General features: G+C 70.5%; 51 protein-coding genes and 1 pseudogene (2 of these 52 only partly in view). 21 read left to right on the top strand and 31 right to left on the bottom strand.

All coding sequences use genetic code 11. The features are described from left to right. From E1161_RS00525 to E1161_RS00505, 5 genes are all read left to right on the top strand, one after another. Positions 1-967, top strand: the 3' portion of a protein-coding gene (locus E1161_RS00525; protein ID WP_235874677.1) for an ABC transporter substrate-binding protein. Its footprint begins 23 nt before the window's first position; the window shows 967 of its 990 coding nt (coding positions 24-990); its start codon lies off the left edge, out of view; the stop codon is at positions 965-967. Then, positions 964-1,986, top strand: coding sequence for a FecCD family ABC transporter permease (locus E1161_RS00520; protein ID WP_235874676.1), 1,023 nt, complete (start codon positions 964-966; stop codon positions 1,984-1,986). Before E1161_RS00525 ends, E1161_RS00520 begins: the two co-directional genes overlap by 4 nt. 77 nt (positions 1,987-2,063) lie before the next feature. After that, on the top strand, positions 2,064-3,068 hold the full coding sequence (locus tag E1161_RS00515) for a Gfo/Idh/MocA family protein (RefSeq protein WP_132618355.1): 1,005 nt from the start codon (positions 2,064-2,066) through the stop codon (positions 3,066-3,068). A 53-nt stretch (positions 3,069-3,121) separates the two neighbouring features. Further along, positions 3,122-4,318: a cytochrome P450 gene (locus tag E1161_RS00510; RefSeq protein ID WP_207920024.1), complete on the top strand. Its 1,197-nt coding sequence runs from the start codon at positions 3,122-3,124 to the stop codon at positions 4,316-4,318. Then, positions 4,312-5,925 carry an outer membrane protein assembly factor BamB family protein gene (locus E1161_RS00505; RefSeq protein ID WP_132618353.1) on the top strand — a complete coding sequence of 538 codons (1,614 nt, stop codon included), beginning with the start codon at positions 4,312-4,314 and terminating at the stop codon, positions 5,923-5,925. The genes E1161_RS00510 and E1161_RS00505 overlap by 7 nt, the downstream gene beginning before the upstream one ends. Positions 5,926-5,968: 43 nt before the next feature. On the opposite strand, the gene E1161_RS00500 is transcribed toward E1161_RS00505, so the two are convergent. Further along, positions 5,969-6,172 (bottom strand): DUF397 domain-containing protein, encoded by a 204-nt coding sequence (locus E1161_RS00500; RefSeq protein ID WP_132618351.1) that lies wholly within the window; start codon positions 6,170-6,172, stop codon positions 5,969-5,971. Between the two features lie 13 nt (positions 6,173-6,185). Continuing rightward, positions 6,186-6,977 carry a DUF5753 domain-containing protein gene (locus tag E1161_RS00495; protein ID WP_268951355.1) on the bottom strand — a complete coding sequence of 264 codons (792 nt, stop codon included), beginning with the start codon at positions 6,975-6,977 and terminating at the stop codon, positions 6,186-6,188. Between the two features lie 169 nt (positions 6,978-7,146). Between E1161_RS00495 and E1161_RS00490 the strand changes: the two genes are divergently transcribed. Continuing rightward, complete coding sequence (locus E1161_RS00490) at positions 7,147-7,365, top strand: hypothetical protein (RefSeq protein WP_132618349.1); 219 nt, start codon at positions 7,147-7,149, stop codon at positions 7,363-7,365. Between the two features lie 7 nt (positions 7,366-7,372). Here the strand turns inward: E1161_RS00490 and E1161_RS00485 are convergent, their stop codons facing one another. The 7 genes from E1161_RS00485 to E1161_RS00455 form a co-directional block, all read right to left on the bottom strand. Next, complete coding sequence (locus E1161_RS00485) at positions 7,373-7,780, bottom strand: VOC family protein (protein WP_132618347.1); 408 nt, start codon at positions 7,778-7,780, stop codon at positions 7,373-7,375. Next, the gene (locus E1161_RS00480) at positions 7,777-8,640 is read right to left on the bottom strand and encodes a helix-turn-helix domain-containing protein (protein WP_207920023.1); all 864 of its coding nucleotides are present in this window, start codon (positions 8,638-8,640) and stop codon (positions 7,777-7,779) included. Before E1161_RS00480 ends, E1161_RS00485 begins: the two co-directional genes overlap by 4 nt. Positions 8,641-8,676: 36 nt before the next feature. After that, a complete protein-coding gene (locus E1161_RS00475; RefSeq protein ID WP_132618343.1) occupies positions 8,677-8,934 on the bottom strand; it encodes a hypothetical protein in 258 nt (85 codons plus the stop codon). A gap of 18 nt (positions 8,935-8,952) precedes the next feature. Further along, positions 8,953-10,047: a transaldolase gene (gene tal, locus E1161_RS00470; RefSeq protein WP_132618341.1), complete on the bottom strand. Its 1,095-nt coding sequence runs from the start codon at positions 10,045-10,047 to the stop codon at positions 8,953-8,955. Positions 10,048-10,113: 66 nt separating this feature from the next. Continuing rightward, the gene (locus E1161_RS00465) at positions 10,114-11,478 is read right to left on the bottom strand and encodes a hypothetical protein (protein WP_132618339.1); all 1,365 of its coding nucleotides are present in this window, start codon (positions 11,476-11,478) and stop codon (positions 10,114-10,116) included. Beyond that, the gene (locus E1161_RS00460; protein WP_132618337.1) at positions 11,478-12,524 is read right to left on the bottom strand and encodes a baeRF2 domain-containing protein; all 1,047 of its coding nucleotides are present in this window, start codon (positions 12,522-12,524) and stop codon (positions 11,478-11,480) included. Before E1161_RS00460 ends, E1161_RS00465 begins: the two co-directional genes overlap by 1 nt. A gap of 296 nt (positions 12,525-12,820) precedes the next feature. Next, a complete protein-coding gene (locus E1161_RS00455; RefSeq protein ID WP_132618335.1) occupies positions 12,821-15,901 on the bottom strand; it encodes an amidohydrolase family protein in 3,081 nt (1,026 codons plus the stop codon). A 269-nt stretch (positions 15,902-16,170) separates the two neighbouring features. Between E1161_RS00455 and E1161_RS00450 the strand changes: the two genes are divergently transcribed. Continuing rightward, positions 16,171-19,074, top strand: coding sequence for an arabinosyltransferase domain-containing protein (locus tag E1161_RS00450; protein WP_165939641.1), 2,904 nt, complete (start codon positions 16,171-16,173; stop codon positions 19,072-19,074). Between the two features lie 387 nt (positions 19,075-19,461). On the opposite strand, the gene E1161_RS00445 is transcribed toward E1161_RS00450, so the two are convergent. From E1161_RS00445 to E1161_RS00425, 6 genes are all read right to left on the bottom strand, one after another. Then, a complete protein-coding gene (locus E1161_RS00445) occupies positions 19,462-20,157 on the bottom strand; it encodes a DUF899 domain-containing protein (RefSeq protein ID WP_132618331.1) in 696 nt (231 codons plus the stop codon). Positions 20,158-20,268: 111 nt separating this feature from the next. Beyond that, on the bottom strand, positions 20,269-21,069 hold the full coding sequence (locus E1161_RS00440) for an Rv0361 family membrane protein (RefSeq protein WP_132618329.1): 801 nt from the start codon (positions 21,067-21,069) through the stop codon (positions 20,269-20,271). A 147-nt stretch (positions 21,070-21,216) separates the two neighbouring features. Further along, positions 21,217-23,226, bottom strand: coding sequence for a neutral/alkaline ceramidase (locus E1161_RS00435; protein WP_132618327.1), 2,010 nt, complete (start codon positions 23,224-23,226; stop codon positions 21,217-21,219). 217 nt (positions 23,227-23,443) lie between these two features. After that, complete coding sequence (locus E1161_RS28600; RefSeq protein ID WP_408011924.1) at positions 23,444-23,614, bottom strand: SDR family NAD(P)-dependent oxidoreductase; 171 nt, start codon at positions 23,612-23,614, stop codon at positions 23,444-23,446. Further along, positions 23,539-23,997 carry a Rossmann-fold NAD(P)-binding domain-containing protein gene (locus E1161_RS28595; protein WP_408011923.1) on the bottom strand — a complete coding sequence of 153 codons (459 nt, stop codon included), beginning with the start codon at positions 23,995-23,997 and terminating at the stop codon, positions 23,539-23,541. Before E1161_RS28595 ends, E1161_RS28600 begins: the two co-directional genes overlap by 76 nt. Before the next feature lie 571 nt (positions 23,998-24,568). Next, positions 24,569-25,843, bottom strand: a complete 1,275-nt coding sequence (locus E1161_RS00425) for a NupC/NupG family nucleoside CNT transporter (RefSeq protein WP_207920022.1) — start codon at positions 25,841-25,843, stop codon at positions 24,569-24,571. A 315-nt stretch (positions 25,844-26,158) separates the two neighbouring features. Here E1161_RS00425 and E1161_RS00420 point away from each other — a divergent pair, with 315 nt between their 5' ends. Beyond that, a complete protein-coding gene (locus E1161_RS00420) occupies positions 26,159-26,647 on the top strand; it encodes a MarR family winged helix-turn-helix transcriptional regulator (protein ID WP_132618323.1) in 489 nt (162 codons plus the stop codon). A 7-nt stretch (positions 26,648-26,654) separates the two neighbouring features. Here E1161_RS00420 and E1161_RS00415 read toward each other — a convergent pair whose 3' ends face one another. Continuing rightward, positions 26,655-27,458, bottom strand: a complete 804-nt coding sequence (locus tag E1161_RS00415; RefSeq protein ID WP_235874674.1) for a siderophore-interacting protein — start codon at positions 27,456-27,458, stop codon at positions 26,655-26,657. A gap of 412 nt (positions 27,459-27,870) precedes the next feature. On the opposite strand from E1161_RS00415, the gene E1161_RS00410 reads away from it, so the two are divergent. Further along, positions 27,871-28,092: a hypothetical protein gene (locus tag E1161_RS00410; RefSeq protein WP_132618321.1), complete on the top strand. Its 222-nt coding sequence runs from the start codon at positions 27,871-27,873 to the stop codon at positions 28,090-28,092. A 160-nt stretch (positions 28,093-28,252) separates the two neighbouring features. Here E1161_RS00410 and E1161_RS00405 read toward each other — a convergent pair whose 3' ends face one another. Both E1161_RS00405 and E1161_RS00400 read right to left on the bottom strand, forming a co-directional pair. Further along, positions 28,253-28,891, bottom strand: coding sequence for a TetR/AcrR family transcriptional regulator (locus tag E1161_RS00405; protein WP_132618319.1), 639 nt, complete (start codon positions 28,889-28,891; stop codon positions 28,253-28,255). A gap of 73 nt (positions 28,892-28,964) precedes the next feature. Then, positions 28,965-29,726 carry a 3-hydroxyacyl-CoA dehydrogenase gene (locus E1161_RS00400; RefSeq protein ID WP_132618317.1) on the bottom strand — a complete coding sequence of 254 codons (762 nt, stop codon included), beginning with the start codon at positions 29,724-29,726 and terminating at the stop codon, positions 28,965-28,967. Between the two features lie 135 nt (positions 29,727-29,861). Between E1161_RS00400 and E1161_RS00395 the strand changes: the two genes are divergently transcribed. After that, positions 29,862-31,052, top strand: coding sequence for a thiolase family protein (locus E1161_RS00395; RefSeq protein WP_132618315.1), 1,191 nt, complete (start codon positions 29,862-29,864; stop codon positions 31,050-31,052). A gap of 30 nt (positions 31,053-31,082) precedes the next feature. Here E1161_RS00395 and E1161_RS00390 read toward each other — a convergent pair whose 3' ends face one another. Then, a complete protein-coding gene (locus tag E1161_RS00390; protein WP_235874673.1) occupies positions 31,083-31,235 on the bottom strand; it encodes a hypothetical protein in 153 nt (50 codons plus the stop codon). A gap of 580 nt (positions 31,236-31,815) precedes the next feature. Between E1161_RS00390 and E1161_RS00385 the strand changes: the two genes are divergently transcribed. Both E1161_RS00385 and E1161_RS00380 read left to right on the top strand, forming a co-directional pair. Beyond that, the gene (locus tag E1161_RS00385) at positions 31,816-33,969 is read left to right on the top strand and encodes an acyl-CoA dehydrogenase (RefSeq protein ID WP_132618313.1); all 2,154 of its coding nucleotides are present in this window, start codon (positions 31,816-31,818) and stop codon (positions 33,967-33,969) included. A gap of 133 nt (positions 33,970-34,102) precedes the next feature. Next, the gene (locus E1161_RS00380) at positions 34,103-34,615 is read left to right on the top strand and encodes a pyridoxamine 5'-phosphate oxidase family protein (protein WP_165939640.1); all 513 of its coding nucleotides are present in this window, start codon (positions 34,103-34,105) and stop codon (positions 34,613-34,615) included. A gap of 23 nt (positions 34,616-34,638) precedes the next feature. Here E1161_RS00380 and E1161_RS00375 read toward each other — a convergent pair whose 3' ends face one another. After that, positions 34,639-35,505 carry a LysR family transcriptional regulator gene (locus E1161_RS00375; RefSeq protein ID WP_235874672.1) on the bottom strand — a complete coding sequence of 289 codons (867 nt, stop codon included), beginning with the start codon at positions 35,503-35,505 and terminating at the stop codon, positions 34,639-34,641. Between the two features lie 98 nt (positions 35,506-35,603). Between E1161_RS00375 and gabT the strand changes: the two genes are divergently transcribed. Together gabT and E1161_RS00365 are read left to right on the top strand one after the other, a co-directional pair. Next, a complete protein-coding gene (gabT, locus tag E1161_RS00370; protein ID WP_132618309.1) occupies positions 35,604-36,950 on the top strand; it encodes a 4-aminobutyrate--2-oxoglutarate transaminase in 1,347 nt (448 codons plus the stop codon). 12 nt (positions 36,951-36,962) lie between these two features. Then, on the top strand, positions 36,963-38,411 hold the full coding sequence (locus E1161_RS00365; RefSeq protein WP_132618307.1) for an NAD-dependent succinate-semialdehyde dehydrogenase: 1,449 nt from the start codon (positions 36,963-36,965) through the stop codon (positions 38,409-38,411). Between the two features lie 57 nt (positions 38,412-38,468). On the opposite strand, the gene E1161_RS00360 is transcribed toward E1161_RS00365, so the two are convergent. Further along, positions 38,469-38,786 (bottom strand): hypothetical protein, encoded by a 318-nt coding sequence (locus E1161_RS00360; protein ID WP_132618305.1) that lies wholly within the window; start codon positions 38,784-38,786, stop codon positions 38,469-38,471. Between the two features lie 21 nt (positions 38,787-38,807). On the opposite strand from E1161_RS00360, the gene speB reads away from it, so the two are divergent. Beyond that, positions 38,808-39,752: an agmatinase gene (speB, locus tag E1161_RS00355; protein ID WP_132618303.1), complete on the top strand. Its 945-nt coding sequence runs from the start codon at positions 38,808-38,810 to the stop codon at positions 39,750-39,752. Positions 39,753-39,762: 10 nt separating this feature from the next. On the opposite strand, the gene E1161_RS28590 is transcribed toward speB, so the two are convergent. Next, positions 39,763-39,948, bottom strand: a complete 186-nt coding sequence (locus E1161_RS28590) for a hypothetical protein (protein WP_408011918.1) — start codon at positions 39,946-39,948, stop codon at positions 39,763-39,765. On the opposite strand from E1161_RS28590, the pseudogene E1161_RS28585 reads away from it, so the two are divergent. Next, positions 39,859-40,176 (top strand): annotated as a pseudogene (locus E1161_RS28585) (aldehyde dehydrogenase family protein); the annotation flags it as partial. The gene E1161_RS28590 and the pseudogene E1161_RS28585 sit on opposite strands and share 90 nt — an antisense overlap. A gap of 99 nt (positions 40,177-40,275) precedes the next feature. On the opposite strand, the gene E1161_RS00340 reads toward E1161_RS28585, so the two are convergent. Next, positions 40,276-43,218 (bottom strand): FAD-binding and (Fe-S)-binding domain-containing protein, encoded by a 2,943-nt coding sequence (locus tag E1161_RS00340; protein WP_132618301.1) that lies wholly within the window; start codon positions 43,216-43,218, stop codon positions 40,276-40,278. A 751-nt stretch (positions 43,219-43,969) separates the two neighbouring features. Between E1161_RS00340 and E1161_RS00335 the strand changes: the two genes are divergently transcribed. Further along, complete coding sequence (locus tag E1161_RS00335; RefSeq protein ID WP_132618299.1) at positions 43,970-45,547, top strand: BCCT family transporter; 1,578 nt, start codon at positions 43,970-43,972, stop codon at positions 45,545-45,547. A 271-nt stretch (positions 45,548-45,818) separates the two neighbouring features. Continuing rightward, positions 45,819-46,583, top strand: a complete 765-nt coding sequence (locus E1161_RS00330) for a crotonase/enoyl-CoA hydratase family protein (protein ID WP_132618297.1) — start codon at positions 45,819-45,821, stop codon at positions 46,581-46,583. Positions 46,584-46,622: 39 nt separating this feature from the next. On the opposite strand, the gene E1161_RS00325 is transcribed toward E1161_RS00330, so the two are convergent. The 5 genes from E1161_RS00325 to E1161_RS00305 are packed head-to-tail and all read right to left on the bottom strand — an operon-like array spanning position 46,623 to position 51,199. Then, entirely contained in the window at positions 46,623-46,796 is a 174-nt protein-coding gene (locus tag E1161_RS00325; RefSeq protein WP_207920021.1) for a hypothetical protein, read from the bottom strand. Positions 46,797-46,837: 41 nt separating this feature from the next. Then, complete coding sequence (locus E1161_RS00320; RefSeq protein WP_132618295.1) at positions 46,838-47,980, bottom strand: CaiB/BaiF CoA transferase family protein; 1,143 nt, start codon at positions 47,978-47,980, stop codon at positions 46,838-46,840. Positions 47,981-48,012: 32 nt separating this feature from the next. Then, complete coding sequence (locus E1161_RS00315; protein ID WP_132618293.1) at positions 48,013-48,762, bottom strand: GntR family transcriptional regulator; 750 nt, start codon at positions 48,760-48,762, stop codon at positions 48,013-48,015. A gap of 53 nt (positions 48,763-48,815) precedes the next feature. Then, positions 48,816-49,973 (bottom strand): acyl-CoA dehydrogenase family protein, encoded by a 1,158-nt coding sequence (locus tag E1161_RS00310; RefSeq protein ID WP_132618291.1) that lies wholly within the window; start codon positions 49,971-49,973, stop codon positions 48,816-48,818. Beyond that, a complete protein-coding gene (locus E1161_RS00305; protein WP_132618289.1) occupies positions 49,970-51,199 on the bottom strand; it encodes an MmgE/PrpD family protein in 1,230 nt (409 codons plus the stop codon). The genes E1161_RS00310 and E1161_RS00305 overlap by 4 nt, the downstream gene beginning before the upstream one ends. Positions 51,200-51,769: 570 nt before the next feature. On the opposite strand from E1161_RS00305, the gene E1161_RS00300 reads away from it, so the two are divergent. Further along, complete coding sequence (locus E1161_RS00300) at positions 51,770-52,945, top strand: NAD(P)-binding domain-containing protein (protein ID WP_235874702.1); 1,176 nt, start codon at positions 51,770-51,772, stop codon at positions 52,943-52,945. Between the two features lie 47 nt (positions 52,946-52,992). Here the strand turns inward: E1161_RS00300 and E1161_RS00295 are convergent, their stop codons facing one another. Beyond that, entirely contained in the window at positions 52,993-54,324 is a 1,332-nt protein-coding gene (locus E1161_RS00295) for an oxygenase MpaB family protein (RefSeq protein WP_132618285.1), read from the bottom strand. Positions 54,325-54,389: 65 nt separating this feature from the next. Here E1161_RS00295 and E1161_RS00290 point away from each other — a divergent pair, with 65 nt between their 5' ends. Next, positions 54,390-55,004, top strand: a complete 615-nt coding sequence (locus E1161_RS00290) for a TetR/AcrR family transcriptional regulator (RefSeq protein WP_207920020.1) — start codon at positions 54,390-54,392, stop codon at positions 55,002-55,004. 43 nt (positions 55,005-55,047) lie between these two features. On the opposite strand, the gene E1161_RS00285 is transcribed toward E1161_RS00290, so the two are convergent. Together E1161_RS00285 and E1161_RS00280 are read right to left on the bottom strand one after the other, a co-directional pair. Further along, positions 55,048-56,298 (bottom strand): SLC13 family permease, encoded by a 1,251-nt coding sequence (locus E1161_RS00285; protein WP_207920019.1) that lies wholly within the window; start codon positions 56,296-56,298, stop codon positions 55,048-55,050. Between the two features lie 32 nt (positions 56,299-56,330). Beyond that, a complete protein-coding gene (locus E1161_RS00280) occupies positions 56,331-57,434 on the bottom strand; it encodes a PrpF domain-containing protein (RefSeq protein WP_132618283.1) in 1,104 nt (367 codons plus the stop codon). Positions 57,435-57,553: 119 nt separating this feature from the next. On the opposite strand from E1161_RS00280, the gene E1161_RS00275 reads away from it, so the two are divergent. After that, positions 57,554-57,671, top strand: the start of a protein-coding gene (locus tag E1161_RS00275; protein WP_132618281.1) for a LysR family transcriptional regulator. The gene runs 836 nt beyond the window's last position; 118 of the gene's 954 nt are visible here — the first part of the coding sequence; its start codon is at positions 57,554-57,556; the stop codon falls past the right edge of the window.

Genomic DNA, 57,671 nt, shown 5'->3' with positions numbered 1-57,671 from the left:
GGGCTTGATGCTGCTCTGCGCCACCGCACTCACCGCCTGCAACGCACCCGCGACGGAGTCGGCTCCACCTCGGGTGTCGCTGCCCAACTGCGACGGGCACGTCTCGGTGTCCGAACCGCCCCGCCGCGCGGTGAGCCTCAACCAGTCGACCACCGAGATCATGCTGGCCCTGGGGCTGGCGGACCGGATGGTGGGCACGGCGACCTGGACCGATCCGGTCGATCCGGCGCTGGCCGCCGAGAACGCCCGGGTACCGCGGCTTTCCGACAACAACCCATCGTTCGAATCGGTGCTGGCCACCGAGCCGGACGTGGTGCTGGGCGCCTACCAGGCGGTGTTCACCGACGAGGGGGTTGCCTCGCGGGAGCGCTTCGCCGAGCTCGGGGTCCCCACCTACCTCTCCCCCGCCAACTGCCTGCCCGAGGAAGCGCCGCTCGCCGAGCCCGTCGAGCTCGACGACATCTACCGGGAAGTGCAGGAGATCGCCACGATCTTCGACGTCCCGCAGCGCGGCGAGGCGCTGGTGGCACAACTGCGGCAGCGGGTGGCCGACGCGCAGCGCAGGGCCGTCGCCCACCGGGACACGTCGGTGCTGTTCTGGTTCGCCCGCACCGAATCCCCTTACGTGGCAGGTTCGACCGGGTCTCCGGCGATCATGACCCGCACGCTCGGGGTGCGCAACGCCTACGACGATGTGCGCTCGATGTGGCCGCAGGTGTCGTGGGAGGACGTGCTCGCCCGCAACCCCGACCTGCTGGTGCTCGGTGATCTCACCCGCGACGGCGAAGGCGATTCCCTCACCGCCAAGCGGGGATTCCTGCGCACCGACCCCGCGATGTCACGGCTGCCCGCCGTCGGCGCGGGCCGGTGGATGAGCATGACCGGCACCGAGATGAACATCAGCATGCGCACCATCACCGGGATCGAACGGCTCGCCGACCGGTTGGCCGAGCTGGAGCGGCGGTGAGGGCCGGGCGCCTGCCCTCCTCGCTGATCGTGCTGGGCGGGATTCCACTCCTGCTGCTGTCGATCGCCGTGGCTGTCACGCTCGGTCCGGCTCCGCTGTCGGTGACCGACGTGGCCGGTGTGGTGGGCGCCCGGCTGGGCCTGGGCGAGACAGACGTGTCGCGGATCGGGCAGGGCATCGTGTGGCAGCTGCGGTTGCCGCGCGCGGTGCTCGCGGCGATCTGCGGCGCCGGGCTCGGAGCGTGCGGCGCGGTGTTGCAGTCGCTGCTGCGCAACCCGCTCGCCGACCCGTTCCTGCTGGGCGTGTCGGCAGGCGCCTCGACCGGCGCGGTGCTGGTGGTGATCCTCGGCCTGGGCGGGGGCGCGATCGGTCTGACCGCGGGCGCCTTCGTCGGCGCCCTGGTCGCGTTCGCGCTGGTGATGACCTTGGGCGCGGTGGCCGGTGGCACCACGACGCACCTGGTGCTGGCCGGTGTCGCCGGGACGCAGCTGTTCTCGGCCCTGACGTCGTTCGTCGTGATCACCTCGGCGGACGCCGAGCAGACCCGGGGCGTGCTGTTCTGGCTGCTCGGTTCGCTCTCCGGCGCCCGCTGGAACGACGTGGCGGTCTCGGGTGCGGTGTGCGCGGTCTGCCTGCTGCTGTGCCTGTCGCGGGCCGGGGCGCTGGACGCCTTCGCGCTGGGACAGGACACGGCCGCAGCGCTGGGCGTTCACGTCACGCGGCTGCGGATCGTGCTGCTGGTGGCCACCGCGCTGCTGACCGCCACGCTCGTCGCGGCGGCCGGTGCGATCGGGTTCGTCGGTCTGGTCCTGCCGCAGGCCGCGCGACTGCTGGTGGGGCCGCGGCACCGCGCGCTGCTGCCGGTCACGGCCGTGCTGGGCGCGATCCTGCTGGTGTGGGTGGACGTCCTGGCGACCACAGTCGCCGCCCCGCAAGAGGTTCCGGTGGGCGTCATGACCGCGTTGGTGGGCGTCCCGGCCTTCGCCGCCCTGCTCGCCCGGCGTGGCCGAAGTTCCTGAGCGTTCCGCGACCGCTCACCGCAATCCCCTAGGCTGCGGACGTTGCGCCGCGTCGAGGAGTTTGCGAGGGATCACCGATGAACCAGCCGGTGGCGTGGGGCGTGCTCGGCTGCTCCGCAATCGCCGAACGACGAATGCTGCCCGCGCTCCACGAGATCGGTGGTTGCGACGTCGCCGGGTTCGCCAGTCGGACGCCTGCCAGGGCCGAGCGCTTCGCCGCCGAGCACGGTGGGACCGCGATGAGCTACGAGGAGGTGATCGACTCCCCCACGATCGACGCGGTGTACCTGTCGCTGCCGAACGCGCTGCACTTCGAGTGGGCGCGACGCGCGCTGCGCGCCGGGAAGCACGTGCTGTGCGAGAAGCCGATGACGGTCTCGGCCGAGCAGACCGGTGAGCTGGTGGCGCTGGCCGCTGAGCGCGGCCTGCTGCTGCGGGAGAACTTCGCGTTCCTGCACCACCCGCAGCACGAGGTGGTTCGCGAGCTCGTCGAGCGCGGACGGCTGGGCCGGTTGCGGACCTTCAGCTCGGCCTTCGGCGTTCCGTCACCGCGCGCCGGGGACATCCGCTACGACCCCGAGCTGGGCGCGGGATCTCTGCTCGACGTCGGGGTGTACCCGATCCGGGCCGCGCAGCTGATGCTCGGCGAGGGGCTGACGGTGGCCGGTGCGACGCTGCGGGTCGACGCCGACACCGGTGTGGACATGGCCGGGCACGCGCTCCTGGTGTCGGAGAACGGGGTCTTCGCCGATCTCGAGTTCGGCTTCCAGCACGCCTACCGATCCCGCTACGCGTTGTGGGGCGATGCGGCGCACCTGAGCCTGGAGCGCGCGTTCACCCCGCCCGCCACCCACCGCCCGGTGCTGCGGCTGGAGGAGCAGGACCACGCCGAGGAGTTCGTGCTCGACGCCTCGCACCAGTTCCGCGATTCGCTGGCCTCCTTCGCCGGGGCGGTGCGCGAGGGCCGGACGCCGGAGATCGAGCGGTCCTGGCTGCGCGGTGCGCGGGAGACGGCGCGGCTGGTCGGGGCGATCCAGGATTCCGCGGTGCGAGTCAGGCAGCGGGGCGCGGTCCCGTCCTGAGCGGTTCGGGTACCTTGGTTAAGTCAGTCGACTTAACCAAGGGGGAGCCTTTCGTGCCCGAGGCAACCGAGCTCATCGAGGTCAGCCGCCGCCGGAGCGGATTCGGTCCGGCTCCTGACGTGGAGGCCGTCCGCGACGGCGCCGGGATCGTGCGGGTGCCCACCCCGTTCGGCCCGCCCTCGTGGCTGCTGACCCGCTACGAGGACGTGCGCCGAATGCTCGGCGACACCACCGGTTTCAGCAACGGCTGGTCGACCGCCGACCTCGTCGGTGGCGCGACGCGCGACCCGCGCCACCTGTCCGGCGACGGCAGCGGGAACCTGCTGTCGATGGACCCGCCGGACCACAACCGGTTGCGGCGGATGCTCACCCCGGAGTTCACGGTCCGCCGGATGCGCCGCCTGGAGCCGCGCATCACCGAGATCGTCGAGGAACACCTGGACCTGCTGGAACGGCACGGAAGCCCGGCTGACCTGGTGTCGCAGTACGCGCTGCCGATCCCGTCGCTGGTGATCTGCGAGCTGCTGGGCGTGCCGGTCGCTGACCGCGACGAGTTCCAGGAGCGCACCCGCGAGCAGCTCGACCTCACCGTCTCCGACCAGGACAAGGCCGAGCTGGGGCGCGAAGCGCAGGCGTACATGACCGACCTGGTCGAGCGGGCCCGCCGCGATCCCGGCGAAGACCTCATCGGCATGATGATCCGCGAGCACGACGAGGCGCTCACCAACGCCGAGCTCATCGGCGTGGCGAACCTGCTGCTCGTCGCAGGCCATGAGACGACCTCCAACATGCTCGGACTGGGCACGCTGGCGCTGCTGCGCCACCCCGAGCAGCTGGCGGCGGTGCGCGACGATCCCGAGTCGGTTCCGGGAGCGGTCGAGGAGCTGATGCGGTGGCTGAGCGTGGTCAACTCCGGTTCGCCGCGACTGGCCACGCGGGACGTGGAGCTGGGCGGCGTGACGATCCGGCGCGGTGATCTGGTGTCGTTCAACCTCCCTGCCGCCAACCGTGATCCGGGCCTGGTGGAGGAGCCGGAGCGCTTCGACATCTCCCGCCCCGCCAGCCCGCACCTCGGGTTCGGGCACGGCATCCACCACTGCCTGGGCGCTCCGCTGGCGCGGATGGAGATGCGCATCGCGTTCCCGGCGCTGCTGCGGCGGTTCCCGACCCTGCGGCTCGCGGACGAGGAGATCGCGTGGGCCAGCGATCACGCCATCTACGGACTGGAGGAGCTCCCCGTCGCATGGTGAACACGCGCTTCCCCGGCTTCGGCACGCCGCGAAGTGAACGCTGGTCGATGAGCAGGCTCAACCGGCCGAGCCCGCTGTGGGGGTCCAACGGCATCACCTTCGGGCCCGACGAGCGGCTCTACGTCGCGCAGTTCCTGGCCGGGCAGATCAGCGCCGTCGATGCGACCACCGGTGAGGTCGAGGTCGTCGTTCCCGCCGACGGCCCGGTGCAGGCGCCCGACGACCTGGCCTTCGGCTCGGACGGTTCGATGTACATCGCCGACATCACCCCGCAGCGGGTGTGGCGGCGCTCCCCCGACGGCGAGTTCACGTTGCTCTCGGAGGAGATCCGCGTGCCCAACGGCATCACCTGCGTGGGCGACCGGCTGTTCGTCAACGAGATGCGGCCGGGCGGACGCGTCGTGGAGCTGCTGCCGGAGACCGGCGAGGTCGTGGTGCTCGCCGATGGTCTGGCGATGGGCAACGCTATGCAGCAGGGCCCGGACGGTTCGCTGTACTACCCGCACATGATGACCGGCCAGGTCTGGCGGGTCTCCCCGGACGGCGGCCCCGCGCAGGAGGTCGCCGATGACGTCCACGAACCGGTGGCCGTGCGCTTCGACCACGACGGTGCGCTGGTGGTGCTGTCGCGGGGCCTGACGGGCATCGTCACCCGCATCGACCCGGACACCGGACGCCGCAGCACCATCGAGACGGGTGTGGCGGGCATGGACAACGCGGCGTTCGACCGGGAGAACCGGATGCTCGTGTCCAACTACGGCAGCGGTGGCGTGACCCAGGTCGACGCGCTGGGCACCCGCACGGTCGTGGGCCGGGGGCTCCACGGTCCGTTCGGCGTGGCCGCCGACGAGGCGGGCCGGGTCTACGCGGGTGACCACTTCCGGCTCGCTGACGGAGATCTGGTGACCGGGGACCTGGTCCAGCCGGTCGCAGGAGGCGCCTGCCACGGTGTCGCCGCAGGTTGCGGACTTGTGCACATCACGTCGATGCACGGCGACGTGCGGACCTTCGACCCCGCGACCCGCGAAGTCCGGATGCGCGTGGAGGACCTCGCCGAGCCCACCGGCATCGCCATCACCGAAGGCGGGCTGCTGGTCGCCGAAACCGGTGCCGGCCGGGTGGTGCACATCGACGACTCCGACGCGGTGACCCCGATCGCCGAGCTCCCGCACCCGGTGGACGTCGCCGTCGACGACGAGGGCAGCCATTACGCCTCGGACGATTCCCTCGGCGCGGTGGTCCGCATCGAGGGCGGTTCGGTCGTGACCGTCGTGGACGGCCTGGACCAGCCCCAAGGGATCACCGTCCACGAGGGCGCGCTCTACGTCGTGGAAGTCGGCACCCAGCGCCTGCTCGCGGTCTCCCCGACCACCGGGGAAACCCGGACCGAAGCCGAATCCCTCCCGGTCGGCCTGCCCCCGGGCATCCAGCGCGACGACCCGCCTCCCACCCTCTTCCCACCGGCACGACCCCGGCCGTTCGCCGGACTCACCACGACCCCCGACGGCGCCCTCCTGCTCGCGGCCAACGGAGAAGGCACGGTCCTCCGCCTCACCCCCGCAACCCTGACCCGGCCGCTTCGAGAGGCGGGGTCAGCGCAGAGGTGACGAAGAGCGTTGGGAAGGGCACGGGCACGTCGTTCGCGGGGTGTCAGCGGTCGAAGCGACCGGTCTTGATCGCGTCGACGAAGTGCTGCCACTGCGGGGCCGTGGTGGTGAAGTGGCCGGCGGTGCGGTTCTTGGTGTCGCGGACCGCTGCTCCGGCGCCGGAAACCCGGCCGACCTCCACGCAGTTCTGCGCCCCCTGACTGCGACTGGACGTCCGCCAGTCCGTGACCGACTGAGACGGGGGCATGGTCACCACTCCACTAGGTCAGTTCCTTGATCCTCCGATCCAGCATCTTGACCGACGCTCGGTCGGACGCCGCGATCATCCGCAGGGTATCGAACGCTTTCACGTAGCGATCCGTATGGGCGGGTTTGTCGAGGTAGTCGGCGCTCGTGAGCGCTTCGGTGTAGACGAAGGTCGCCGACGGCTCCTCGAGGTGCAACAGCGTCCAAGAAGACCCGAGCGCGACGTGCTCTCCCGCGTCGAAAGGCAGGACCTGAACGGTGACGTTCGGCCGCGCTGCCGCCTTTCGAAGGTGCTGAAGCTGATCACGCAGCACCTCCCGCCCACCGACCTGCCGGAAGAGAGCAGCCTCGCCGACGACGCACCACAGTTGCGGTGCGTCCTCACTGAGCACGCGATCGGCCCTGCGCACCCGCTCAACCACAGCCGGTTCGACGTCCTGGGTCTCGTCGAGAGGATTGGACAACGACGCCCGCGCGGTGTGCTCGGTCTGCAGAACGGCCGGAATGACTTCGGGGTCGTAGTACTTGATCTCCGCTGCTGCGCCTTCCAGGGCGACGTAGGTGGCCGCCCAGTCCGGGACTCTGGCGGGCTGATCCCTGCGGCGGGCTTCCTTGGCGAGAGCTCGCAGCCGGTCGGCTTCGGTGTGGTCGTCGAGACCGAAGAGCCGGACGAGTTCGTTCACCTCGGCCGCGGAGACCGTGAGGTTGCCCGACTCGACCTTCTGGAGCTTGCCGACGTACCAGTCGAGCGTCTCGTTGATCTCCTTCGACTTCACGCCCGACCTCTCGCGCATCGCGCGGAGCATCAACCCGACCTGCACACGCCGGACCGCCGGCCACGTCTTCGACATGGAGCAGGATCTTGCACCAGTCCGACTCCGACGATCAAGCAGATCAACCCTTTGGGTTATCGCTAGTTGCAATTGCAGTTCGCTACCTTGCCGCTCAAGCTGATCAAGAGCGAGAGGACTGGGGATGCACACCGAGCGGGCGCAGCGGCACTTCTGGCTTCCGATACCGAACGAGAACCTACCGGGCGGCGTGCGCCACGCGTTCCGCGGAGCCCGCTGGGACGGCCTCGCCTCCGCCGACGCGGTGTGCGGCGAACTCGTCGCCATGGCCCAACCCAGCGAGCTCGACTGGATCTACTTCCCGACCTGCGCGGAGTGCAACTCCCGCCTCAAGGGCGAATGAGCCCGCCTCACGGACGGGGTTCACCTCGGTAGTGGCCGAAGGACCAGAGGTTGCCCTCCGGGTCCCGGACCCCGAACTCGCGGTTGCCGTACTCCTGGTCGCCGATCTCCCTGAAGATGTCCGCACCTGCCGCGCGCACGCGTTCGCAGAGCGCGTCGGGGTCTTCGGTCACCACGTACATCCCGGCCGTGCCTGGTTGGCGGGACCAGTCGTTGCCGGGCTTGTACGAGCCGAGCATGATGCCGCCGCCTTCGGGCCAGTCGAGCTGGGCGTGGGCGACCTGATCCCCGTCGGTGTAGGCGGCGGTCCTGATGAAACCGAGCACGTTGACCAGGAAATCGATGAGCGCGGGTGCGTCGTGGGCTTGCAGCGTTGCCCACACCGTGGGTGCGGGTCTGGTGTTCGTCGTGGTCATGCGGGAAATTCTTCCGCCGGTTGCCCCGCACCGGCTTGGATGTTCCGGAGCTCCGCCGCGATCCACCGGCTCGGGCTCGACCCGGCGTACTGGTGGAAGTCCCGCACCAGGTGCGAGTGGTCGTAGTAGCCGCACGAGTGCGCCACCGCCGAGAGGTCGAGCGGAGCCTCAGCGCGAACGGCGTGGGCGATGCGCTGGCGGGCGTGCTCGAAGCGCATCAACCGCGACACCGCCTTCGGGGGGAGGCCGAGCTCGGCCTTGAAGACCGACGTCAGCTGCCGTTCGCCGAGGTGGACGTGCCGGGCCAACGCGCTCATCGAGCCGGTGCCGCGTTGCCGGGCGATCCACTTCCACGCCTCCACCACCTCCGGACGCGCATCCGAGGTCACCTCCGCGGTGGTCGCGCGGAGGTAGGTGGCCAGGGCGGCGAACCGCTCGGGCCACGTGGTCAGCTCGGCGAGCCGCTGACGCAGGTCCTCGACGCCGCTGCCGAGGACGTCCCGCGCGTCGATCGCTCGATCCCGCAGCTCACCGGCTGGAACGCCGGACAGCCGGCGCAACGCCAGCGGGCGGACCGCGAGCTGGATGCCGCTCTGCGTCCTGGGCTGGGCGACGTAGGCGGGGTGGGTGTGCAGGCCGCCGAGCACCAGATGAGTGCTCTCGGCGTCGTCGCCGGAGGGCTGGAAACCTGAGACCACCGGCTCGTCGAAGGTCAGCACCAGCGTCAACGCGGGCGACGGCATCCCCACGTGCAGGCACGGCCGGTCCAGGTGGGAGCTGTAGCCGACCGCCGAGACGACGGCGTCGGGCAGCAGCCGCCCGCCCTGGACGAACCGCCACTCCTGGTCCTGCTCGGTCACCTCGCCCATTCTCCGCTCACCACCGACAACAGCCCGCTAGTCGGTTTCCGGGCGCTCCTCGGCGATGCGTTCGTCGAGGGTCCGGCCCTCCCGCTGCTCGCGCGGCGTGGGCCGCTCCCGGGAGGTGGGCGACCAGCTCTCGGGCGGCTCGACGCCGCGCTCCAGCGGGTCGGTGCCGAGCTCGTCCTCGTCGAGGTCTTCGGCCGACTGCAGGTTGGCCGGGTCCTCCGGGTCCTGCGGGTCGGGCTCGGTCTCGTTGGGCGTGGGTGTGGAAGCATCCACGGGGTCAGACATCTCATCCTCCTCTGTGGACTACCCGAGCCGATCGGCGACTGTGTCCAGGAATTCGGCCCAGGACTTCTCGAACTTGTCGACGCCTTCGGTCTCCAGGGCGGTGAAGACGTCGTCGAGGTCGATGCCCGCGGCGGCGAGGTCGTCGAAGACCTCCTTCGAGGCCTCGGCGGTACCGCTGACCAGGTCACCGCGCACGTCGGCGTGGTCGGCGGTGGCCTGCAGCGTCGACTCCGGCATGGTGTTGACCGTGTTCGGCGCGGCGAGCTCGTCGACGTAGCGGGTGTCGGAGTAGGACTTGTCCTTCACCCCGGTCGAGGCCCACAGCGGACGCTGCGCCCGAGCACCCTCGGCCTGCAGTGCCTTCCACCGCTCGGAGGAGAAGACCTCCTGGTAGGCGGCGTAGGCCAGCCGGGCGTTGGCGATCGCGGCCTGCCCGCGCAGCGGGTGGCCCTCCTGCATCGCGTCCAGCCGCTTGTCGATCTCGGTGTCCACGCGGGAGACGAAGAACGACGCCACCGACTCGATGCTCGCCAGGTCGTGGCCGTTGGCCTTGGCCCGCTCCAGACCGGCGAGGTAGGCGTCCATGACGGCCTCGTAGCGCTCGACGGAGAAGATCAGGGTCACGTTGACGCTGATGCCCTCGGCGATCACCCGCGTGATCGCAGGCAGTCCCGCCACCGTGGCCGGGATCTTGACCATCAAGTTCGGCCGGTCCACGGCCTTCCACAGGTCGATCGCCTCGGCGACCGTCTTGTCGGTGTCGTGCGCCAGCCGCGGATCGACCTCCAGCGACACCCGCCCGTCCACACCACCGGTGGACTCGTAGACGTCGCGGAAGACATCCGCAGCATCCCGCACATCATCGGTGGTGATGATGCGAGCAGCCCTGTCCCTGCTCACGCCAGCTTGGGCGAGCTCATCGAGTTGCTGGTCGTACTCGGGTTCTTTCGACAGCGCGTTGGCGAAGATCGTCGGATTGCTGGTCGCGCCGACAAGGCCGTACTCCTCGATGAGCTCGTCGAAGCCCCCGGACATGATCCGGTTGCGGGACAGGTCGTCCAACCAGATCGACACGCCTACATCGGTCAACGCCTTCAGGTTCGCATTCGGCACCGAAGGTCCTCCAATCCCACTCGGGCTCCCCACGGCCTACCCGCTCAGGCCTCGCGCCATGCGTGCTCACAAGCGGACGTTCGCCGCCCCCCGGAGCAGCGATTCCGCCTCGTGGAACGTCATTTTCGGCAGCTCGTCGCGCGGAGGGACGCGGGTGAGCGCGCGATGGGCGCGGACCAAGCCCGCGAAGTCCCTCGGGTAGGCGGCCGGGTCGGCTCCCAGCAACGTGCCGAGCCTGCGGGCGCGACCGACGAGGCGCTGCCAGGTCTCGATCGGGGCCAGCCCGATCGACTCGGTGCCGTGCGAGAACAGCATCATCCGGATCTCGTCGTAGGACACCGCGTCGAGGTGCTCGCGCAGGGTCTCCGGTGAGATCCCCGCGTTGAAGCTCAGCCAGAACGGCACGGACCCCGTGCGCAACGCCCAATGCGGTTCCACCAGCAGGAAGGTCTCCACCAACAAGCGGTCGGTGGGCACGTCGTGCGCTGCGTACCAAGCGCGGTAGAGCTCGGCCACCGCCGGGCTCAAGCCCTCCGGGTGGTCGAATCGCAGTCTGCGCACCGGGAAACCCAGCGCGTCCAAGTCATCGAGGAGATCCGGCTCGAAACCCCACTCGGCCTCCGGCCGCCGCTCGTCCGGCTGCGGCGGGTTCCAAGAGCCGTGCCCGGAGCCGTAGCTGCGCAGGAACTCGCGCACGCGCTGGCCACCGGTGAAGTACTCCTGCTCGTCGGCTCCGCCGAACGCGCCGAACTGGAACACGTGGCGCTCATCAACCCTGGTCACCGGCCAGTCGAGTTGGCATTCCGAGGTGACCACGACGCCGTCCGGAGCCAGGTGTTCGCGGATGAATCGGCGGTAGGCCACCGGCAGCCGCCGCCACTTGACCCGGAAGTAGGACATGCCGGCGATCATCAACCGGTCCTGGTTCGGGTCGTGCATGTGGTGCAGCACGAGTTCGGGGTTCAAGCGCAGCAGTTCACGCCCCGGGTGCCGCCCGGCCTCCAACTCGGCCGCGGGGTCGTCGCGGTCCACACCGCCGCGCCGGACCGGGATCAGCAACGTCTGCGGCAGCCAGGGCGCGTCCAGCGCGGCGGCCAAGTGCATCAGCGCACCGTTGGAGGAACCGATGAACACCACCGGATACCTGCGACGCGGGTAGTGGTCGACGATCCACTCGGCGAGGTCGTCGGCGTCGATGTCGGCGAGCCGGCCGGGCGGCACCGCCTCGCTCACGCCGCTGACCGCGTACACGTGATCGGCCAGCGAGGTCGGCAGCCGGTTCACCCCGCCCAGCAACGCAGAGATCACCGGCTCCACCGCCCGCGGAGCCGCACCCAGCGCGGGCACGTCCTGCCCGGCCAGGGACTGCGACAGAGCGCGCAGCATCCCAGTCGCCGAGTCGAACGAGGCGACCGCGCGACTGGGCCGCATCACGCCGCCGGGTACCGCAGGACGGCCCCGATGCCACCGGTGAGGTCGATGGTGCCAGGTTCGGTGATCACCAGGTCGGCACCCGTCCCGGCCAGAGCTCGGACCACGGCCGCGCTGGCGGGCGCGTCACCGATGATGTCGCTCCCGGTGTCCTTGAGCGCGCGTTCGTCCGCGGCGAGCTCGGTGGGACCGGCACCGACGTGCAGGTCGCCCGCGTGGTCGTCGGCGGTCCACAGCAGCGTGCGGACCTGACCTTGGCGCACGGCGCCCAAGGTGTCCTGCCAGCCCTCGACGGCGCGTTCGCCCCGACCGCTCTCGCGCTGGAACTCCTCAACCACCTCGGCGACCTCCGCGTCGTGCACGCTGCGGGTCACCTCGTACCGCAACCGCTCCGCCGACTCCTGCCGGGAAGCCGGCTCGATCACCAGCTCCTGGTCCTCGCCCAGCAGCGAGCGCACCAGGGAACGTTGCTGGTCCTCACCGGTGAGCGCGATCGCCTGCGCGCCCATCTTGCCCGCACGCTCGGTGATCTCACCGGCCACCGCCTCGGCGTTGCGCTTCCAGCGCTCCTCGACCGCCATGTGGAACCGCTGCTGGTTCTCCTGCTCGCCCGCGTGGGTCTTGTGCACCGGGTGCGATTCGCCGTCGATGCGGACCCGCTTCACCTCGCCCGAACGCGGAACCACCATCAGGTCCGCGCCGGTGTGATCGACGTCGGCCGCCAGGAACGCCACCCGCGTCACGCATCGACGCAGGTAGGGCATCAAGTGCGGGACCGGGCCGACGTAGGCCTGATCCTCGGTCGGCAGGTCGGTGGGCGGCTCGGGCAGTTCGTCCTGCAACACCACTTCGGCGCCTTCACCCACGAGCACCTGCCCCCGCTGACCGGTCTGCGCGCGGTGTTCGCGGACGTGATCGGCGATGGCTTGGACGGTGGCCTCGTCGGCTCCCTGCTGCTGCAACCGCTCGCGGATCGCCCGCCACCGCAGCTCGATCGCCTTGGCGGCGTCTTCCGCGTCCCCGGACGTGTCCAGGTAAGCGGTCACGAAGGGGCCGGGTCGGTCGAAAACGTGCTGGAGAGTTCCCGTCTCCACAACTCCACCACCTGTTCTGCTGCACGGGATGCCCCCGCAACGCGGAGGCCGTGCCCGGAGGCTCCCCGGGTGGCGCCGGCGTTTAAACCCTGCGGCCGACGGGCGCGTGGGCTTCGGCGCGGGCGAAGTCCTGCTCGGTGGGCGGCACCTCCAGGTGCCAGGAGGGGTGGGGACCTTCTGCTGGTCCGCACGTCCATGATCGATGACTTCTCGCCCGATCAGTTCGGACCAGGACCACTCCGCGCGAATCACGCGGAACGCGGGTGCTCGCAGCAGGCCCGGTGGGCCCATTCCGGTTCGTGCCACCAGAAGGCGGGGTCGGTCTCCGGGACGGCTCGGTGCGAGCCGGTGACGGGGGCGGCCGTCGTCGCGCCGGGTGATTCGAAGGGTGCCAGGAGGGCGTCCGTGGTGTGCACGGCGCCGCCCTTGATGACCGTGCGGACCGCCGCTGCGGCGGTGATGTCGGCGAGGGGATCACCGGCGACCAGCGCCAGGTCCGCGTAGGCGCCGGGGCGGACCTCGCCGAGCTCACCGGGAAGACCGAGCCAGCGGGCCGGGTTCCGGGTGGCGGTCGTGAGGGCTTCGCGGGCCGTGAAGCCGTGCGCGACCATCGCGCGGAGGTTCATGTGCAGCGAGACCGCGACGTTGTCCAGCGGCGAGTCGGTTCCCGCGATCACGACCCCACCGCCGCGCTGGATGCGCAGCAGCATGTCGACCTGCCCGGCCAGCTTGAAGCGGGTGACCTCCCCGTCGGGACCGGCCGCGTCCTCGGCTTCGCCGAGCAGGCGCTGGTACTCCCACGGCGGGAACAGCACCCGCGTTCGTCGGTCCTCGATCAGCGACCGGTCCTGCGCGTACATCCCCGAGGAGGTGAACAGCGTTGGGGTGATGGACATGCCGCTGGCGATGAACAACTCCACGGCGTCGTCGTAGGACCTGCCGAGCTCGTCGCAGGTGTGCGAGTAGCCGAGCCTGCTCGTGGCACCGGTGTGCTCCATGCCGTCCATGCCCAGATGAGCAGCCGGGTAGACGTAGTGCGAGCTCAGCGGCCTGCCCTGCGCGTGCGCCTGCGCGATCGCCGCCTGCTGCATCCGCACCGGCATCCGCACGTAGGTCTTGACCATGTCGTAGTCCAGCGCGGACGCGCGCCGCATCTCCAGCCGCAGCTGCTCCTCGCTGAGGGTGGGGCGCATGAAGTTGTAGTAGATGCGTCCGCCGTCGATGGCCTCGCCGGTGGCGAAGTACCGCGGCCCGACGCGGTCTCCCGAGCTCAGCGCCTCGCGGGTCTCCTGCATCTGGTAGGCCGGGTCGCCCGGTGATCGGGTCGTCGTCACGCCGTAGGCCAGCCAGGCGCGTCCCTGCCGGTCACCCCACTGCCGTCCGCGCAGGTGCCAGTGCACGTGGGCGTCGATGAGCCCGGGGATCGCGGTCAGCTCGCGCGCGTCGATCCGCGCACGTCCGCCCTGGGCCGGCAGCACTGCGGCGATGCGCTCTCCCGCCAGCACGATGTCGACGTCGCGGCGCAGCTGCTCGGACGCGCCGTCCCACAACGCACCGACGCGCACCACCTGGTTCTCACTGGTCCGCACGGGAGTCCACGTCAACTCCAGTGGGATCGAGGAGACCTCGCCGGTGCCGATGTGCACTGATCGCAGCTCGCCGCCGCTGAGGAACAGCAGGTGGTCGGCGTCGCGCCAGCTCAGCGAGTCGGTCAGCTCAGTGGTGACCTGACGGGGCGCACCGGTGAACGCCCCGGCCGCGTCGACGGCGACGATCCACGCGGTCGACTCCACGACGAACGCGAGGTGCCCGCCGTCCGGCGACCACACGGGCCCGTCGTCACCTCGCGTGGCCAGCGAACGGAACGGCATCACTTCGGTGTAGTGCAGCGCCCCGGTTTCCACGTCGACACGCAGGATCTGGCTGGTTCCTTCGCGGAACCGCGTCCCGTAGGGCTTGACGGCGGCCAGCACCAAGGTTCTCCCGTCAGGCGACCAATCGGGTCGACCGGGCTGGAACAGCGGCGGTGTCACCTGGCGCGGTTCTCCTCCGGCGAGCCCCGCGACCCACGTGGCACCGTCCTGGTCCTGGTAGGCGATCCGCTCGCCGTCAGGGGAGAACCGGGGCGTGATCGCCGCGCCGGCCACGTCGGTGACGCGCCGCTCCGAGCCGGTGCCCAGGTCGTGCAGCCACAGGTCGGCCGTCCCGGTGCGGTCGCTGCTGTAGAGCAGCTGCCGCCCGTCCGGGGAGAAGTCGGGATCGGACGCGAAGTACCCATCGCCGACCACTCTTCGAGGCTCGTGACCGATCGGCATCACCCACAGCGCGTTCAGCGCGCGGAACGCGACCTGGGTGCCGTCGCGTGAGCACACCGGGCTCGCGATGCCGAGGACCTTCGGCCCGCGCACCCCGGGACGCCGCTTCGGGTAGTCGCGGCGGGACACCACCGGAACCGTTGCGGTGAAGGGGATCTCGCTGCGCTCCCCGGCGAGTCCACGCCTGCGGACCACTCCATCGGCGGTGTAGAGCAGTTCGCCGGGGCCGATCCAGCGCGGCGCGAACCCGAAGACGTCCTCCCCTTCGGTCACGGCTTGGCCGTCGACCACCAGGTCCCGCCGAGCACCGGCGAGGCGTACGTAGGCCAACCGGCCGTCCGGAGCGAGACTCGGCCCGTGCAGCGACACCTCGTCACCACCGTCGACCAGCACGCCGACCTGGCCGGACGCGATCTCGACGCGCTCGATCGCGGTGCCCCCGGCGACGTAGACCAGGGCCTGGCCGTCGGGCGACCAACTCGGCATCGACACGTCCGGCCGATCCCGAGTGACCTGGCTGATCACCCCGGAACCGAGGTTCATCACGAACACCTGGTAGCCGCCCGCGCGGTCGGAGGCGAACGCAAGAGCCCTTCCGCCGGGCGAGAACCTCGGTTCCCGGTGGTCCTTCCCGCCCGCGGTGAGCTGCCGAAGCCCGGAGCCGTCGGCGGCCATCGTCCAGAGGTGGAAGTTGCCATCGCGGTAGGACTGGAACACCAGGTTCCGACCGTCCGGGGAGAAGTCCGGCTGCGTGGCGTCCTGCAACTCATCGGTGAGCTTGCGCGCTGAGCCGCCGCCGGGTTCGAGCAACCAGATCGCGTTGACCAGGTCGAACGCCACACGTCCGCCCGGTGCCCCGGCGGCGCAGATGTTGGTGCCCTGGCGCAGCGTCACACCGGGGCCCTCGGCCAGCGCCAGGCGTTGCGGGGCGAACGTGAGGGCTGCCGCCGCACCGGTTCCGGCTTGCAGCGCGCGTCGCCTGGTGATCCTGAACGGTGAGATCCCCGCTGCCATCGGCAAACCCCCGAACATCCGTCGAAGCTCGCGAATCGATCGATCGTCCGCCCACGGCCGATCACGCACAATCCGCCGAGGAGTGAAAACCCGCAACGAGATCGATCCTGTTGCGCGCACTCGATCGTGTAGTGCAGTTGACGTGGCGGGTCGTCGATGACTATGGCGTGGTCGTATCGCAGTCCCCTCCTGCACTGAACCCGTCCCCCTCCGCTCGCCGCCCGCGCAATCGGCCGGGCCCGGCTGATCACCGAGCGTGGTGGTGCGGCGTGCTCGCGGCGATCACCGTGCTGCTGGGCGTCGCGATCCCCTTCGCGCCGGTCACGGCTTCGGATCCGGTCGTTTCCTGGCCGCAGGCGGGTGAGTTGCCCAGTTCGACCGTGGTGCCGTTGAGCCCACCCCGCCCGCTGTCGCTGCACGCGACGATCCCGTGCGCCGCCCTGCGCGCCGTCGGCAACGGCGAGGTCCTGCGCACCGTCCCGGCCGGGGCGAACCCGGCGACCGGACTGGCCGTCACCACCGCCGCGGGCCGGGTTTCGGTGCTCGCCGCCGGAACTCCACTGCTGGACGAGCCCATCCCGGTCGGGGGTTGCGACTACCGCATCGCCGCGACCGCGACCGGCCTGTCCATCACGCGCGGTTCCGCGCCGGTTGCGAACTTCCCCGACCAGCCGGTGCCCTCGGTGTCGGCGCTGATCAGCGCAGCCGGGGGCATGCCGCAGGCGGGCGGGCTGGCGGTCACGCTGCACGCCGACGACCGCTACAACTCCCAGCCCAACGGGCTCAAAACCGTCTTGCTGTGGTCACACCTGCTCGCCCTCGGGGCCACCCTCGTCCTGGCGTGGCGGCTCTGGGGGCCGGTGCGGATCCCCCGAGCGCGGCTCCGCTGGGCCGACCTGGTCGTCGGCGTCACGGCCGCGTCGTGGGTGCTGCTAGGCCCGGTGCAGTACGACGACGCGTGGTACGTCCTGATGTCCCGCAACGCCGGAGCGTCGGGGTACCTCGGCAACTACGTCTACATGTTCAACGCCACCGAGAACCCGTTCGTGCTCAGCCAGTACCTGATGCAGTTCTGGGGCCAGCTCGGGGAGTTCTCGTTGTGGTGGCTGCGGCTGCTGCCCCTCGCTTACGGGTTGATCACCTGGGTCGCGCTGCGCCGGCTGCTGGCCACGACGCTCGGCCGCACCGCGCGCAACCGGTGGGTGCCGTGGGCGCTGGGACTGGCGTTCCTGGCCTGGTGGCTGCCCTACGGGATGACGCTGCGCCCTGAGCCGCTGATCCTGTGCCTGACCGCGGTGACGATGCTGCTCGCCGAGACCGCCCGTCGCCGCGAGAGCATCCCGACGGCCGCCGCGGCGACGCTGGTCGCGGCCCTCGCGCTGAGCTGCTCGCCGTCCGGCCTGGTGGCGTGGGCGCCGCTGGTCCCGGCGCTGCCGTGGTTGTGGCGGTGGCTGCGCGATCGCAGCTGGAAGTCGCGTTCGGCGGCGGGGTTGACGGTCGTGGCAGCCGGAACCGCCATCGTGCCGGTCGCTTTCGCCGACGCGACCTTCGGTGACGTGCTCGAAGCGACGAAGGTGCACCGCTGGTACTACGGCTCGTTCGCCTGGTACGAGGAGTGGCGGCACATCGACACCCTCATGACCGGGCCGTGGGCCCTGCGCCTGCCGGTGCTGATGACCCTCGGCGTGGGGCTGCTGGTGGCGCTGGGCCGCGGCCGTCGGACAGCGCCGGGCACTGTCCGCTGGCTGATGCTCAGCAGCGCCGTGATCACCGCGCTGGCCATGGCGCTCCTGGCGCTGAGCCCCACGAAGTGGGTGCTGCACTTCGGCGCACTGGCCGCCCCGGCCATCGTGCTGCTGACGACCGCGCTGCTGCGCTCCCCGCTGCCGCGCACCACGGGAGCGGTGGCGAGCATCGCCGGTACTGGTGTGCTGATCGCGGTGGCAGCCGCCGGGTTCTCCGGACCGAACATCTGGAAGCCGTTCAGCGACCGCGGCCAGTCCTTCGGCAACCACCTCCCCGCGTCGCTGTCGAAGATCGAGCTCAGCATGACGGCCCCGCACATCGGGGACGTGTTCCTGCGCGACGCGAAGCTGTGGGTCGCGCTGGCCGTGGCGATCGCCGCGTTCGGCCTGTGGCGGCGCCGCCAGCACTTGGGCGTGCTGATGCGCCCGGAGCGCGGCGTGCTGATCGCCACCGCGCTGCTGCTGGTCATCGGCATGTTCGCGGTGTTCGCCTACGCACCGTTCCGGCAGGCGCCGGGCTGGACGGTCGCCAGCGGCGGCTTCGAGTTCGCCACCACCGGCCGCACGGGCGGGCTCGCCGACCACGTCCAGGTCCTCTCCGACGCCGACGTCCAGCCACACGCTCCGGTCGAACCCGCCGTCGTCCGAGGCGATTTCGCCACGCCCTCGCCGCTCCCGGTGCCGCCGTCGGCACCCGGAGCGGTGTGGCACAGCCGCACCACCCCGCCCACCGGGCGGGGCTCGCTCGCCACCGGCTGGTACCCGGTGCTCGCAACCGGGGACGGAACCCACGTCACCGTCCCGGTGCTCGGCGAAGGGCTCACCGCGCACCGGCTCGCGGTGCAGGCCAACACGCCCTCCGGTGTGATCAGCCTCCCGCTGAACCCGGATGCCGCGCTGGGCGCCCGTCACTGGCAGGAGCTCGCGGTGGCGCTGCCGCAGCCGACGCGCGCGATCCGCGTCGTCGCCGAGCAGCACGGGCCGTGGCTGGCGGTCGGCGAGCCGCGCCTGACCAAGATCCGGCCGGTCACGACCGTCACCGACGGGCAGATCGTCTTCGCCGACCAGCTCTCGGCGATGCTGTGGCCGGACATCGACCACGCGGAGGTCGCGCACGGCATGACCAAACCGCCGACCGTCCGGGTGAGCGCGGCCGAGCACATCGACCCGGGGGTGCTGTCGAACTCCACGTTCACCGACTGGGGCGGCAACTTCGCCACCAGCGCCCAGACCGCGACCTACGTGCGCATGGCCTCGGCGCTGCCGGGCGGGCCGGAGACCACGCCTTGGGGCACCGTCGACCGGATCCTCTACGACTACCCCACTCGCGAGGTCGACCTCGTGTTCCGGCACCACGACCGCGCGGGCTGGACCCGCCTGCCGACCCTGGCCGGGGAGGACTACATCGGCCGGAAGTACACGGGTTGAGAGTTCGCGTGCTGGATTCCCGTTCACCAGCTGATACTGGGCCGCTGACCAGCGGATCGTGTCGCGGCCCCTGGTGCGCAGCTCTCCGGATCGTCGTCGGTGCGCTGTTCGCCAGGCACGGCGCACCATCGCTGTTCGGCGTGTTCGGCGGCGTCCGGGGAACGGGCGGAGGGGCGGTGCCGTTCGGCGTGCTGCCTCGCGGGCCGCGGCGCCCACCTCCGGCTCGATGCCTACGCCTGCTCCATCGTGCACCAGCCCGACGGCCTGCTCCCCTGCGAACCAGGGAGAGGAGGCTGCGTCGTTCGCCTGCTCCTTCCTGCTCCTGACCACCACCGGACCCGGCGCTCGCGCCCTCAGCGGGCGCTGCGCCGCTCGCCGCGGCGTGAGTCAGGCGTCAGGCCGGCCGTAGCGCTCGGCGACCGTTTCGGAGGACTGCCAGCGGCTCCCGGGCTCTTCGTCGTTCGGCCAGCCCGGCGGGGCGTCCTGCCATGCCTCGCGGCGACCGTAGGGCAGCGCGTCGATCAGCGCGAAGGTGTGCCCGAGCTGCTCGATGCCCCTGCCCGAGGTGTGCCAGGTCCGGTAAACGGTGTCGCCGTCGCGCAGGAACACGTTCAGGCCGAAGCCACCGCCCGGAGGGGCGCCGACATCCGTGCCGAAGGAACTGTTCGCGGTGGAGTACCAGGGGAACGCGTTGCCGACGCGGCGCTTGTAGGCCACGGCCTCGTCGATCGTCCCCTGGGTGACGATGACGAACCGCGCATCGTAGTCGCGGAGGAAGTCCAGGCGGGCGAACTGCGAGGTGAACCCGGTGCAGCCGGGGCACTGCCACTCCTCCCCCGGGAACCACATGTGGTTGTACACGATCAGCTGGGAGGTGCCGTCGAAGACTTCGGCCAGCGAGGCCGGTCCCGCTTCGCCTTCGAGGACGTAGTCGGGCATCCGCACCATCGGCAGGCGGCGGCGCTGCGCGGCGATCGCGTCGAGCTCCTTGGTCGCCGCCTTCTCGCGGGCGCGCAACGCGTCGAGCTCTCGCTGCCAGCTGTCGGCGTCCACGACGGGCGGCAGTGCGTGCGTGGTGGTCATCGTCTCTCCTACGGATGAGTTTCACGGGCGGTCGCGAATGAGGACCGCGGCCGCCCGTGAAACTCATCGGTGCCCGGTCGCAGCGACGACCGGGCACCGGGAAGGGACTGCTCAGGCGCAGAGCTTCCAGTCGCCGTCTTCCTTGACGAGCTTGAGCTCGGCGGCCTGCGGCTGCTGGCCTGGAACGGTGGACTCCATGGTCGCGGTACCCGTGTCGCCGTTCTCCTGCACCGCCTTGACCGTGGTCTTGACCTGCTTGAGCATCTCGAGGTCCTGCGGCTTGGCGACCTTGAGGAACTCCTCCTTCTGCTTCTGCAGCTCCTCGATCTGCGGCATCGCGCTGTTGCAGACCACCGCGCGGTAGTCGTCGGCCTTGACGCTGCGCGGGTCCTGGGTCTCCTTGGTCGACAGCGCCGCGTAGTCCTCGGCGGTCGACTGGGCGGAGCCGCCGCTGAACAGCCAGAAGGCACCGACGGCCACGACCGCGATGACGAGCACGGAGGCCGCGACCGCGACGATCATGCCGACCTTGCTCTTCTCCTTCGCAGGCTCCTCACCGGACTCGGACCCAGACGACGCAGAAGCCTCACCGGACTCGGAGGACCCAGAAGTCTCACCCGACTCCGACGACGACTCAGGAGTCTCCCCCGACTTGGCAGCCTCAGAAGGCTCAGCGGCCTCGGAGGACTCAGAGGTCTCCGCGGCTGGCTGAGACTTCTCGGTCTGCTCCGCATCGGTCTCGCCCTGCTCGGCACCAGGCTGCTCGGCGCCCGACTTCTCAGCGCCGGACTCGGCGTCGCCGTGGCCGGCTGCGGAGCTCTCCGAGGGCTGCTCCACCGCCGAGGTCTCGGTCTCCTCAGCGGGCTGCTTCTCGGAGCCGCTCTGGCCGGGCTCGTTCGGCGAAGAGGTCATGAACACCTTCCTGGTTCGAACTTGTCAAGTGCTGTCCCCACGTGTACGCGACCCGAGCCTCGAGTTCCACCCGTGTCGAACTATGGACTCCGCATTTCCCACGCTGGAACATTACGATTCGACCACGCGCGCGGTGGAACTTGGCACTCACGCCACGAGGAAGTCCCGACTGCGTCCGGTGAACGGCGTGATCTCGCCCGAGGCCGCTGCTTTCCAATCTCCGTTGTGGACGATCCGGTAGCGGCCGGTAGGCACTTCCGCCGGAACGTCCCAAGTGATCGTCGCCGTGGAGGACGCGACACCGCTGCGCTTCCAGTGGTACTGGGTGGACCAGTCGCGGTCGTCGGCCACCGGCGCCCACCGGCCGTCCACCATGCGCTGGACCTCAGCGTAAGTGCCGCCGCGGCGCAGGTCGTTCTTGGGGTGCCCGGTGACGAACTCGACCGCGACGCGCTCGCCCCTGCGGTAACCGCTGGCGGGCTCGACGAGAACGTCGCCGAAGGCGCGGCCGGGAGGCGGGGCGTCGAAGACCACGCCCGGCTGGAAGTTCGGCAGCGTTCCGCTCATGTCGGGCGGAAGGGAGCCGAGCGGAACTCGCTCACCCGCGCGCATCGCCGCGGCCAGCTTGGTGAACTCCTGCTGGTAGGCGGGGAGCGTGCAGCGGCCGAAGAGGGTGGAGGCACCCTCGTACTGCTGGGAGTCGTACTCCTCGGGCGTGGTGACGTACTGGCTGTAGGCGTTGGCGTAACCCTGCATCAGCACGTTCTCCAGCGGGACGCCGAGTTCGGCGGCGACGCTCCGGCGGATCCGCAGTCCGGCGACGATGGTGAACTCGGCGGGTCCGGCGACCAGGTAGAGCTCACCGATGCGCATCAGTTGCAACGGCAGCACCTGGGGGCACCACGGGTGCGGCTGCATCGCGCCGAAGGGCACCCCTACGGGTTTGGGCGCCTGCTCGTCGGCGAGTTCCGGCGGGATGGGAACGTCCGCTCCCCCGAGCCAGTCCAGCAGCGGGTTGCCGATCCCCTCGCCGATGGGAATTCCCGGTCCGTCCTCGGTGCTGCCGGCCAGCATCGACATCCCGATGGCCGCGGCGCAGGTGCGATGCGTCTTGCCGTCCGGGGTGAATCGTCCGTCCACAGTGATGTCGGAGAGGTCGACGTAGCACAGCGCGGAGTCGACCGGGCCGCTCATCGATCCTTGCGCGGACCCGAAAGCCCTCCGCGCGGCGTGGAATTGGCGTTCGCCGATGATCCTCGTGTTGTCGAACTCGTCGTCGGTCGGTCCGGACCCGGGCTCCAGGTCCAGGTTGGCAGACATGTCCCCGGCGTTGGTCTGGGCGAAGCAGGCCACGAGCTCGGCGTCGCTGTGCTCCCACGCGAAAGCCGCGTATCCCTTGTTGTCCGAGCTGATCAGGTGGTTCCCGTTGGTCATCGAGGTGCCGTGGGTGGCGAACCAGGTGATCGCACCGACGTCCCGACCGCCCTGGGAGAAGCGCAGCACCGTCACCGCCGGGTCGATCGCCTGCGGGAAGTGCCGGGTGTCCTCCGCCGGGTTGAGGTCGAAGGCGCTGCGGGAGCGGTTGACGCTGGAGTCGGTGAGTTCGGTTCGCCCGAGCGCCAGTGCACCGGGTCGCAGGTCGTCGTGCGCCTCGCCGATCGCCTCGGTGATGCCGTCGACCACGGCGTTGAAGGTCTGCTCCTGGAAGCCCAGGGTCGCCAGGTCGTACGCGGCGTAGTGCGAGTCTCCCCCGCAGGCGGCGTGCGTGTGGGTCGCGTTGAGCAGCACGTTCTGCTCGGTGTAGAGACCGCCGTAGGTCTCGGCCAGGCGGCGCAGCACCGCCTGGTGCACCGACTGGAACAGCGCTCCCAGCTCGGCGGTCACGAACACCACGCGGTTCGCGCCGTCGTCGACGACGAACGCGCGCGCGAGCGTGCGCAGGTGGATGCCCGCGGTCTGCTGCTGCGGCATGGAGTGCCCCATCATGCCGTTCTCAGCGGCCGGACCGGTCACGTCGGCGACACCGCGCCCGACCCGGTAGCCGGTGGCCTCCTGACCGGACGCGGGCGTGACACCGAACATCGTGGAACCGAACGTCGTGGCGGCGAACGGTGCAACAGCGGCCGTGGCCAGCACCTGCCTCCTGGCAACGGGCACGAGCCTGCCTCTCGGTGAATGTGACGAGTGTTCACGTTCATGGATGCGGGCAGGCTACGCCGATCGACTTGGGCTGCCAAGGTCACGCTGGCCCGCGTCCAGCCGCAGGCACTGGCCGTTAGGCATCGGGTGTCGACGATGGCCCGCACCAGCTTCGCGTACTCCTCCGGGCGACCCATGCGCCGGGGGAAAGCCGCGTCCTTGACCAGCGCGGCCTTCAGTCCTCCGGAGCTCCCCCCACCCCGGTTTCGAACAGGCTCGGCACGATGGCCAGCACGCGGATGCCCATCGACCCGAGATCGCGGGCCATGGTCAGGCACATCCCGGCGATCGCGGCCTTGGCCGCTGTGTAGGCGACTTGACCGACCTGACCCCCGAACGCGGCGATCGACGAGGTGTTGATGACGACGCCGCGCTCACCGTCCTCGGGCTGTTGTCGTTCATGTGCGCTGCCGCCAAGCGGCTGATGGTGAACGTGCCGACGGTGTTCAGGTCCAAGATCCGGCGGAACGCGTCGAGCTCGGCGGCCCCTGCTTGCCCAACGTGCGCTGCGCCATCCCGCCACCGGCGGTGGTCACGGTGATGTGCAGCCCGCCCAGCTCGGCGACGGCGTCGTTCAACGCGTGCTCGACACCGGCGAAGTCGGTGACGTCGCGCGTGGAACGTGCCGCCCAGCTGCGCGGCGACGTCCTCGCCCGCCGAGTCGGCGAGGTCGGCGATCGCCACCGATGCGCCCTGCGCCGCGAGCAGCTCCGCGCTGGCCCGGCCCATCCCCGAGCCTCCGCGAACACGACCGCCTTCTTGCCGGTGATCTCCACTGGTGCTCCTCCTCGTCGAGGTGGTGTCGCAGGCGTCGATGACGGGATGGCGCAGCAGCATCGCCAGCATCGTCGGTGCGACCGTGGTGCCGGTGACGCAGTGCCGTTTGCACGGCGTCGAGGAAACCTCCGGTGCTGCACCGGCGCAGCAGCACGACGTTCTCGGCGGCCAGGTGGGCGACGAGCACGTTGTACCCGGCGATGTGGCACAGCGGCCACGGCACCAGCGACACCGGCCGCTCCTCGGTCGCGAGTCGAGGCGCCGGGAGCTGGCAGTTCCGCCCCAGGTCCTGCCACCCGCCCGCCAAGCAAGAGGAAGACGAAGCACGCCGCCCGGACACCGGAACACCGGCGGTAATCCGCCACCCAGTGACCGACCACAGCCGTCACGGGTGGCGGAGACCGCCGCGGTCAGGCACCGGAGTACGGCGGTAATCCGGGCGACGAACCACCCCAGCCACCCACCACAGCCATCACCGCAAGGCGGAGAACCGCCGCGTCAGCACCGATCACGGAGAAGGGCCTCAGACCAGGATGCCGGCGATCGTGGCGCTCAGGAGGTTGGCGAGGGTGGCGGCGAGGACCGCGCGGATCCCGTCCTTGGCGATCCAGCCGCGCTTGCCTGGCACGAGACCGCCGAGGCCGCCGAGCAGGATCGCCAGCGAGCCCAGGTTGGCGAAGCCGGTGAGCGCGAAGGTGACGATGGTGGCGGTCTTCTCGCTGAAGTTGCCCGCCTGTGGTCCGAAGTCGCCGAACGCCACGAACTCGTTGATCACCAGCTTCTCGCCGACGAAACCGCCTGCGGCGATCGCTTCGTGCCACGGCACGCCGATCACCCACATCAGCGGCGAGAACACGTAACCGAGGATCTGCTGCAGGGTCAGGTCCGGCAGGCCGAACAGGCCGCCGAGGGCACCGACGACGAGGTTGAGCAACGCGATCAGCGAGACGAAGGCGAAGAGCATGGCTCCGACGTTGAGCGCCAGCTTGAGGCCGTCGGAGGCGCCGGTGGCCGCGGCGTCGATGACGTTGCGCGGCTTCTCCTCCAGTGCGGGCGCGGCGGTGCCGAAGGCGACCTTCTTGGATTCCTCCCCCGCGGCCGCGTCGTCGTCCTCGGACACCTCGGCGTCATCGGAGCTCGGCTCGTCCTTGGGCGCCGGCATGATCAGCTTGGCCATGAGCAGACCGGCGGGAGCGGCCATGAAGCTGGCGGCGATGAGGTTCTCCAGCTTCGCGCCGAGCATGGCGTAGCCGACCATGACGGTGCCGGCCACGGTGGCCAGACCTCCGACCATGACCGCGAAGAACTCCGACCTGTTCATGCTCGCCAGGTAGGGGCGCACCAGCAGCGGCGCTTCGGTCTGGCCGAGGAAGATGTTGCCGGTCGCGTTCAGCGATTCCGCCCGCGTGGTGCCCAGCGCCTTCTGCAGCGCGCCACCGATGATGCGGACCACCCACTGCAGGACGTGCAGGTGGTAGAGCACCGCCGTCAGCGAGGACACGAAGATGATGATCGGCAGAACCTGGAAGGCCACGACCGTGCCCTCGGTGGGCATGATCGGCCCGACCAGGAAGTCGATGCCCTCCTTCGAGGACTCGATGACCTTCGTGACACCGGCAGCAACGGCGGCGAGCACCTGCTGGCCCAGCGGCCAGCGCAGCACCACCACGGCGAAGACGATCTGGATCACCAGCGCGCCTAACACCGTGCGGAGGTTGATCGCGCGCCGGTTGGTCGACAGCGCCAACGCCAGCAGCAGTACGACGACCATGCCGCCGACGCCCCACAAGACCTGCACTGGATCCAGCCTTTCCTCGAACCGCCGCGGCTGTCGCGACGCTGTTGGGTCCGGGGGATGCTCGCACGCAGGACCGCGGGCACGCAGCTGGGTGGCGACTTTGTGACTCCGCTAACGGCAGGTCAGGAAGGTGATCACTCCACAATGCACACCAGCTCGCCGCCGGAGTTCCCGTTCGGGCACCGTCGAGGGGTCGGCGAGATCTCGCCAACCGCATGCGGAGAAGAGACTCCTCGAGAGATATCTTTCGAATAAGATGATTGCGTGTAAGATTGTGCTCTGAGCTGTCACCACGTCGGTGAGAAGGAGAGCGCGATGAGTCCGCGAAGGGGAACCGAAGCCGTGGCCGACGAGGGCGATCTGCTCAGCGACGACGAGACCGTCACCTGGTGGGGTTTGGTCATCGAGGGCTACCACACCACCCACAGCCTGATGATGGACGAGATCAGCCAGCGCGTGGACCTCGCCCCGGGCTCGTTCGACATCCTGATCAGACTGCTGCGCTCGCCCGGCCACCGGCTGCCGATGACCCGGCTCGCCGTGGAGGCCGCGCTGAGCAGCGGTGGCTTCACCAAGGTCGCCGACCGGCTGGCCAGGGCCGACTTGATCTGCCGCGAGCCCTCTGCCGAAGACCGCCGCGTCGTCTACGCGGTGCTCACCGAACACGGCCTGGAGGTCGCCGAGGAAGCACGCGAGGTCTGCGCCGAAATCCTGCGCGACCGCATCCTCAGGCCGCTCGGAGAACAGCAGTCGCAGAGCCTCGCGGCCGCGATGCGCACGCTGCGCAACGCCAACGCCGCCTGATCCGATCTCAGCGAGCCGCGGTTTCGGCCTTGTTGAACTCGGCCTTCCACTCGCGGAACGCCTCCTCGGTGCGTCCGTGGCGCCAGTAGCCCGAGATCGACGCCTGGTCGCGCGCCACACCGCGCTCGCGGAAGAGGTAGGGGCGGACGCGGCGCATGACCTCCTGTGCCTCGCCGTGCACGAAGGCGTGCACGCGGCCGGGCAACCACTCCAGCTCGCGCACCGCCTTCTCCAACGCACCGTCCTCGCCGACGTCCGAGCGGTAGATGAACACGGCCTCCCCGGCGGCGGGCAGCGCCAGATCCGGTGCCTCGGCGGGCGAGTCGACGAGCATGACCACGCGCACCACGGCGTCGGCGGGCATGCCTGCCAGCGCTGCGGAGATCGCGGGAAGCGCGGACTCGTCACCGGCGAGCAGGTGCCAGTCAGCCTCCGGGTCCGGCTTGTAGGCACCACCCGGTCCGTTGATGATCAACCTGTCGCCCGGCTCGGCCTTCGCCGCCCACGGACCGGCCACGCCCTGGTCGCCGTGCATGACGAAGTCGATGGCCATGGTGCCGCGCTCGACGTCCGGGAACAGTGCGGTGAAGGTGCGCACCGTGGGCATGTCCTCGGCCGGGAACGTGCCGCGCATCGCCTTGACGTCCAGCGGCTCCGGGTAGGTCACGCCCCCCTTGGGGAACACCAGCTTGACGTAGCGGTCGGTGTGCACGCTCTCGGCGAAGGCCGACAGGTCATCACTGCGGAACCACAGTCGCCGCACCCGGGGCGTCACCATCTCGGCACCGGTCACGGTCAGGTAGGTCGCCACTCGAACTCCTCAACGCACTCACGAGACTTAGGCCAGCCTAACTTACGTTGCGGTAGCGCGCAGCACCAACCCGCCCCCTGAGCGACATCCTCGAGTGCTCACCTGCACCCCGACCTCGACCTCGACCTCGACCGGACACTCGCACCTCCCTGGTCCCAGCCTGCGCACGCACCACAGCCACCTCCCCAGCCGCGATCCCGGAAGAACGCGGGATCGGGCGCGTGGTCAGGATCGCCTCGCGGCTCGCGCGCAGGTAGGCGATCACCAGGGATTCCAGGCTCGGGGTCGGGCGTCCCAGCTCGTGGTGTCGACCTCTCCGCCGACCAGGGGGCCTGGCGCTCGGTGCGGCGCTCGTGGACGAGCGGATCCCGCGGGACGAGCCGGTTTCCTCGTTCGGTCCGATGAGGACCAGGTGATCGGCGAGGAGCTGCTCGACCTCGCCCGCGCGCCGGACGTGCCCGTCCTCAGCAGCACCGGGCGCGCTGCGACCGAACCCGTCGTGTACGCCTTCTCCAGTCGACGCAACCGATCGGGCTGCGCCTCCACCGGGATCTCGTCCGCACGAACAGGATTCGGCATGCCTGCGCGGGCACCGGTGGAGGCGCTCACGATGCCCTTCGCTCCCTCTCGCTGAGCACGGCGCATCACCGAGCTGTCAACGAGGAGGAAACCTGTGGACACCACCGGAGCGCCCGTGGGTTCCAGGGGGGAAGGAGCTCTCCTCCGATGCCGCAGCGGGAACGCTCAGGCGAAGCACGCCGACGGCAAGACCACGCAGTGGTGATTCCGGCGGCTCAGCGCTGAATGCGGGGGTGGGCGCCGACCGTCATCAGGGCGATGTCGACGTAGCGGGCCGCGATCTCCTCGGGGCTCAGCGGGCCGTCGGCGTAGTACCAGCGGGCGACCGACTGGCACATGCCCAGCAGCGCCCGGGAGGTCTCCACCGGGTCGGCGATGGTGAAGGTGCCGTCGCGGCTGCCGGTTTCGATGACCTCGGTCAGGACGGTCTCCACGGTCTTGCGGCGAGCGCTGTAGCGGCGCCGGTTGCTCGGCGACAGGTACCGGGTCTCGCTGTCGAGCGCGGCCAGCCGGAACCGGTAGGTCATGTGCAGCACGATGGCTTCGATGACGTTCACGAACTGGTCGCGCGGCGATCCCGGGGCCTCGCGCGCAGCGGCGCGCACGCGCCAGGCGACCTCGCTGGTGCCCAGTTCGAGGAGCGCTACGAGAAGCCCTTCCTTGTTCTCGTGGTGGTAGTACAGCGCGGGTACGGTCATGCCGACCCGGCGAGCGATCTGGCGGACGGTCGCGCCGTGGAACCCGCTCTCGCGGAACTCGTCCACCGCGGCGTCGAGGATGGGGGTCAGTTCGAGCGGCCCGAAATCCCGCCACCCGGCCGCGGCGTCCGGCTTCGCCGCACTCGCCTGAGCCATCACGTCTCCCCCTCTCCCCGCCTGCGGGTGACCTTACCGGCCGGTGACGAGCACCGGCCGGATCGGTCCAGCCTCATCGAGGCGCCATGCGGATCGCCCCGTCCAACCGGATGGTCTCGCCGTTGAGCATGGGGTTCTCGACGATGTGGCGCACCAGGGATCCGTACTCGGCGGGGTCGCCGAGCCGGGACGGGTGCGGGACCTGCGCGCCGAGCGAGGCGACCGCCTCTTCGGGCAGCGCCGCGAACAGCGGCGTGTGGAACAACCCCGGGGCGATGGTCGTCACCCGGATCTTCAGGTTCGCCAGGTCCCGCGCGATGGGCAGCGTCATGCCGACGATGCCGCCCTTGGAGGCCGAGTAGGCGGCCTGGCCGACCTGCCCGTCGAACGCGGCGACCGAGGCGGTGTTGACGATGACGCCGCGCTCCTCACCGACCGGCTCGGTCCTCGACATCCGCTCGGCGGCGAGCCGGAGCACGTTGAAGGTGCCGATGAGGTTGACGTTGATGACCTTGGTGAAGTCGGCGAGCGGGAAGGCGCCCTCCTTGCCGACGGTCTTGGCGGCGTTGCCGATGCCCGCGCAGTTCACCGCGATCCGCAGCGGGCCCAGCCCGTCCGCGACGTCGAGCGCCGCGGCCACCTGCTCCTCGTTGGTGACATCAGCGGCGGCGAACACGACACCGTCGCCGAGCTCCGCGGCCACGGCCTCGCCCTGGGAGGACGGCAGGTCCACGATGACGACCTTCGCGCCCTGACCGCGCAGTTCCTCCACCGTCGCCAGGCCCAGCCCGGACGCACCCCCGGTCACGAGCGCGACAGCACCTTCGATGTCCACTTCCCGACTCCTCACATGTCGACCTAGCAACCGAAGGGCAGCATACTGAGCGAGCGATAAGTAACCAAGCGTTAGTCGTATTGACACCCGGCGCGCACTTAGCGACCGTTAAGTGGACTTCGGAGGAGGAGCGCCATGGACGCCGTCATCGTCGACGCGATCAGAACCCCGTCGGGCAAGGGCAAACCCGGAGGGCAGCTGTCGGGCATCCACCCCGCCGAACTGCTCACCCGCACGCTGCGCGGACTCGTCGAGCGGACCGGCATCGACCCCGGCGAGGTCGACGACGTCATCGGCGGCTGCGTCGGCCAGGCCGGCGAGCAGGCCCTCAACATCACCCGCAACGCCGTGCTGGGAGCCGGTTTCCCGGAATCGGTGCCCGCCACGACCATCGACCGGCAATGCGGTTCGAGCCAGCAGGCCGCGCACTTCGCCGCCCAGGGCGTCCTCGCCGGCACCTACGACGTCGTGATCGCCTGCGGTGTCGAGTCGATGAGCCGGGTGCCCATGGGCACCACCCCGATGGGCACCAACCCCAGGGGCCCGTCGATGTCCGCCCGCTACCCCGATGGCCTGGTGAACCAAGGCGTCTCCGCGGAGCTCATCGCGGCGCGGTGGAAGTTCGGCCGCGACGAGCTCGACGAGTTCTCCGCCCGCTCCCACGCCCGCGCAGCGCAGACCGCCGCCGGTGGCGCGTTCGACGACGAGATCCTGCCGGTGGTGGTGACCGGCGAGGACGGCACCGAGCGCGTCGTGAGCACCGACGAGACCGTGCGCGCGTCGACCACCGCCGACGGGCTCGCGGGCCTTCGACCCTCGTTCGCCGACGAGGCGCTGGCGAAGCGCTTCCCGGAGATCGACTGGCGGATCACTCCGGGCAACTCCTCGCCGCTGACCGACGGCGCGTCGGCGGTGCTCATCATGAGCGAGGCCAAGGCCGAGGCGCTCGGAGCGCAGCCGAAGGCCCGGTTCCACAGCTTCGCCGTCACCGGCAGCGACCCGCTGCTCATGCTCACCGGTGTCGTGCCGGCCACCCGCAAGCTCCTGGACCGCGCCGGTGTGTCGATCGACGAGATCGACGCCTACGAGGTCAACGAGGCGTTCGCGCCGGTTCCGCTGCTGTGGCAGCGCGAGTTCGGCGCCGACCCGGCCCGGCTCAACCCGCGCGGTGGGGCCATCGCGCTGGGCCACCCGCTCGGCGCTTCCGGCACGCGACTGCTGACCACGCTGGTCAACCAGTTGCAGGCCACCGGCGGCCGGTACGGCCTGCAGACCATGTGCGAGGGCGGCGGCATGGCCAACGCAACCCTCGTCGAACGCCTCTGAGCGGTCGGGCGGCCTCCCCGAGGAGGCCGCTCAGTTCAGGAAGGGCTTGACCTCCTCACCGAAGTCGCGGACCCCGCGCTCGAAGTCGTCGAAGGTGAACATCATGCCCTTCACACCGGGAATCTTCGCGACCTCGTCGAGGTGGCGGGCGATGGTCTCGTAAGAGCCGACCAGCGTGGCCATGTCGAGGTTGATGGCGCCCTCGGGGAGGTTGATCGTGCGCGCGGTGCCTCGACGCCGCCGTTGATCGTCCGGCGCCAGACTGGGACAAGCGGGCGTGAGATGTGGTTGGTGGAGCACCGACGGTTCGTCCGCGTTGCGGGGCCTCGTGCAACTGGACGTGCAATCGACCAGGAGGATCGCATGGACTTCGGCGTGTTCATCCCGATCGGCAACAACGGCTGGCTGACCTCCGAGAACGCCCCCAGCACAAGCCCAACTTCGAGCTGAACAAGCGGATCGTTCAGGAGGCCAACGGCAGGGATTCGCCTTCGCGCTGTCGATGATCAAACACCGCGGTTTGGCGGCCCGAGTTCTAGGAGCACAACCTCGAATCGTTCACGCTGATGGCGGGTCTGGCCGCCGTCACCGAACGCAGTTCAGGGGCACTGAGACCCGGATCACACAGCCACCCGTAGACCACAGTGGACAGTCGCTTTCCGGCCGCCTCGCGGTTTGCAGCGGCGGAGACCCGCGATGCGTACGCGAAATCCGATGGCTCTCCTGGGTGGGCTGGGGGCGTTTTCGAACCTAGGCTTCAAGCATGTCGATCGCGATCAACGAGGATCACCGGCTGCTGGCTGAGACCGCTTCCGATCTGCTGGCGCGCCGCGAGGCACGTGGTGCCAGCCGCGCGCTGCTGGAGTCCGAGTCCGAATCCCTTCCCGCGTTCTGGCAGGAGGCGGCTGACCTGGGCTGGCTGGGGCTCCACCTGCCCGAGGAGCACGGCGGCGCGGGGTTCGGGCTCGCGGAGACCGTGGTCGTGGCCGAGCAGATGGGGCGGGCGGTGGCGCCCGGACCGTTCACGCCGACCGCGATCGCCTCAGCCCTGATCGATGCGATCGGGGACGAGGAGATCAAGAGGCGGTTCCTTCCCGGCCTGGCCGACGGTTCGGTGCCCGCCGGGATCGCGCTCGACGCCCGGCTGGAGGTCTCCGGCGGGACCGCGTCGGGATCGGCGCCGGCCGTGCTCGGCGGCGGCCTGGCGCGGCTGCTCGTGCTGCCCGCCGGTGACGACGTCGTGGTCGTCGAGGTCGGCGACGCCGTGACCGTGGAGGTTCCGGTGAACCTGGACCCGTCCCGCCGCTCGGCTCGGGTCTCCCTGGAGCGCGCACCGGCCGCGGTTCTGGCCGGGGGCCGACGAGCGCTGGTCGACTTGGCGCGCGTGATCCTGTCCGCCGAAGCCGTCGGCGTCGCCCGCGAGTGCACCGAGCGCGCCGCCTCCCACGCCCGGGAACGCGAGCAGTTCGGACGCGTGATCGGCACGTTCCAGGCGGTCAAGCACCACTGCGCGAACATGGCCGTGGCCACCGAGCTGGCGACCAGCGCCGCCTGGGACGCCGCCCGCGCCGCGGAGACCGGCGGTGACCAGCTCACCTTCGCCGCCGCGGCCGCTGCCGCGCTGGCAGCACCCGCGGCGGACCTGTGCGCCAACCTCAACACCCAGGTGCATGGCGGCATCGCCATCACCTGGGAACACGACGCGCACCTCTACGTGCGGCGCGCGACCACGCTGCTCGCGACCTTGTCGGCCGACGATGCCGCCGCCGAGGTCACCGCGCTCACCCGCCAGGGCACCACCCGGGCCCGGACCGTCGAGCTGCCGCCCGGGGCGGAGGACCTGCGCGCGGAAGTCCGCGCCATCGCCGAGGAGCTCGCCGCGCTGCCCGAAGACCAGCGCAAGCAACGCCTGATCGAGACCGGTTACGTGATGCCGCACTGGCCCGAGCCCTATGGCCGGGCGGCCGGAGCCGTCGAGCAGCTCGTGGTGGAGCAGGAGTTCGCGGCGGCCGGGGTCAAGCGCCCCAACTACGGGATCACCGGCTGGGTCATCCTCACGCTCATCCAGCACGGCACCGAACAGCAGGTGAGCCGGTGGGTCGATCCCGCGCTGCGCCAGGACGTCATCTGGTGCCAGCTGTTCAGCGAACCGGCCGCCGGGTCGGACGCCGCGGGGATCAAGACCCGCGCAACGCGCGTCGACGGCGGATGGCTCGTCAACGGCCAGAAGGTCTGGACGAGCGGCGCCCACAAGGCGGGCAAGGGCTTCGCGACCGTGCGGACCGATCCCGAGGCGCCCAAGCACCAGGGCATCACCATGATGGTCATCGACATGCGGGCCGAGGGCGTGGACGTGCGGCCGATCAAGATGCCCTCCGGCGCCTCGGAGTTCAACGAGGTCTTCTTCCAAGACGTCTTCGTCCCCGACGAGGACGTCGTCGGTCCGATCAACGGCGGTTGGACCGTCGCGCGGGCCACGCTCAGCAACGAGAGCGTCAGCATCGGCGGCGGTCAGGGCACCATGTCCACACCGGCCTCGGCGATGGTCCCGCACCTCAACGCGCACCCCGACCGGCTCACCGGCGGCGCCGTCCGCATCGGCCGGTACGCCGCAGAGCACCACGCGATGGAGATGCTCAACGTGCGTTCGGCGCACCGCGCCGTCGCCGGAGGCGAACCGGGACCCGAAGGAGCCATCACCAAGCTCGTGCTCTCCGAACTGGGCCACGAGGCCGCGACCATCATGAACGTCCTCAGCGGGCCGGAGGCGGTCTACCTGGACGGACCTGGCGCGTTCAGCGGTGCGCTGGCCCTGCTGCACCGCGGTCTGTCCATCGCGGGCGGCACCAGCGAGATCAAGCGCAACCAGATCGGTGAGCGCATCCTCGGACTGCCCCGCGATCCGCTGATCAAGTGACTCCCCCTCCGGATACCCTCGCGCGCAGGGGATTTCGAATCCCCATGGCCGCACCGGCCGCCTGCGACGCGGTCTGACGATCACCCGACCTGGCGTCCGCGGTGGGGACGCCCCGGCACGAGAAGAGGATTCGATGGCGAACCAACGAGCGCAGGTCCAGATGACACCCGAGGAGATCTCGGCGTTCATGGCCACCCGCCGCACCGCGACGCTGGCGACGCTGGGCGCTGACGGACACCCGCACGCGGTGGCGATGTGGTTCGCGCTCATCGACAGCGTGATCTGGTTCGAGACCAAGGCCAAAGCCCAGAAGGCGGTCAACATCGGCCGCGACCCGCGCGTCACCGTCCTGATCGAGGACGGCCTGACCTACGACGTGCTGCGCGGCGTCTCCCTGGAAGGACGCGCGGAGATCGTCGACGACTCCGACGCGCTGTGGGCCGTGGGCGTCAGCATGTGGGAGCGCTACCACGGTCCCTACAGCGACGAGGTGAAGCCGCTCGTGGAGCACATGCTGCACAAGCGCGTCGCCGTCCGCATCGACGTCCACCGCACCCGCTCCTGGGACCACCGCAAGCTCGGCCTCGACCCCATGCCCCTCGGCGGCACCACCGCCGCGCACTACCCGGAGTATGCCGATCGGTAGGGAGTTCCCGTGCCGCTGCCTCGTCAGGAGTGGGGGTAGCGGGCGAGGCAGAAGATCTTGAGGCGGTCTGCCAGGACGCTGAGCGAAGTGGCCGCGTGGTGGTCGGGGTCCCACGCCGCGTGGAGCGTGATGCTGAGGTCGTCGCCCCCGGGTCGGGTGATGCGGAGGCCGTGGAGGTCGAAGCGGGGGTCGTCCGAGACGACCGCGATGCCACGGCCCGCTGCCGCGAGTGCCTGGGCGACCTGGGCGTTGCCGCATTCGACGGGCTCGGCCAGCGCCTGTCCGCCCTCGGCCAGGGCCTGGTCGAGCAGTTGCCGTGGCCGGAAGGTGGGGTCGAGCACGACCAGCGGTTGCCCGGCGAGCTCGTCGAGATCGACGGCGTCGCGGTCGGCCCACGGGTGATCCTGCGGCACGTAGGCCCACAGCGGCAGGACAGCCAGCGTCCGCGTGCTCCAGGGGGCCGGTGGCTGCTGGGCGACGATCGCGAAGTCCGCTCCTCGCCGCAACCGGTCGAGGGCTTCGGGACCGCTCGACTCCTGCACGGTCGGCAACGGGTCCTGCGGCCCGAAGGTGGCCAGGAACGGGGCGACGACGTCGGTCAGCGTGGTGGGGCTGGCCGCGATCATCAGGTGCACGAGCCGTCCCGCCGCCAATGACTCGGCGGCCGCTGTGGCGGCATCGGCGCGGTGCAGCACGTCGCGCACGACGGGGAGGAACCCGCGACCGGCCGCGCTGAGCTCCAACCTCCCCTCACGACGGTCGAACAGCATCACCCGCAGCTCGCGTTCGAGCAGGCGGATCTGCCGGGACAACGCCGGCTGGGTCACGTGCACCCGCTTGGCGGCCTCGCTCACGGTTCCCGCTTCAGCGACGGCGACGAAGTACCTCATGCTGCGCAGCTCCACACCTGCGAGTATGCCCGCACGTACTAGGTGGCGTGCGGAACAGGCATTCGACGGCATGGCCTCGCGTGCCGAGGATGGGGTCCATGACCGCCATTCCCGACGCGGGCCTCCAGCAGAACCGCCACCTCGTGACCGAGATCCCCGGTCCCCGTTCGCGCGCGCTCATGGCGCGCAAGGAAGCCGCCATCGCCCGAGGCGTCGGCACCACCATGCCGGTGTTCGCCGCGCGCGCAGCCGGTGGTGTCGTCGAGGACGTCGACGGCAACGTGCTCATCGACCTGGGCTCCGGCATCGCCGTCACGACCGTCGGGACGAGCGCGCCCCGCGTGGTCGACGCCGTCGAGCAGCAGGTGCGGGAGTTCACCCACACCTGCTTCATGGTGACTCCCTACGAGGGCTACGTCGCCGTGGCCGAGCGGCTGAACAGCCTCGCTCCTGGGACGCACGAGAAGCGCTCGGTGTTGTTCAACTCGGGCGCAGAGGCCGTTGAGAACGCCGTGAAGATCGCCCGCGCAGCCACCGGCAGGTCAGCGGTCGTGGCCTTCGACCACGCCTACCACGGCCGCACGAACCTGACGATGGCGCTGACGGCCAAGGCGATGCCCTACAAGCACGGCTTCGGTCCGTTCGCCCCTGAGGTCTACCGCGCACCGCTGTCCTACCCGTTCCGCGACGGCCCGGACGTCGACGGCCCGGAGGCCGCCCGTCGCGCCATCGAAGTCATCGACAAGCAGGTCGGATCGCAGAACCTCGCGGCGCTGGTCATCGAGCCGATCCAGGGCGAAGGCGGGTTCATCGTGCCCGCTCCCGGTTTCCTGCCCGCGCTGCAGCAGTGGTGCCGCAGCCGCGGCGTGGTGCTCATCGCCGACGAGGTGCAGACCGGGTTCGCCCGCACCGGTGCGATGTTCGCCAGCGAGCACGAGGGCGTGGTCCCGGACCTGCTGGTCAGCGCCAAGGGCATCGCCGATGGTCTCCCGCTGGCGGCGGTCACCGGAAGAGCCGAGATCATGGACGCCGCGCACGTCGGCGGACTCGGCGGGACCTACGGCGGCAACCCGCTGGCCTGCGCGGCAGCGCTGGCCACGATCGACACGATCACCGAGGACGGGCTGATCGAGCGCGCCCGCGAGATCGAAGCGCTCGCCCTGCCCCGGCTCTCGCGAGTGCGCGACGTCGACCCGCGCGTCGGCGACGTGCGCGGCCGGGGCGCGATGCTGGCCGTCGAGATCGTCGAGCCGGCGACGGCGGCACCCGATCCCGAGCTCGCCCGCGCGGTCGCAGCCGCCGCGCACGCCCAGGGCGTGATCGTCCTGGTTTGCGGGACCCACGGCAACGTCCTGCGCTTCCTGCCGCCGCTGACGATCAGCGACGAACTGCTCCACGAAGCCTTCGACGTGCTCTCCGCCGCGTTCGCCGACCTCCGACCCTGAAGGAGCGATCACGTGCTCTCCCCCGACACCCTCGACACCGAACGCGCGCTCCACATCGCAGGGCGGTGGCAGGCCGGTCGCGCGGGCCGGTTCGACGTCGTCGACCCCGCCACCGACCAGGTCCTGGCCACCGTCGCCAACGGCGCGGCCGAGGACGCCACCGCTGCCGTCGACGCCGCCTCCGCCGCAGCCGCTTCCTGGGCGGCGACGCCACCCCGGGAACGCTCCGACGTGCTGCGCCGCACCTACGAGCTCATGCACCGCGACCACGACGCACTCACCCGGCTGATCACGGCGGAGAACGGCAAGTCCCTGGCCGACGCGCGCGCCGAGGTCACCTACGCCGCGGAGTTCTTCCGCTGGTTCGCCGAAGAAGCCGTGCGCGCGGAAGGCCGCTTCTCCACCGCGCCCGCCGGAGGCGCCCGCACCCTGGTGACCTACCGGCCCGTGGGCGTGGCGGCGCTGGTCACGCCGTGGAACTTCCCCGCCGCCATGGCGACCCGCAAGATCGGGCCTGCGCTGGCCGCGGGGTGCACCGTCGTGCTCAAACCCGCTGCGGAGACACCGCTGACCGCGTTGGCTATCACCCGGCTGCTGGCCGAGGCCGGTGTCCCGGACGGGGTCGTCAACCTCGTCCCGACCGATGACGCGGCCGCGGTCGTCGGCACGTGGCTGGCCGACCCCCGGGTCCGCAAGCTGTCCTTCACCGGCTCGACCCGCGTCGGGCGGTTGCTGCTGCACCAGGCCGCCGATCGCGTCGTCAACACCTCGATGGAGCTAGGCGGGAACGCGCCGTTCGTCGTCGCCGCCGACGCCGACCTCGACGCGGCCGTGGAGGCTGCGATGGTGGCGAAGTTCCGGGGCGGTGGGCAGGCTTGCGTGTCCGCCAACCGGTTCTACGTGCACGCCGACGTCGCCGAGGCGTTCACCGCGCGACTGGCCAAGGAGGTCGAGGCCCTGCGCGTCGGTCCCGCCGACGACTCGGGCAACCAGATCGGCCCGCTGATCAGCGCCAAGGCGGTCGCCGACATCACCGCGCTGGTCGACGACGCGCTCGCGCGCGGTGCTCGCATCGCCGCGCGGTCCGAGGTCCCGGACGGCCCGGGGTTCTTCCTGGCCCCGACCGTGCTCATCGACGTGCCCGCCGACGCCCGAGTCGTGCGCGAGGAGATCTTCGGTCCTGTCGCGCCCGTCGTCACCTGGCACGACGAGGACGAGCTGCTGCGCACCGTCAACGACACCGAGATGGGTTTGGCCGCCTACGTCTTCGCCGGTGAGCTCCAGCACGCCGTCGACCTGGCCGAGCACATCGACGCGGGGATGGTCGGCATCAACCGGGGCGTCGTCTCCGACCCCTCCGCCCCGTTCGGCGGCACCAAGCAGAGCGGACTCGGCCGGGAAGGGGGCCACGAAGGCCTCCACGAGTTCACCGAGACCCAATACCTCAGCCTCGCCTGGTGAAGCCCCACCCCCGCTGCGCCCTGACCGGATTTCCACGGAGGTCCGGTCAGGGCCGGTTCAGGTGGAGCGGGGTGAGTTCGGGGTATAACCGGTAGGCCCAATCCGCGGAGGTTGCCGGTTGCGAGTCGACGATCTGTTGCGCGCCCCGAACTCGCGCTGGACCTGCGGGTGCGCGGCCAGGTGGACCGGCCCATCCGCTGGGTCCACACGATCGAGGTGCGCGCTCCGGGGAGGTTCCGCCACCCACTTGCTCATCCGCGTGAGCAGCCGGTACCCGAAGATCGCGATGAGCACCGCCAGCACCGCGTAGGCGGCGGAGAAGCTGGCGACGCCGTCGGAGTCCGGCAAGCGCGCCGCCGCGGAGATCGTGGCCACCCAGTCCGAAGGAGGCCGGAAGTGACCGAACCCATCGGCCCGGTGGACGCCACACGCGTCCCCCGATACGGCGGAGACACCACGTTCGCCCGACTTCCCCGCCTCAGCGAGGTCGGCGACGCCGATGCGCTGGTGTGGGGCGTGCCGTTCGACACCGGGGTCAGCTACCGGCCGGGTGCACGGTTCGGCCCCAACCACGTCCGGCAGAGCTCCCGGCTGCTGCGGCCCTACAACCCGGCTCTGGACGCCCAGCCGTTCGCGGTGCGGCAGGTCGCCGACGCCGGCGACGTGGGGATCAACCCGTTCGACATCGACGAGGCGATCAGCACCATCGAGACCGCAGCCCGGGACCTGTCGGGAACGCGGCGAACCCTGCTCACCGTGGGCGGCGACCACACGATCGCCCTGCCGCTGCTGCGCGTGCAGCACGAGCGGCACGGGCCGGTCGCGGTCCTGCACTTCGACGCGCACCTGGACACCTGGGACACCTACTTCGGCGCTCCGCACACGCACGGCACGCCGTTCCGCAGGGCCTCCGAAGAGGGGCTCATCGACTTCGAGCACTCGATGCACGTGGGCATCCTGGGTCCGCTGTACTCGCGGCTGGACCTCGACGACAGCGAGCGGATGGGCTTCGCCGCGGTGCACTGCCGCGACTTCGCCAGGACCCCGCTGGACACGATCATCGAGCGGATCCGGGCCCGGCTGGGCACGCGTCCGGTGTACGTGTCGGTCGACATCGACGTGCTCGACCCCGGTTTCGCGCCGGGCACCGGCACTCCCGAGGCGGGCGGGTTGTCCAGCCGCGAACTGCTGGAGGTCGTGCGCGGTCTCGACGGCCTCAACCTCATCGGCGCCGACCTGGTGGAGGTGGCGCCCGCCTACGACCACGCCGAGATCACCGGGATCGCGGCGGCTCACGTCGCCTACGAGATGCTCAGCGTGCTGCCCAACGGAGGTGCCTGATGCGCGCGGTTCACGACGTCGTCGACGGCAAGTCGGTACCGCCGAAGGCGGGCGGACCACCGACCTGATCGACCCGGCCACCGGCGAGGTCTTCGGCACCGCCCCGCTGTCCTCGGGAACCGACGTCGACGCCGCCTACCGGTCGGCGGAACGCGCGCTCCAGGAGCGGGAGCTGAGCACTCCGGCCGGACGCCACCGGCTCCTGCTGCGGCTGGCCGCTGAGATCCTGCCTCCCGGTGTGCTCACGTGGTCTGCGGTGACCGCGACACCGGCCGCGCTGTCGGCGACGCCGGTTCCTCCTTCGCCCACCGTCATCGGCGCGCGCCAGTACGACGGGGTCGTTCAGGAGGAGGTCTTCGGCCCGGTGCTGACCGTGCAGACCTTCCGGGACGAGCGGGAGGCGCTGAGCCTGGCCAACGACGTGGAGTACGCGCTGGCCTCCAGCGTGTGGACGACCGACCACGGCCGAGCCCGGCGCCTGACACCCGGATCAAGCACGTCATGCACGAGTTCGCCTGAGGACCTACTCCGCTGGGGTCGCGCCGGGGTCGAGGAGTTGGGCGAGGTGCAGACCGGGCCTGCTCGGGGCGAGCTGGTCGACTTGCCGAGCGCACGAGAAGCCGTCGGTGAGCACTGCGACGTCGCTGCCTGTGTCCCGGAGCGCAGGCGCGAGGGCGTTCTCGGCGACGCGCATGCTCACGTCGTAGTGCTCAGCTTCGAAGCCGAAGTTCCCGGCCACGCCGCAACATCCGGTCGCGTCGACGACCTCGCCGACCCCGGCCGCCTCGAGAGCTCTCCGCTGCGCTGCGGCTCCGAACACCGAGTGCTCGTGGCAGTGCGTCTGGAGCACGGCCCGCTCCGGCGCGGGCCGTGCCTGGGACGGCACCCAGCCTCCCGACACCCGGTCGGCGACGTGGGCGGCGAAGCTGCGCACGCGCGAGGCGACGCGCCTCGCCTGCTCGGTGTGAACGAGTTCGGGCAGGTCCTTGCGCAGTGCGGCGGCGCAGCTCGGTTCGACGACGACGATCGGCCGGTCCGTGCCGTCGTCCAGCGCGGCGGCCGTCTTGGCGAGCAGGCGCTTGGCGGTGCCGAGCTGGCCGGTGGAGATCCAGGTCAGGCCGCAGCACGCGTCCGCCGAGCACGCCACGGTCTCACCGGCGTCGCCGAGGACGCGGGCGGCGGCACCGGCGACCTCGGGCCGGAACCCCCGGGTGAAGGTGTCGACGAACAGCACCGCCGAGCCCCGGGCGCCGGCGTCGGTGATCTCGCGGCGCCACTCCCCCGCCCGGGCGAACCGGGGCAGGGCGCGCTTGGTGGTGATCCCGCCCGCTGCCGCCGCGGCCTTGGCCAGCGGTGTCGCCAGGACCGCGTTGACGAGGCCCGGGACCCGGCCGGTCAGCTTCATCCAGCGCGGGAGCCAGCCCAGCGAGTAGTGCGATCGCGGCCTGCGGCGACCCCGGTAGTAGTGGTCGAAGAACTCCGACTTGTAGGTGGCCATGTCCACGCCCGTCGGGCAGTCGGTCGCGCACGCCTTGCACGACAGGCACAAGTCGAGCACCTCACGGGCCTCCTCCGACCGCCAGCCCTCCTCCACCGTGCGGGCACCCCGGACGACCTCCTGCAGCACGCGGGCACGGCCTCGCGTCGAGTCCTTCTCGTCCCGCGTGGCGCGGAAGCTCGGGCACATCACGCCTCCGGCGTCCGCGCGGCACCGGCCCACGCCGATGCACCCCTGCACGGCGTGGACCCACGGATCGCGCCCGGCCGACGCCGGGCTCAACTCGAAGCTGGTGCGCCATTCGCGTTCCGGCACGCCGGCGAGCGCCAGGTGGCCGTCCATCGGGTCGGGATCGGTCACCGAGCCGGGGTTGAGGATTCCCGCGGGGTCCCACAGCTTGCGGCACTCGGCGAAGGCGGCCATCACCTCGGGCGAGTACATGATGGACAGCAGCTCGGATCGGGCGCGGCCGTCACCGTGCTCGCCGGAGAGCGAACCACCGTGCCGGACGACGAGTTCCGCTGCCTGCCGGGTGAACTCGCGGAAGACCCGGCGGCCCTCGTCGGTGCGCAGGTCGTAGGTGATGCGGATGTGCATGCAACCGGCGCCGAAGTGGCCGTACATCACCCCGGTGAGGTCGTGCTGAACCAGGAGTTCGCGGAGATCGACGAGGTAGTCGGCGAGCCGTTCCGGCGCGACCGCGGCGTCCTCCCAACCGGGCCAGGACTCACCGCCCGAGGCAAGGCGAGAGGACAGACCCGCGCCGTCCTCCCGGACCCGCCACAGCGACGCGCGCTCAGCGGGGTCGGCGGCCTTGCGGCCCTCCACGAGGCGGCCGTTCTCGCCGAGCCGGTCGAGCAGCCGGTCCGCCTGGGCGCGCACCGATCCCGGATCGTCGCCGTCGAGGTCCACGAACAACCACGCCTGCCCCTCGGGCAGCCCCAACACGGAATCGGGGCCCCGCCGGTGGCGCATCGTGGCGACGATGGCCTCATCGGTGCCTTCGACCGCGGCCGGGGAGAACTCCAGGATCGTCGGGACGTCGCGGGCGGCGTCGACCACGTCCTGGTACCCGAGGCAGACCAGCAGCGCGCTGGCCGGTTTCGGGACCAGCTCCATGCGCGCGCCCACCACCACGGCCCACGTCCCCTCGGAACCGACGACCGCGCGAGCCATGTTGAACTTCTCCGGCAGCAGGTTCTCCAGGTGGTAGCCGGAAACCTGCCGGGGGATGCGGCCGAGTTCGAGGCGGAATGCGCTCAGGTGCTCCTGCGCGAGCCCGGCCAACGAGGCGACGAGAGCGTCCGCTCGCTCCGCGGAGGAGGAGTCGGCGGGATCGGTGGCGCGCAGACCTGCTTCGGTCGCCGTCAGCCGCGCGCCGTCCGAGGTCACGAGGTCGATCTCGGCGACGTGGTCGGACGTGCGGCCGTAGCGGACGGAGTGGTTGCCGCACGCGTCGTTGCCGATGGCCCCGCCCACCGTGGCGCGGTTCTTCGACGAGGGATCTGGTGCGAACGTGCGGCGGCCACCGGTGCCGCGCTCGACCTCGCGTGACAGCGTCGCCAGGACGACGCCGGGTTGCACGTCGACCGTTCCGGCGTCCTCGTCGATGGCGCCGACCTGGTCCATGTGCCGGGAGAAGTCGAGGACCAGCCCGGAACCGACGGCGTTGCCCGCCATCGAGGTCCCGCCGCCTCGCGCGGTGATCGGAGTCCCGGTGGCCCGACACGCCTCGACGGCTGCCACGACGTCGTCGACGGTGCGCGGGAACACGACTGCCAGCGGTTCGACGCGGTAGTTGGAAGCGTCGTAGGAGTACTCGGCGCGCCGGCGGGGTGACCCGTCCACCGGCACACCGGCTTCCGCGAGCGCCCGGAGCAACGTCGACTCCGGATCGCTCCCGCTGTTGACATCACCTCGCTGCGGCGTCCCGGCGGCGGACACCGGACGGCCGGCGGAATCGGTCATGCGTCGAGTCCCTTCGCGCGGACGAGAGCGGTCGCGGTCGGCTCCCGTGCTGCACGGTACCGACTCTCCCGCGCAGCACAGGAGAAGTCATCGCGGTGCGTGTCGGCAGCTGACATCCACAGTGGACGATACCGGCGCAGCACGAGCGCACGCCCAGGGCTTTCGCCCCTGGTGGGCTTCATGAACCGCAGGTGCTCCCGGTGGCCGGCGACCGGCCGTGGAGGGGATCAACGGCTACGCGTGAGCCCACCGATTGCCACGGAGAACTGGTCGCGATGGCGCTGCGAGGCCGTCCGAGCAGCGCTGGGGACCGCCCGCGCGACGGGGTCTGGTGTGCGGATCGAACCTCGGGCCACCGCGCGTACCGACGCCGCCACCGAGCGTGTGCGCACTGCATCCGCACGGATCTTCGGCGGTTTCGACACCGTGGCCGGGGTCGCCCCGCGCACCTGGGGGCTCGTCCCGGCGGGTAAACTCGCTTCCCGCTCCGGCGAGCTTGACCAGCGCGAACGTCGTCGCCCGATGCTGCGAGCAACGGCAACACCCCCAAACCCGCAGCGCACACGTCCGCCGGTGATCCCCGCGCAGCGGCCCAACCCGTCCCCACGCCGCCGACACAGTCACGGAGACCTCTTCCGAAGCACGAGCGTCATGTCGGTCCCGGCGTCACGGTCTTCCTCCCCGCGACGGCATCACGCGTGCCCACAACAGGTCTTCCCACCGTCGTTTTCCCAGTTCACGGAGTCACCGATTGTCTGAATCACCCACCGCGCCGTCCGATCAACGGCGGCCCGGACCGGTCCTGCACGTCTCGCTCGCCCTGGCGCTGGCAATCGCCGTGTGGGGCGCCGCCGCCGGCGACTCGCTCTCCCGCGTCGGCTCCGCCGCGCTCGACGGCATCACGCGCGGCTTCGGCTGGGCGTACCTGCTGGTTTCGCTCGGGTTCCTGGCCTTCCTGGCCTTCCTCGCGTGCTCCCGCTACGGCAGCCTGCGCCTCGGCCGCGACGACGAGCGGCCCGCCTTCCGCCGCGTCACCTGGTACGCGATGATCCTCTCGGCGGTGATGGGGATCGGCCTGATCTCCTACGGCGTCACCGAGCCGATCTCCCACCTCGCCGAGCCACCGCACGGCCTGGCGCAGCCGATGACGCCGGGCTCGGCGGTCACCGCGATGCAGTTCTCGTTCTTCGACTGGGGCCTGCACGCCTGGGGCATCTTCGCCGTCGTCGGGCTCGCGATGTCCTGGTCGATGTTCCGCCGAGGTCGTCCCGGCCTGGTCAGCGCCCTGTTCCGGCCGCTGCTCGGCCGTCGCGTCGATGGAGTCGCGGGCGGCGCGATCGACGTGTTCGCGGTCCTGGCGACGCTGTTCGGCACCACCACCTCGCTCGGGCTGGGAGCTCTGCAGATCAACGGCGGGTTCACCGCCCTGTTCGGCATCCCCACCTCCCGACCGGTGCAGTTCGCGATCATCGCGGTCATCACGCTGCTGTTCACCGCCTCGGCGCTGACCGGCGTCGCGCGCGGGATCCGGTTCCTCTCCGAGACCAGCATGGGCCTGGGCGCGCTGCTGTTCGTGTTCGTCCTGGTCGTCGGGCCAACCATCTACCTGGTCGACCTCTACGTGCAGTCGATCGGCCGCTACGTCAGCGAGCTGGTGTCCACGAGCCTGATCACCCCGGCCAACGGCGACCTCGACTTCATGCAGTCGTGGACCTACTTCATGCTCGCCTGGTGGCTGTCCTGGGCGGCCTTCGTGGGCGTGTTCCTGGCCCGGATCTCGCGGGGCCGCACGATCCGGGAGTTCGTCGTGGGCGTGCTGCTGGTGCCCAGCGTGGTGTTCTCGCTCTGGTTCACCGCCTTCGGCGGCACCGCGATCCACGGCGACCTGGTCGGCCGCACCAAGATCGCGGTGGCCGCGGCCGGGGACGAGAACTCGGCGTTCTTCGCGACGCTCCAGTCGCTGCCGCTGTCGACGGTCACCTCGCTGGTGACGATCGTGCTCGTCGTGCTGTTCTTCGTCTCCGGAGCCGACGCCAACACCTTCGTGCTCAGCATGCTGACCAGCCGGGGCACCGAGAACCCGCCCTCGTGGATCCTCGCCCTGTGGGGCGCGGTGACCGGTGCGGCGGCGATCGCGCTGCTGGCCGCGGGCGGTCTGGACTCGCTGCAGCAGATGGTGATCGTCAGCTCGGCGCCGTTCCTGCTCATCCTCATCGGCGTCGCCGTCAGCTTCTGGAAGGACCTGAGCACGGAGTTCGTCCCGCGCCAGGTGCCCGTGCCCGCCGAACCGGAACCGGCCGAGGAACGAACGCCGCAGACGCTGCACTAGGTCCTGCTCGAGGATGCGGCGGGAGCCGCTGTTGCGGGTGTGGGACTCACCCGGCACCACCGCGGGTTCTGAGGTGGTCCTGCTGTGAGGACGCGCCGGCGTGGTGCATTGGCATGCACGATTCGGCGCGCCCGGAGCAGGAGGACCACCTCACGTTCCGCTGCCCGCACCGCCACGCGAAGCAATCCCTCAACCGCTGGCAAGTCCTTGCCGACTGATCGACGGCGACGCATGCTCGGGTGCGGTACAGCAGAGCGAAGGAGACACCGCTATGACCGACAGCGTCCTGACGGAGTTCGCCGACGGGGTAGTTCTGATCACCATCAACCGCCCCGAGGCCCGCAACGCCGTCGATCGCTCGGTCGCCGACGGCATCGCCGCCGCCATCGACGAGTTCGAAGCACGTTCGGACCTGACCATCGCCATCCTCACCGGGGCCGGTGGCACGTTCTCCGCGGGCATGGACCTCAAGGCCTTCACCCGCGGCGAACGGCCCAGCATCCCCGGCCGGGGTTTCGGCGGCCTCACCGAGAAGCCACCGACGAAGCCGCTGATCGCTGCGGTCGAAGGCTGGGCGCTGGCCGGCGGCTGCGAGCTCGCTCTCAGCGCGGACCTCATCGTGGCGGCCCGCGACGCCAAGTTCGGGTTGCCCGAGGTCAAGCGCAGCCTGGTCGCCGCCGCGGGCGGGCTGCTGCGGTTGCCCAAGACGCTGCCCTACCAGCTGGCGATGCAGGTCGCGCTCACCGGTGACCCGCTCACCGCCGAGGTCGCCCACCAGCACGGCATGGTCAACGCACTCACCGAACCGGGCCACGCCCTCGACGAGGCCCGCGCGCTGGCCGCGCGGATCGCCGAGAACGGGCCGCTCGCGGTCCGCGCCACCAAGCAGATCGTCGCCGGCGCCGTCGACTGGACCGACGCAGAAGCGTTCAGCCGCCAGTCCGAGATCGCGTCACCGGTCTTCCGCTCCGCCGACGCCCAAGAAGGCGCCCGCGCCTTCGCCGAGAAGCGCTCACCAGTCTGGCGCGGCGCCTGACCAGGCATGGCCCACGGCCCGTCGTTCCGCGTGTGCGGATCAACGGGCCGTTCGCACATCTCCGAGCGCCTCAACCCCTGCCAGGACCTGCGGTGTGACGGTGCGCAGGAACGGTGGGATCGTGGCCAGGACGGCGACTGCGAACACCAGCAGCGCGGCGCGCATGCCGAAGAGCTCCGCGAGCAGCCCGACCGCACCCGCTCCGACGGGCATCGCGCCCCAGCTGAACAGCTGCGGGTGCTCGAGCCCTCTCGTCAGCCGGGTTCTTCGCCGAGTTCGGCCAGGACGGCTCCGGTGTGTTCGCCGACGTCGGGGATGCGGTCCATGCGGGGTGCGCGGCCGACCAGGGTCACCGGGGGTTGCAGAGCTCGCAGGGGGCCCACGGGCGAATCGACCTCGTGCCAGCGGTTCCGGTCCGCGAGTTGGGGGTGGTCGGCGAACTCCTCCACCGTGCGCATCCGGGCATTGGCGATCTGCGCGCGGTCCAGGCGTGCGACGACCTCCTCCACCGCGAGGTCGGCGAACGCGGTCTCGATCGCCGTGGTGAGGTCCCGTTCGTTGTCGACGCGATCAGGGTTGGTCGCGAACCTCGGGTCCTCCACCAGCTCGGGGAGCGCGAGCACTTCTCCGCACAGCTTCCGCCACTCGCGGTCGTTCTGGACCGCCAGGAACACCTGCGCTCCCCCACCCGTGCGGAACGGGCCGTACGGGGCGATCGCGGCGTGCCGCGCACCGGTGCGCGCAGGCGACTTGCCGCCGTAGACCGTGTAGTAGTAGGGAAACCCCATCCACTCCGCGAGGGCGTCCAGCAAGGACACCTCGAAAGCGCTTCCCTCGCCGGTGCGTTCGCGCTCGTAGAGGGCGGTGAGCACACCGGTGTAGGCGTACATCCCGCCCGCGATGTCGGCCACCGAGATCCCGGACTTCGCGGGCTCGTCGCGTCCGCCGGTGATGGAGACCAGCCCGGCTTCGCACTGGACGAGCAGGTCGTAGGCCTTCTTGTCCCGGTACGGACCGTCGCTGCCGTAGCCCGACAGGTCGCCGATGATCAGCCTCGGGTGGCGGGAGCGCAGCTCGTCGGCGCCGAAGCCCAGCCTCGCCGCCGCGCCCGGCGCGAGGTTCTGCAGGAACACGTCGGCCTTGGCCAGCAGCTTGTCCATCGCCCGCCGCCCCTCGTCGGACTTGAGGTCCAGGACGACGCTCTCCTTGTTCCGGTTGAGCCACACGAAGTGGCTGGCCATGCCGTTGACCGTGGTGTCGTAGTCGCGGGCGAAATCGCCGCCGGCCCGTTCGACCTTGATCACCCGCGCGCCGAGGTCGGCCAGCTGCCGGGTCGCGAACGGGGCGGCCACGGCCTGTTCCAGGGCGACCACGACGATGCCCTCCAGCGGAAGCATGGGCTTTCCTCCCGGTGTCGAACGACGCAGCGCTAGTGGGTGCTGCGGCGGAGTTTCACGCGATACGAGTACTGCTCGGGCAAGAAGTGGTTGATGGCCAGCTCAACGGGCTGCTGATCGGTGGTGAGGTAGATCCGGTCCACCCGCAGCAGCGGATCACCGATGCCGCACCCGAGCGCGTCGGCGAGCGTCTGATCCGCGGAGGCGGCCGTGATGCTCTGCTCGGCTTCGGCGATCGGCACTGGCAATCGCGTGTCGAGCAGGCCGATGATCGTCGCGTCGCTGACAGCCCCCGCCTCCCCCAGCTCCGGCACGTCGCCGAGCGCGGCAGCCGCCGCCGGGTGCAGGTGCACCGTCGTGTGGCAGAAGGAGTCGCCCTCGTGGGTGCGGCGGAAGACCACGGTGTGCACGACGTCGCTGTCCAACCGGAGCCTGCTGGCCGCGTCGATGTCGACCTTGCGCCGCAACGGCCGCAGCACTTCGAGCTGGGTGTCCAGCGACAGCCCCATGAGGTCCTCGATGGAACCGAACTGGCGCAGGTACTGACCGTCCCGGGGCGCGGCGAACGTTCCCCGGCCGGGGACGCGGTAGACCATGCCCTCGGCCACGAGGTCGTGGAACGCGCGACGCACCGTCTGGCGGCTGACCTCGTACTCGTCGGCCAGTTCCGCCTCGGTGGGCAGGCGCGTGCCGTCGACGTAGCGGCGTTGCAGGATCGCCTGCCGCAGTTCGCGGGCGAGGACCTTGTACGCCGCTTCGCCGCTGTGCTCCCTGGTGCTCATACCACCTCCCGAAAACCCGTCGTCCGTCCCGAATCGCGATGGTCCGGGGTTGCTCATCCATCGAGGCCCCCGCGCGCGACCAGCTGGGAGGCGATGACGTTGCGCTGGATCTCGTTGGTGCCCTCGCCGACGATCATCAGCGGCGCGTCGCGGAAGTAGCGCTCCACGTCGAACTCGGTGGAATAACCGTACCCACCGTGCACGCGGACGGCGTCGAGGGCGATCTCCATCGCGGCTTCGGAGGCGAACAGCTTGGCCATGCCCGCTTCCATGTCGCACCGCTGGCCGCTGTCGTAGCGGTCGGCGGCGTGCAGCACCAGCTGGCGAGCGGCGGTGTACCGGGTGGCCATGTCGGCGAGGTGGTTGCCGACGGACTGGTGCTTCCAGATCGGCTTGCCGAAGCTCTCCCGTTCCTGCGAGTAGCGCAGCGCGTCGTCGAGCGCGGCGCGCGCCACGCCCAGAGCCCGGGAGGCGACCTGGATGCGGCCGATCTCCAGGCCCTTCATCATCTGGGCGAAACCGCGTCCTTCCTCACCGCCGAGCAGCGCGTCCACGGGCGCGCGGTGGCCGGTGAACGACAGCTCGCAGCTCTCCACGCCCTTGTAGCCGAGCTTGGGCAGGTCCTTGGAGACCGTGAACCCCTCGCCGTGCTCGACGAGGATGATGCTGATCCCCCGGTGCCGGGGTTCGGCCTCCGGATCGGTCTTGCACAGCAGGGCGACCAGCTGCGATCGGCGGGCGTTGGTGATCCAGGTCTTCGAGCCGTTGATCACGTAGTGGTCGCCGTCGCGGCGCGCGCTGGTGGTCAGCCCCTGCAGGTCGGAGCCGCCGCCGGGTTCGGTCAGCGCCATGGTCGCCCGGATCTCGCCGGTGGCCATCTTCGGCAGGTAGCGCTGCTTCTGCTGCTCGGTGCCGAAGGTGTGGATCAGCTTGGCGACCACTGTGTGCCCGCCCATGGCCCCCGCCAGGCTCATCCAGCCGCGCGCGAGCTGCTCAGTGACCTGCACGTAGCACGGCGTGGACACCGCGACCTCCCCGTGGGGTTCGGGGATGGCCAGGCCGAAGATGCCGAGCCGCTTCATCTGCTCGATCAGCTCCTCGGGGTAGTCGTTGGCGTGCTCCAACTCGCGAGCGACCGGGCGCACCTCGCGGTCGACGAAATCGCGGACGGTGTCGACGATGGCCTGCTCTTGTTCGTTGAGGCTGTTCACGCGGGTTCCTTCTCGTGATCGTGGATGGCTTCCCCGGGAAGGTGCTCGGCCAGGACCACCGCAGCCCGCCTCCAGTCCACATCAGACAGCAGAGCGGGGACGTCTTGGCCGCAGTCGGCGATCTTGACCCTCATGTCCTGCTCGGACGGTGGCCGACCGGGTGATCCCGGCGGCAGCTGCGAGGCGACGGCGTGCCGCGTCCCGTCCGCCAGCGTCACGGTGATCTCGACCTGTCCGGCGAGAAGCCAGTCCCCACCGGTCGTTTCGATCCTGTTCACGAGCTTCAGGAGCCGCTGGGCTTCAGGTCGGTTGACCGACCGGTCCGTGAAGCTGCCGAAGCCGGGGTGGTCGTCCAGCAACGCCGTGGCCACGGCGTACTCCATGCTGAACTTGCCCTGCAGACCGGTGTTCGGGCGGTGGTGGATCAGCGGCTGCACCGTGCAGGCTGGAGTGCGCACCTCGATCTCGGTCACCTCAGCCGGGGTGACCGGTGCGGGGAGCTGTTCGCGCAGCGCGCTGATCGGCCGTTGCAGCGCGTAGCAGCAGGGGAACATCTTGATCGCCAGACCTCCGGGAACCGCGGGCCCGGTGACCTCGATCCGCTCAGGATCACCTCCGACCAGGCGCAGCCAGGCGTCCAACGCGGTCGGGTCGGCCGTGGCACCGGCGGCCGCGAGCCTGGCGGCGCGAACACCGGCATCCGCGGCGAACCCGACCTGCAACGACTTGCCGGAGGACCCGAACGCTCGCTGCACGCCACCGGCGGCCGGAACCGCCAGGGCCATCGCGGTCGCGGTCTGCTCGCGCGACAACCCGAGAGCCACGGCGGCGCAGACGGCGGCAGCCGGCGCACCGGCGGTGCAGGTCGCGTGCCACCCGCTCGCGTAGTGCGACCAGCCCAAAGCCGTCCCGATCCGCGCCATGACACCCGCTCCGGCCAGGTAGGCGCGCGCATCACCGCCCGCCGCGAGCGTCGCGGGCACGCACACCACGCTGATGTGGGCGGTCGACTCCATGTGCAGGTCGTCGAAGTCCAGGACGTGGCCCACCGCCGCCCAGCGCGCTGCGTCCGGCAACCCGGCGGAGATGCGCACCAAGTCGTCATCGCGGGCAGCGAGGGTGACGGCGAGGGTGTCGACCAACGAGCGCTGCGCGAGTGCCAGGTCCTCGACATCGGGGACGAGTTCGTGCGCCCATCGCGCCAACGTCTCAGCGGCCGAGTCCATCCGCGCTCCCGCTCGTGCGCAGCCCGTGCCACGCGAGCCCGGAACGGGATCGCCGCAGAACACCGCGCAGGTCGACGACAATGTACGGCCAATACTGCAAGCGCGTACGCGAGCTGTCAACGCCCCATTCAGCGCTGGTTCTACCGGAACAAAGCCCATTGCTCCCATCGCGTTTGACACTCCCCAGGTCCAGCGGGAAACTATCGGAGCTTTGGCCGTACATATCTGAATGCCGTTTCCGGCATCCGGCCGGTGTCACTTCCGGCTCGATTCGCAGACCCGCCAGCACGCCCGACCGCAGCACCCAGCCAAGGCGGACCTCCCCTCCGAGGCGCGACCGTACGACCGGCCAGCGCACGAGGTGATCCGCTCCGGAGCACGGGTCTGCGGTCACGACGCGCCGGGCCGGAGGCGAACTCGTCCTGCCGGAAGTGCCCTGCGCCACCGGCCGGAATTCGTGGCCGTACCAGTTGTTGAACGGCATGCGCGACCGTGCGACGTCCGGAGAGCAGCATGCACGTGCCTTCGAATTCCGCGAACCCGCGGACCGATCCCCCCGCGTCGCCGGAGATCGAGTCCCGGCTGGCGACGGTGGTGGTCATCGGCGGTGGGCAGTCCGGCCTGTCCGCGGGCTACCACCTGCAGCGCCGTGACTTCCGCAGCGCGCTGGACCACCCCGAGGCCGCCGAGACCTTCGTCGTGCTCGACGCCGGTCAGGCGCCGGGCGGGGCGTGGCGGCACCGCTGGGAGTCGCTGCGCATGGCGACCGTGAACGGCATCTTCGACCTGCCCGGGTTCGCCCAGCCACCGGTCGACCCGGACGAGCCCAGCCGCGTGGCGGTGCCGCGCTACTTCAACGCCTTCGAGGAGGAGACCGCGCTGCCGATCCTGCGGCCGGTGACGGTCACCGCCGTCCGCCCCGGTCGCGACGGGGCCCTGGTGGTGGCGACCGATCGCGGGTCGTGGACGACGCGCGCGATCATCAACGCCACCGGGACCTGGTCCAACCCGGTCCTGCCCCACTACCCCGGGCAGGAGACGTTCACCGGCAACCAGCTGCACACCCGCGACTACGTCTCCGCCGAGCGGTTCGCCGGATCGCGCGTCGCCGTCGTCGGCGGCGGCATCTCCGCGCTGCAGCAGCTGGAGGAGATCTCCCGGGTGGCGACCACCTCCTGGTACACCCGCCGCGAGCCGGTGTTCCGGGACGGTGCGTTCGACAGCTCCGCCGGGCGCGAGGTGGTGGCGAAGGTCGCCGCCGACGTGGAGGCCGGCAGGCCCACCGGAAGCGTCGTGTCCTACACCGAACTGCTGTGGACGCCGTACGCGCTGGCCGCCGAGGCACGCGGCGCGCTGCAGCGCCACCCCATGTTCACCGCGATCGAACCGACCGGTGTCCGCGAAGCCGACGGAACCTTCACCCCGGTCGACACGATATTGTGGGCCACCGGGTTCAAGCCCGCCCTCACCCACCTCGACCCGCTCGGGCTGCGCAACGAGCTCGGCGGAATCCAGGTGCGCGGCACCCAGGTCGTCGGCGAACCACGCGTCCACCTCACGGGTTTCGGCCCCTCGCAGTCCACCGTCGGCGCCAACCGAGCGGGCCGCGAAGCGGTCACCGCCCTCGTCCGGCGCTTCCGCAGGCAGGACGCGGAGGACCTCACCCGAGCTCGAACCCGCGAAACGCACCACGACTTCTTCGTGCGTTCGACCGGCGAGCTGCCACGAGCTCCTCGATCTCGCTGAAGATCGGCGTCTCACGGCTTCAGGAGGTCTCGGCGATCGGGAGCGGGTCAGGTGGTACTCCTGGTTGGCCTGCGGGGGTAAGCGGTGGCATCGGTGGTGTAATCGGCGTTCCCGTACTCGGCGAGCCGTTGCTTGACCGCGCGCGTGGTGTAGTCGTCGGCCAGTCGTCGAAGCGCGGGCTGTTCGGCGGCGATCACCATCGCCACGAACCGGCCGAGCACGAACGGCGCGGTGGCAGCAACGCAGGCGGCGTCGACCGGTCCGAACTGGACGCTCATGGCCTCGGCCCGCTTGAGGTCGCCGCCGCAGATGCCCAGGAAGAAAGCCCTGCTCCAGCTGCGCTCCACGGTCTCGGAGAGCTGGTCGAGCAGCGAGTTCCCCTGCCGGAGATCGGCGCCCATGGTGGAGCGGACCAGCTCCCCGCAGGTCGCGTCGTCGAAGCCCCGGCGAAGCGTCGCCGCCCGCGCGTGGAAGACCTCGATGATCTCGGACGCCGTGGTGGGCAGGAGTTCTTCGGGCAGTCCGAGCAGGAAGCACCGGTACCGGCTGAACTCCAGCATCGCGCGCTCGCGCGAGGAGAACTCGTCGCGGCCGGCGCTCTTGGCGAGCACCGCCGCCAGGTACATGTTGAACAGACCAGCCGGCATCTGATCAACCTGCGGCACCGGCACCCCGTACACCTCGGGGTCCCACCCCTCGGGACTGGTGAGCGCGTTGCAGCGCACCATCGAATGCATCAGCCGCACCATGGCGGCGGCCTGGAATCCTTCCCCGTAGCGGCCCAGGGCTCCCGGCAACGTCGTCACCGCGAAGAAGTTCGCGGTCTCGTTGACCCGGCGGGAAGCCCGGCGCCCGGTGAGCGCACCGGTCAGCGCCATCGGGAGGGCGGCGTAGGTGTTGATGAAGGTCGCGAGGAACGCGCCGCGGGTGATGTAGGGAGACAGGAACGCCGCCCCGATGCGCAGCTGCCGCGCACCCTCCTCGACCAGCTCCACGTCGACCCAATCCGGCGTCGCTTCCATCGATGCGATGAACGCGCGCAGCTCGTCGGGGGCATCGGGGACGGAATCAACGCCCGACCTGCACGCCTTCCGCAGCATGTCGATCAGGCCCTTGGCGCCGTACTGCTTCGCCAGGGCCGCGTAGGGGTCGGCCACCACGTCCCCGAGCATGGTGGTCGTGCGGATCAGCTCGACGACCCGCTCGTCAGCGAGGACGGAGTCGCGATCGGCGATCCAGGCGGGCAGGTCGGACTTCACCTCCGGGTCGGTCGTGAAGCGGTGCGGGGTGCTGTCGAATTCGATCGAGCCGTAGAGATCGGGCAGCAGCCGGCGTTGCTCGCGGACGCGTTCGGCGAGTTCAGGATGGTGGAGCGCCATTGCGACACCTCAAACATTCAACCTGTTCGTACTAAACTGACAGGTTGTCAGTTAGAGTGTCAAGGGTGACCGGATCCCCCAGCGCGCGCAAGCGGATGAGCGCGGCCGACCGCCGCGAGCAGATCCTCGACGTCACGCATGACATCGTCGACGCGGAGGGATTCCACGCCGCGACCCCCAACCGCATCGCCGAGGCCGCGGGCATCACCCGCCCGGTGCTCTACCAGCTCTTCGGCGACATCGCGGGCCTGTTCGTCGCGCTCGTCGACCGCGAGTCCGAGCGCGCGGGAAGCCAGTTCGCACGAGCGACCTCGCAGCTCACCGGGAATTCGGAGGACGACCGACTCGTCAGCACGTTCTGCGGCGTGCTCCACGCCGTCGACGAGCATCCTGCGACCTGGCGGCTGTTCCTGTTCCCGCCCCAGGGCGCTCCCCCGCGACTGCACCAGCGACTCGCCGAATCCGAAGAGCTCGTCCTGCAGTTCCTCCAGCAGGAGCTCGAACGGACCTTGCCGCGCATGCCCGACCCGGAGTACACCGCCCGGATGGTGCACGCCTCCGGGCGCGAACTGCTGCAACGCCGCCTCGTCGATCCCACCAACGCCACAACCGAACGCCTCGTGGCCCTCGTCCGGCACGTGCGCAACGGGGGGCTGTCGACGCGAACCCTGCCGACGTGACCAGCGCCGCCAGCACGGGAGTTCCGCGCCGGCGGCGCTCCGGTCAGAGGGATGCGGGCACGACCAGGAAGCTCCAGGCCAGGACAGGGCCGATCCCGACGATTCCTGCGGTGTAGCCGATGATCTGCTTGTAGAAGCGGTCCCGGTCGACACCTCGGGCGTTGCTGAGCACGAGCGCGCCGTTGGTGGAGAACGGCGAGGTGTCCACGATCGTCGTCGAGATCGCCAGGGCCGCGACGAGCCCGACCGCGCTGAGGTGGCTGGCCAGCAGCAGCGGCACGGCGATCGGGATGATCGCGGTGAGGATCGCCGTCGACGAGGCGAACGCCGACACCACCGCCACCACCAGGCACAGCAGCAGCGCGACGAACAGCGGAGCTCCCATTCCGGCGGCGCCGTGCGAGATCGTCTCGATCGTGCCCGCCTTCTCCAGGATCTCCACGTAGGTCACCATGCCCGCGACCAGCAGGATGGTCGACCAGCTGATCCCCTCGACCGCCTTGGACTGGTTCTCCATGTCCACCAGCGCCAGCACCGCACCCGCGATCAGGGCCAGGAACCCGATCTCCAGGTGGAAGACCAGCGCCCCCACCACCAGCGCCGCAAGCGCGACCAGCGTGAGCCCCTGCCGCCACGTCACCTTCGGCTCGGGCGCGGCCTGCGCGCCCTCCGCGACCGGCTCGGCAGATGCCTCCGGTGCCCTGCGACGCAGCAGCAGGAAGGTCAGCACCGACAGCAGCACGTTGAACCCGAAGCTGGCCAGGAACAACCCCAGCGGTGACACCGCGAGCGGGGTGTCACCGACCATTCCCAGCACGAGCGCACCCGAGACCGCGATCGGCGAGAAAGCCCCGGCGTGGGCGCCGCTGATGACCATCATGCCGATCATCAGCTGGCTGATGCCGTAGCGGTAGGCGAAGTTCATGCCGATCGGAACCAGCAGCGCCACCGCAGCCGGTGTGAAGGTGCCGAAGGCGGTGAGCACCGCCGCGACGCCGAACAGCACCCACGGCACGAGCGCGGCCTTGCCGCGCACGAGCTTGATCCCGCCCCGCACCAGCAGGTCGATCGTGCCGTTGCGCTGGGCCACCGAGAACAGGTAGGTGACACCGACGATCGTGACGAACAACGAGACGGGGAACCCCTCGAAGATCTCGTCCTCGGTGAGCCCGAGCGAGGAGGTGCCCACGAGGAACGCACCGATGAAGGCCAGGATCCCGATGTTGATCGGTAACAGGGTCGCGACGACGAACATCACGCCGAGCGCGCCGATGGAGATCATTTCAGCAGACATCATTGTCCTTGAGGTGGGAAGCAGGCGGAATGCTAGGCGGGAATCGACTCGGGAACCACGATGTCGGCCGCGCAGAGGATGCGGGCGGCGCGGCGGACGGTGACCCGCCGCGGCCCCGACGTGGTGAGATCACCGCTGGTGACGGCGATGACACCGGCTGCAGTAGCGATCCGGAGCTCGGTCGCGCCCGGGGCGCTGGAGGCCGAACGGACGACGGAACCGTCGAGCATGTTGGCGACCGCGACGCCGACCGCCGAGGTGAGCCCGATGGCCGGGTGCGGGGCGTTCATCGACAGCATCCGCACCGACACGTCGTGCTCGGCGGCGGCGACCTCGTCGCCCAGCTGGGTCCGGTAGGCGCGCGGCGGCCCGACGACGCCGACCTTCGGCACCGCGTCGTCGACGGCCGCACTGGATGAGGTCAGACCCATCCGCTCGGCCGCGCGGTGCCGGAACCGCCGCAGCGGTTCCACGAGGTCGGCCATCTCCCGGAGGCTTTCGGCGCCGGTGAGGCCTTCGGCGTCCAGCAAGACCATCGGCGCACCGGCGTCGATCATCGTGACCCGGGCCCGCAGCCCGTCGATCGCCCACTCCTCGACCACGTCGCCCGCGGGCAGCAGCGCGCCGGTGGTGCCGCCGGCCGGGTTCAGGAACGTCAGCCCCACCGCCACTCCCCCGGCGCGGGTTCCCGGAACGGTCTGGGTGCCGAACTCGGTCACCTGCCCGTGCGGCGTGTCCACCTCCGCTTCGAGGACCGCGCCCGTGTTGGTGTTGCGCATGACCACGCAGGTGCGGTCACCGCTCACCGGAACCAGGCCCCGGGCGACCGACCACAGCGCGATCGCGGTCGCGCAGTTGCCGCAGTTGCTGCCCCACTCCACGCGTCCGACCCCGATGCCGACCTGCGCGAACAAGTAGTCGACGTGCACGCCGGGCATCGCGGAGGGCCCCACGACCGCGGCTTTCGACGTGGTCGGGGTGGCACCGCCGATGCCGTCGAGCTGAACGGGATCAGCGGCACCGTAGGCGTTGACCAACAGCGCCTCGATCTCGCTCACCGAAGTGGGCAGCTCGGCTTCGTCGAACAGCCAACACTTGCTGGTGCCGCCTCGGACCAGCGTTGCCGGAACGTGCACGCCAACCTTCTTCCTCGCTCCGAATCGTTGGCGCTCACCCTGACAAGACCAGTGACTTCAGTACAATGTTCATGTTCTTACGCTGACTTAAGCAGAGCTAAAGGCTTTCGGGAGGCTCGGTGCTCGACGTCCGCAGGGTGTTGCTGCTGGTGGAGGCCGCCGAACTCGGTTCGCTCACCGCCGCCGCCGACGCGCTGGCCATCACGCCGTCCGCCGCTTCGCAGCAGATGTCCCGAC

The sequence above is a fragment of the Saccharopolyspora aridisoli genome (assembly GCF_004348445.1).
GTDB lineage: Bacteria > Actinomycetota > Actinomycetes > Mycobacteriales > Pseudonocardiaceae > Saccharopolyspora > Saccharopolyspora aridisoli.
This window is presented reverse-complemented; position numbering and strand designations above follow the sequence as displayed.

Coding starts and splice junctions, on each gene's coding strand:
- E1161_RS00440 (WP_132618329.1), bottom strand. CDS start 21,069: ATGACCTCTTCGCCGAACGAGCCCGGCCAGAGCGGCTCCGAGAAGCAG.
- E1161_RS00390 (WP_235874673.1), bottom strand. CDS start 31,235: ATGGCCACGCTGGTCGGCTCTTACGAGACCATCGCCCGCCACCTCGAC.
- E1161_RS00375 (WP_235874672.1), bottom strand. CDS start 35,505: ATGAGGTACTTCGTCGCCGTCGCTGAAGCGGGAACCGTGAGCGAGGCC.
- E1161_RS00505 (WP_132618353.1), top strand. CDS start 4,312: ATGGTGAACACGCGCTTCCCCGGCTTCGGCACGCCGCGAAGTGAACGC.
- E1161_RS00320 (WP_132618295.1), bottom strand. CDS start 47,980: ATGCTTCCGCTGGAGGGCATCGTCGTGGTCGCCCTGGAACAGGCCGTG.
- E1161_RS00315 (WP_132618293.1), bottom strand. CDS start 48,762: ATGAGCACCAGGGAGCACAGCGGCGAAGCGGCGTACAAGGTCCTCGCC.
- E1161_RS00380 (WP_165939640.1), top strand. CDS start 34,103: ATGGCGAACCAACGAGCGCAGGTCCAGATGACACCCGAGGAGATCTCG.
- E1161_RS00485 (WP_132618347.1), bottom strand. CDS start 7,780: ATGACCACGACGAACACCAGACCCGCACCCACGGTGTGGGCAACGCTG.
- E1161_RS00325 (WP_207920021.1), bottom strand. CDS start 46,796: ATGCCCGTCGGAGCGGGTGCGGTCGGGCTGCTCGCGGAGCTCTTCGGC.
- E1161_RS00340 (WP_132618301.1), bottom strand. CDS start 43,218: ATGACCGATTCCGCCGGCCGTCCGGTGTCCGCCGCCGGGACGCCGCAG.
- gabT (WP_132618309.1), top strand. CDS start 35,604: ATGACCGCCATTCCCGACGCGGGCCTCCAGCAGAACCGCCACCTCGTG.
- E1161_RS00405 (WP_132618319.1), bottom strand. CDS start 28,891: ATGGCTCAGGCGAGTGCGGCGAAGCCGGACGCCGCGGCCGGGTGGCGG.
- E1161_RS00500 (WP_132618351.1), bottom strand. CDS start 6,172: ATGCCCCCGTCTCAGTCGGTCACGGACTGGCGGACGTCCAGTCGCAGT.
- E1161_RS00305 (WP_132618289.1), bottom strand. CDS start 51,199: ATGGACTCGGCCGCTGAGACGTTGGCGCGATGGGCGCACGAACTCGTC.
- E1161_RS00455 (WP_132618335.1), bottom strand. CDS start 15,901: ATGGCAGCGGGGATCTCACCGTTCAGGATCACCAGGCGACGCGCGCTG.
- E1161_RS00495 (WP_268951355.1), bottom strand. CDS start 6,977: ATGCTCCGCGCGATGCGCGAGAGGTCGGGCGTGAAGTCGAAGGAGATC.
- E1161_RS00490 (WP_132618349.1), top strand. CDS start 7,147: ATGCACACCGAGCGGGCGCAGCGGCACTTCTGGCTTCCGATACCGAAC.
- E1161_RS00330 (WP_132618297.1), top strand. CDS start 45,819: ATGACCGACAGCGTCCTGACGGAGTTCGCCGACGGGGTAGTTCTGATC.
- E1161_RS00445 (WP_132618331.1), bottom strand. CDS start 20,157: ATGACCACCACGCACGCACTGCCGCCCGTCGTGGACGCCGACAGCTGG.
- E1161_RS00420 (WP_132618323.1), top strand. CDS start 26,159: ATGAGTCCGCGAAGGGGAACCGAAGCCGTGGCCGACGAGGGCGATCTG.
- E1161_RS00515 (WP_132618355.1), top strand. CDS start 2,064: ATGAACCAGCCGGTGGCGTGGGGCGTGCTCGGCTGCTCCGCAATCGCC.
- E1161_RS00475 (WP_132618343.1), bottom strand. CDS start 8,934: ATGTCTGACCCCGTGGATGCTTCCACACCCACGCCCAACGAGACCGAG.
- E1161_RS00285 (WP_207920019.1), bottom strand. CDS start 56,298: ATGTCTGCTGAAATGATCTCCATCGGCGCGCTCGGCGTGATGTTCGTC.
- E1161_RS28595 (WP_408011923.1), bottom strand. CDS start 23,997: ATGGGCCGGGCCAGCGCGGAGCTGCTCGCGGCGCAGGGCGCATCGGTG.
- E1161_RS00295 (WP_132618285.1), bottom strand. CDS start 54,324: ATGGCGCTCCACCATCCTGAACTCGCCGAACGCGTCCGCGAGCAACGC.
- E1161_RS00395 (WP_132618315.1), top strand. CDS start 29,862: ATGGACGCCGTCATCGTCGACGCGATCAGAACCCCGTCGGGCAAGGGC.
- E1161_RS00465 (WP_132618339.1), bottom strand. CDS start 11,478: ATGCGGCCCAGTCGCGCGGTCGCCTCGTTCGACTCGGCGACTGGGATG.
- E1161_RS00385 (WP_132618313.1), top strand. CDS start 31,816: ATGTCGATCGCGATCAACGAGGATCACCGGCTGCTGGCTGAGACCGCT.